General features: G+C 62.5%; 48 protein-coding genes and 4 tRNA genes (2 of these 52 cut by a window edge). 15 read left to right on the top strand and 37 right to left on the bottom strand.

The window, feature by feature from the left end:
- Positions 1–213 carry the 3' portion of a CHASE2 domain-containing protein gene (locus ACI0FO_RS12065; RefSeq protein WP_416026933.1) on the top strand. 2,103 nt of this gene lie to the left of the window's left edge, so only the last 213 of its 2,316 coding nucleotides appear in the window; the start codon falls outside the window, past its left edge; its stop codon occupies positions 211–213.
- Between the two features lie 9 nt (positions 214–222).
- Here ACI0FO_RS12065 and ACI0FO_RS12060 read toward each other — a convergent pair whose 3' ends face one another.
- Positions 223–1,482, bottom strand: coding sequence for a serine/threonine protein kinase (locus tag ACI0FO_RS12060; protein ID WP_416026932.1), 1,260 nt, complete (start codon positions 1,480–1,482; stop codon positions 223–225).
- Positions 1,483–1,635: 153 nt separating this feature from the next.
- Between ACI0FO_RS12060 and ACI0FO_RS12055 the strand changes: the two genes are divergently transcribed.
- On the top strand, positions 1,636–2,031 hold the full coding sequence (locus ACI0FO_RS12055) for a TssQ family T6SS-associated lipoprotein (protein WP_416026931.1): 396 nt from the start codon (positions 1,636–1,638) through the stop codon (positions 2,029–2,031).
- A 126-nt stretch (positions 2,032–2,157) separates the two neighbouring features.
- Here ACI0FO_RS12055 and rpoC read toward each other — a convergent pair whose 3' ends face one another.
- From rpoC to hisN, 17 genes are all read right to left on the bottom strand, one after another.
- The gene (gene rpoC, locus ACI0FO_RS12050; RefSeq protein ID WP_416026929.1) at positions 2,158–6,402 is read right to left on the bottom strand and encodes a DNA-directed RNA polymerase subunit beta'; all 4,245 of its coding nucleotides are present in this window, start codon (positions 6,400–6,402) and stop codon (positions 2,158–2,160) included.
- Entirely contained in the window at positions 6,402–10,514 is a 4,113-nt protein-coding gene (gene rpoB, locus ACI0FO_RS12045) for a DNA-directed RNA polymerase subunit beta (RefSeq protein WP_416026927.1), read from the bottom strand. The genes rpoC and rpoB overlap by 1 nt, the downstream gene beginning before the upstream one ends.
- A 161-nt stretch (positions 10,515–10,675) precedes the next feature.
- Positions 10,676–11,056: a 50S ribosomal protein L7/L12 gene (gene rplL, locus ACI0FO_RS12040; protein ID WP_006227008.1), complete on the bottom strand. Its 381-nt coding sequence runs from the start codon at positions 11,054–11,056 to the stop codon at positions 10,676–10,678.
- An 81-nt stretch (positions 11,057–11,137) separates the two neighbouring features.
- Positions 11,138–11,662, bottom strand: a complete 525-nt coding sequence (gene rplJ, locus ACI0FO_RS12035) for a 50S ribosomal protein L10 (protein WP_105555686.1) — start codon at positions 11,660–11,662, stop codon at positions 11,138–11,140.
- A gap of 270 nt (positions 11,663–11,932) precedes the next feature.
- On the bottom strand, positions 11,933–12,634 hold the full coding sequence (gene rplA, locus ACI0FO_RS12030; RefSeq protein WP_006216574.1) for a 50S ribosomal protein L1: 702 nt from the start codon (positions 12,632–12,634) through the stop codon (positions 11,933–11,935).
- Between the two features lie 2 nt (positions 12,635–12,636).
- Complete coding sequence (gene rplK, locus ACI0FO_RS12025; RefSeq protein ID WP_006227005.1) at positions 12,637–13,068, bottom strand: 50S ribosomal protein L11; 432 nt, start codon at positions 13,066–13,068, stop codon at positions 12,637–12,639.
- A gap of 63 nt (positions 13,069–13,131) precedes the next feature.
- Positions 13,132–13,665, bottom strand: a complete 534-nt coding sequence (nusG, locus tag ACI0FO_RS12020) for a transcription termination/antitermination protein NusG (protein ID WP_105555685.1) — start codon at positions 13,663–13,665, stop codon at positions 13,132–13,134.
- Positions 13,666–13,674: 9 nt separating this feature from the next.
- Positions 13,675–14,055 (bottom strand): preprotein translocase subunit SecE, encoded by a 381-nt coding sequence (gene secE, locus ACI0FO_RS12015; RefSeq protein WP_105555684.1) that lies wholly within the window; start codon positions 14,053–14,055, stop codon positions 13,675–13,677.
- Positions 14,056–14,119: 64 nt separating this feature from the next.
- Positions 14,120–14,195, bottom strand: a tRNA-Trp gene (locus ACI0FO_RS12010).
- A 204-nt stretch (positions 14,196–14,399) separates the two neighbouring features.
- A complete protein-coding gene (tuf, locus tag ACI0FO_RS12005) occupies positions 14,400–15,590 on the bottom strand; it encodes an elongation factor Tu (protein ID WP_183017046.1) in 1,191 nt (396 codons plus the stop codon).
- A 56-nt stretch (positions 15,591–15,646) separates the two neighbouring features.
- A tRNA-Thr gene (locus ACI0FO_RS12000) sits at positions 15,647–15,721 on the bottom strand.
- 12 nt (positions 15,722–15,733) lie between these two features.
- A tRNA-Gly gene (locus ACI0FO_RS11995) sits at positions 15,734–15,807 on the bottom strand.
- Positions 15,808–15,952: 145 nt separating this feature from the next.
- Positions 15,953–16,039, bottom strand: a tRNA-Tyr gene (locus ACI0FO_RS11990).
- Between the two features lie 113 nt (positions 16,040–16,152).
- Positions 16,153–17,316: an iron-containing alcohol dehydrogenase gene (locus ACI0FO_RS11985; protein WP_416026923.1), complete on the bottom strand. Its 1,164-nt coding sequence runs from the start codon at positions 17,314–17,316 to the stop codon at positions 16,153–16,155.
- 24 nt (positions 17,317–17,340) lie between these two features.
- The gene (locus ACI0FO_RS11980) at positions 17,341–18,729 is read right to left on the bottom strand and encodes an aldehyde dehydrogenase family protein (protein ID WP_416026922.1); all 1,389 of its coding nucleotides are present in this window, start codon (positions 18,727–18,729) and stop codon (positions 17,341–17,343) included.
- A 29-nt stretch (positions 18,730–18,758) separates the two neighbouring features.
- A complete protein-coding gene (locus ACI0FO_RS11975; protein ID WP_416026920.1) occupies positions 18,759–20,144 on the bottom strand; it encodes a glutamine synthetase family protein in 1,386 nt (461 codons plus the stop codon).
- A 58-nt stretch (positions 20,145–20,202) separates the two neighbouring features.
- The gene (gene hisN / locus ACI0FO_RS11970; protein ID WP_416026918.1) at positions 20,203–21,009 is read right to left on the bottom strand and encodes a histidinol-phosphatase; all 807 of its coding nucleotides are present in this window, start codon (positions 21,007–21,009) and stop codon (positions 20,203–20,205) included.
- A gap of 149 nt (positions 21,010–21,158) precedes the next feature.
- Here hisN and ACI0FO_RS11965 point away from each other — a divergent pair, with 149 nt between their 5' ends.
- From ACI0FO_RS11965 to ACI0FO_RS11950, 4 genes are read left to right on the top strand one after another with little or no spacing between them, the layout of a single operon-like run.
- Positions 21,159–22,169: an ABC transporter substrate-binding protein gene (locus ACI0FO_RS11965; protein ID WP_416026916.1), complete on the top strand. Its 1,011-nt coding sequence runs from the start codon at positions 21,159–21,161 to the stop codon at positions 22,167–22,169.
- Positions 22,170–22,216: 47 nt separating this feature from the next.
- Complete coding sequence (locus tag ACI0FO_RS11960; RefSeq protein WP_416026915.1) at positions 22,217–23,224, top strand: ABC transporter ATP-binding protein; 1,008 nt, start codon at positions 22,217–22,219, stop codon at positions 23,222–23,224.
- A 22-nt stretch (positions 23,225–23,246) separates the two neighbouring features.
- Complete coding sequence (locus ACI0FO_RS11955) at positions 23,247–24,929, top strand: ABC transporter permease subunit (RefSeq protein ID WP_416026913.1); 1,683 nt, start codon at positions 23,247–23,249, stop codon at positions 24,927–24,929.
- 17 nt (positions 24,930–24,946) lie between these two features.
- Entirely contained in the window at positions 24,947–25,708 is a 762-nt protein-coding gene (locus ACI0FO_RS11950) for a DeoR/GlpR family DNA-binding transcription regulator (RefSeq protein ID WP_416026911.1), read from the top strand.
- A 45-nt stretch (positions 25,709–25,753) separates the two neighbouring features.
- On the opposite strand, the gene ACI0FO_RS11945 is transcribed toward ACI0FO_RS11950, so the two are convergent.
- From ACI0FO_RS11945 to ACI0FO_RS11930, 4 genes are all read right to left on the bottom strand, one after another.
- On the bottom strand, positions 25,754–26,773 hold the full coding sequence (locus ACI0FO_RS11945) for a Bug family tripartite tricarboxylate transporter substrate binding protein (RefSeq protein ID WP_416026909.1): 1,020 nt from the start codon (positions 26,771–26,773) through the stop codon (positions 25,754–25,756).
- Positions 26,774–26,968: 195 nt separating this feature from the next.
- Positions 26,969–28,564 carry a rhodanese-like domain-containing protein gene (locus ACI0FO_RS11940; RefSeq protein ID WP_416027401.1) on the bottom strand — a complete coding sequence of 532 codons (1,596 nt, stop codon included), beginning with the start codon at positions 28,562–28,564 and terminating at the stop codon, positions 26,969–26,971.
- On the bottom strand, positions 28,564–29,754 hold the full coding sequence (gene metC / locus ACI0FO_RS11935) for a cystathionine beta-lyase (protein WP_416026907.1): 1,191 nt from the start codon (positions 29,752–29,754) through the stop codon (positions 28,564–28,566). The genes ACI0FO_RS11940 and metC overlap by 1 nt, the downstream gene beginning before the upstream one ends.
- A 2-nt stretch (positions 29,755–29,756) precedes the next feature.
- Complete coding sequence (locus ACI0FO_RS11930; protein ID WP_416026905.1) at positions 29,757–30,344, bottom strand: hypothetical protein; 588 nt, start codon at positions 30,342–30,344, stop codon at positions 29,757–29,759.
- Positions 30,345–30,461: 117 nt separating this feature from the next.
- Here ACI0FO_RS11930 and ACI0FO_RS11925 point away from each other — a divergent pair, with 117 nt between their 5' ends.
- A complete protein-coding gene (locus ACI0FO_RS11925; RefSeq protein ID WP_416026903.1) occupies positions 30,462–31,355 on the top strand; it encodes a LysR substrate-binding domain-containing protein in 894 nt (297 codons plus the stop codon).
- On the opposite strand, the gene ACI0FO_RS11920 is transcribed toward ACI0FO_RS11925, so the two are convergent.
- The 8 genes from ACI0FO_RS11920 to ACI0FO_RS11885 all read right to left on the bottom strand — a co-directional run bounded on the left by ACI0FO_RS11920 (position 31,349) and on the right by ACI0FO_RS11885 (position 41,299).
- Positions 31,349–32,353 (bottom strand): asparaginase, encoded by a 1,005-nt coding sequence (locus ACI0FO_RS11920; RefSeq protein WP_416026901.1) that lies wholly within the window; start codon positions 32,351–32,353, stop codon positions 31,349–31,351. The genes ACI0FO_RS11925 and ACI0FO_RS11920 overlap by 7 nt on opposite strands.
- On the bottom strand, positions 32,346–33,269 hold the full coding sequence (locus ACI0FO_RS11915; RefSeq protein WP_105555669.1) for a ParB/RepB/Spo0J family partition protein: 924 nt from the start codon (positions 33,267–33,269) through the stop codon (positions 32,346–32,348). Before ACI0FO_RS11915 ends, ACI0FO_RS11920 begins: the two co-directional genes overlap by 8 nt.
- Positions 33,270–33,312: 43 nt before the next feature.
- On the bottom strand, positions 33,313–34,137 hold the full coding sequence (locus tag ACI0FO_RS11910) for a GNAT family N-acetyltransferase (protein ID WP_416026900.1): 825 nt from the start codon (positions 34,135–34,137) through the stop codon (positions 33,313–33,315).
- 8 nt (positions 34,138–34,145) lie between these two features.
- Positions 34,146–34,946: a ParA family protein gene (locus ACI0FO_RS11905; protein WP_006227953.1), complete on the bottom strand. Its 801-nt coding sequence runs from the start codon at positions 34,944–34,946 to the stop codon at positions 34,146–34,148.
- On the bottom strand, positions 34,943–35,656 hold the full coding sequence (gene rsmG / locus ACI0FO_RS11900; protein WP_416026898.1) for a 16S rRNA (guanine(527)-N(7))-methyltransferase RsmG: 714 nt from the start codon (positions 35,654–35,656) through the stop codon (positions 34,943–34,945). The genes ACI0FO_RS11905 and rsmG overlap by 4 nt, the downstream gene beginning before the upstream one ends.
- On the bottom strand, positions 35,653–37,572 hold the full coding sequence (gene mnmG, locus ACI0FO_RS11895) for a tRNA uridine-5-carboxymethylaminomethyl(34) synthesis enzyme MnmG (protein ID WP_416026897.1): 1,920 nt from the start codon (positions 37,570–37,572) through the stop codon (positions 35,653–35,655). The genes rsmG and mnmG overlap by 4 nt, the downstream gene beginning before the upstream one ends.
- Positions 37,573–39,823: 2,251 nt before the next feature.
- Complete coding sequence (locus tag ACI0FO_RS11890; RefSeq protein WP_006216596.1) at positions 39,824–40,030, bottom strand: cold-shock protein; 207 nt, start codon at positions 40,028–40,030, stop codon at positions 39,824–39,826.
- 234 nt (positions 40,031–40,264) lie between these two features.
- The gene (locus ACI0FO_RS11885) at positions 40,265–41,299 is read right to left on the bottom strand and encodes an AbrB family transcriptional regulator (protein WP_416026894.1); all 1,035 of its coding nucleotides are present in this window, start codon (positions 41,297–41,299) and stop codon (positions 40,265–40,267) included.
- A gap of 114 nt (positions 41,300–41,413) precedes the next feature.
- Here ACI0FO_RS11885 and ACI0FO_RS11880 point away from each other — a divergent pair, with 114 nt between their 5' ends.
- A complete protein-coding gene (locus ACI0FO_RS11880; RefSeq protein WP_416026893.1) occupies positions 41,414–42,580 on the top strand; it encodes a pyridoxal phosphate-dependent aminotransferase in 1,167 nt (388 codons plus the stop codon).
- A gap of 131 nt (positions 42,581–42,711) precedes the next feature.
- Here the strand turns inward: ACI0FO_RS11880 and ACI0FO_RS11875 are convergent, their stop codons facing one another.
- The 5 genes from ACI0FO_RS11875 to ACI0FO_RS11855 all read right to left on the bottom strand — a co-directional run bounded on the left by ACI0FO_RS11875 (position 42,712) and on the right by ACI0FO_RS11855 (position 48,056).
- On the bottom strand, positions 42,712–44,238 hold the full coding sequence (locus ACI0FO_RS11875) for a tripartite tricarboxylate transporter permease (RefSeq protein WP_416026891.1): 1,527 nt from the start codon (positions 44,236–44,238) through the stop codon (positions 42,712–42,714).
- On the bottom strand, positions 44,235–44,672 hold the full coding sequence (locus ACI0FO_RS11870; RefSeq protein WP_416026889.1) for a tripartite tricarboxylate transporter TctB family protein: 438 nt from the start codon (positions 44,670–44,672) through the stop codon (positions 44,235–44,237). The genes ACI0FO_RS11875 and ACI0FO_RS11870 overlap by 4 nt, the downstream gene beginning before the upstream one ends.
- Positions 44,673–44,790: 118 nt before the next feature.
- Positions 44,791–45,789, bottom strand: coding sequence for a Bug family tripartite tricarboxylate transporter substrate binding protein (locus ACI0FO_RS11865; RefSeq protein WP_416026888.1), 999 nt, complete (start codon positions 45,787–45,789; stop codon positions 44,791–44,793).
- Positions 45,790–45,904: 115 nt separating this feature from the next.
- Positions 45,905–47,389, bottom strand: coding sequence for a sensor histidine kinase (locus tag ACI0FO_RS11860; RefSeq protein WP_416026886.1), 1,485 nt, complete (start codon positions 47,387–47,389; stop codon positions 45,905–45,907).
- Positions 47,379–48,056, bottom strand: coding sequence for a response regulator (locus ACI0FO_RS11855; protein WP_416026885.1), 678 nt, complete (start codon positions 48,054–48,056; stop codon positions 47,379–47,381). The genes ACI0FO_RS11860 and ACI0FO_RS11855 overlap by 11 nt, the downstream gene beginning before the upstream one ends.
- Positions 48,057–48,545: 489 nt before the next feature.
- Here ACI0FO_RS11855 and ACI0FO_RS11850 point away from each other — a divergent pair, with 489 nt between their 5' ends.
- On the top strand, positions 48,546–49,922 hold the full coding sequence (locus ACI0FO_RS11850; RefSeq protein ID WP_416026883.1) for a ClcB-like voltage-gated chloride channel protein: 1,377 nt from the start codon (positions 48,546–48,548) through the stop codon (positions 49,920–49,922).
- A 30-nt stretch (positions 49,923–49,952) separates the two neighbouring features.
- On the opposite strand, the gene ACI0FO_RS11845 is transcribed toward ACI0FO_RS11850, so the two are convergent.
- Positions 49,953–50,402, bottom strand: coding sequence for a GNAT family N-acetyltransferase (locus tag ACI0FO_RS11845; protein WP_416026881.1), 450 nt, complete (start codon positions 50,400–50,402; stop codon positions 49,953–49,955).
- Position 50,403: 1 nt separating this feature from the next.
- Positions 50,404–51,756, bottom strand: a complete 1,353-nt coding sequence (gene mnmE, locus ACI0FO_RS11840; protein WP_416026879.1) for a tRNA uridine-5-carboxymethylaminomethyl(34) synthesis GTPase MnmE — start codon at positions 51,754–51,756, stop codon at positions 50,404–50,406.
- A 115-nt stretch (positions 51,757–51,871) separates the two neighbouring features.
- Between mnmE and ACI0FO_RS11835 the strand changes: the two genes are divergently transcribed.
- From ACI0FO_RS11835 to ACI0FO_RS11810, 6 genes are all read left to right on the top strand, one after another.
- Positions 51,872–53,458: an ABC transporter substrate-binding protein gene (locus tag ACI0FO_RS11835; protein WP_105555655.1), complete on the top strand. Its 1,587-nt coding sequence runs from the start codon at positions 51,872–51,874 to the stop codon at positions 53,456–53,458.
- A gap of 22 nt (positions 53,459–53,480) precedes the next feature.
- Positions 53,481–54,455, top strand: coding sequence for an ABC transporter permease (locus ACI0FO_RS11830; RefSeq protein ID WP_416026877.1), 975 nt, complete (start codon positions 53,481–53,483; stop codon positions 54,453–54,455).
- Positions 54,452–55,372 carry an ABC transporter permease gene (locus ACI0FO_RS11825; RefSeq protein ID WP_416026875.1) on the top strand — a complete coding sequence of 307 codons (921 nt, stop codon included), beginning with the start codon at positions 54,452–54,454 and terminating at the stop codon, positions 55,370–55,372. Before ACI0FO_RS11830 ends, ACI0FO_RS11825 begins: the two co-directional genes overlap by 4 nt.
- An 11-nt stretch (positions 55,373–55,383) precedes the next feature.
- The gene (locus tag ACI0FO_RS11820; protein ID WP_416026873.1) at positions 55,384–56,394 is read left to right on the top strand and encodes an ABC transporter ATP-binding protein; all 1,011 of its coding nucleotides are present in this window, start codon (positions 55,384–55,386) and stop codon (positions 56,392–56,394) included.
- Positions 56,391–57,416: an ABC transporter ATP-binding protein gene (locus tag ACI0FO_RS11815; protein ID WP_416026871.1), complete on the top strand. Its 1,026-nt coding sequence runs from the start codon at positions 56,391–56,393 to the stop codon at positions 57,414–57,416. Before ACI0FO_RS11820 ends, ACI0FO_RS11815 begins: the two co-directional genes overlap by 4 nt.
- A 78-nt stretch (positions 57,417–57,494) precedes the next feature.
- On the top strand, positions 57,495–57,671 hold the 5' portion of the coding sequence (locus ACI0FO_RS11810) for a M20 aminoacylase family protein (protein WP_310035414.1). Its footprint extends 1,023 nt past the window's final position; only the first 177 of its 1,200 coding nucleotides appear in the window; its start codon is at positions 57,495–57,497; its stop codon lies beyond the right edge, outside the window.

The raw sequence follows: 57,671 nt of genomic DNA, 5'->3' as shown, positions 1-57,671 counted from the left end.
CAAGGCATCGCCGCAGCAGATTTGGCCCGCCTGTTCGAACCGTTCTCGCGGATAGGCGTCGAAACGCGCGGCGACGTGGGCGGCGCGGGTCTGGGCCTGGCGTTCGTGCGCACGGTGGCTGAACGCCACGGCGGGTCGGTGGAAGTCAGCAGCGAACCGGGCGTGGGCTCGGTATTTACCTTGCGCGTGCCCGCAGCACCCGACGCACCGTAGCCCAGCGCCCTATTGAAAGGTGTGCGAGATCACTCCGGGCTTGCCGGCCTTGATCTCGAGGGTGCCCCGGTATGGCGGCAAGTCCGCATTGCGTAGCACCACCTGGTATTTTCCGGGTATCAGCCGCAGTTCTTTGACCGGCGGGCTGATGCCGCGCGCGATCCCGTTGATCCAGACCTCGCCCCAAGGACGGATGTCCAGGCGCACCGTCACGGGCACCGCCAACGGCTTGGGCTTGGGCGCCTCATCGGCAGGCGGGGCCGCAACAGCCGGCGCTTGCGCGGCGGGGTCCGGCAATTCTGCCGGGGCGGCGGCAGCGGGTGACTCCGCCGCGCTTGATTCCTTCGTGACGGGCGCCTGTTCCGGCTGGGGCGCAGACGGCGCGGGGGGTTGCCATTGGGCGGTTGGCAGCGGCGGCGTCGACGCGACAGGCGGCAAATTGGGTTGCGGGGCGGGGAGCACCGCAGGCGGATTGGGCTGGACCAGTTCGGAACTCGTGATCAGAGAATGGGGTGTGCCCATGCCCCAGTGGACCCACGCATACATGCCGATGCCGATCAGGGCCACCACGGACAGCAGCCCCAACAGCGGACGGCGGCGGCTGGCCGGCTTGGCCACATGGGTTGTGGGCGGCGGCGCATAGGCAGCCCCCGCCGTGGCGTCGGCTTCAACCGGCGCCGGTTCGATGTATGCCGCGACACCCAGCAACGCGGCCAGTTCGGCCAGCGTCTGCGGCCGGTCCGCGGGCGCCATGGCCAGCCCGGCGTCAATGACGGCCAGGAAATCGGGGCTGTACTTGGAAAGACCTTGCGATGCCAACGGCTCGTAAGTGTCCATCGCGCGGCGTTCCGGCGCGGGCGTCGGGCGATGGCCGGTCACCAGGGCATGCATCACCGCGCACAAGGCGTAAACGTCGCTCCAGGGGCCACGCGGCCATTCGGTAGAGTCGGAATAGAGCTCGAACGGCGCGAAACCGGGAGTCGGGCTTCGGCTGGCGCGACGCGAACGCGCTACGACAAGTTCGGGCAGCAGATGCGCGCGCGCGCCCTCGTCCATGCCCACTGTTTCCAGCGAGATATCGCCACAGATTTCGCCCTGTGCGTGCAAGGCGATCAGTGACGGCAGCAGATCCGACACGAGCCGCTTGATGCGCGTTTCGGGCACGCCCCCCGCCGTGCTGGCGGCGATCGCACTCAAGGGACGCAGGGCAAGCGGCGCAGCGCCAGAAAAGGGGCCACGCGGCGTCAGGAGGCCGGTGGACGAAGGCATTATCGGAATTGCGCTCATGCGCGTAGTGTGCAAAGGTTGATTAGCCTGAATATTATCCAATCCGCAACACCAGGACATTGCCGAAAATGTCCGAGCGCATCAGGCTGTGGCACGATAGCGTACCGCCCAATATCCCTACTTCCCTTTCAAGCCATGAAAATTCGCTTTCTGAGCAGTCTGCTCGGCGCGTCCTTGATGTTGGCGGGTTGCGCCGGCGTCCCATCCGGCCAGCCCGAAGCCCCCGCTACCCCCGAGGCGCTGACGCAATTGCAACAAATCCGCGACGCCTATGGCGCTGGCCGCTATGGCGAAGTGATCCGCAGCGTCGCCACCTCGGACGCCTTGGCCGCTTCGCCCCGCGCCATGCGCGTCGAAGCCTACAAGTTGCAGGCATTCAGCTATTGCGTCACGCGTTACGCCCAATTGTGCGAAGACAGCTTCACCCGCATCCTGGCGCTGGATCCTACTTTTGAACTAGCCCCGAACGAAGCCGGGCACCCATCCTGGGGTCCCGTTTTCCAACGCGCACGGACGCAAGCCGGAAAGTAGCCGCACGTCGGCTCGGGCGGCACGCTGGCCGCGCAAAAAGAAAAAGGCCGCTGATTCGCATCAGCGGCCTTCTTGTTTTCAGCCCCCACGCCAGGACGGCGCGCGGGGGACTGACCGGGATTCCGCTTATTCGGCGGAATCGTCGGTGCCAGCGTCCGACGCCGGGGCCTGGTCGTCCGCGCCCACCGTAACCGGCGAGTCTTCGAACGGGTTGGCCTGCTGGCGAGCGGCTTCGCGTTCCGCCGCCTCCAGCTCTTCCTTGTCGCGGCGTGCGTGGTGGTAAGCCAGGCCGGTACCCGCCGGGATGAGGCGGCCGACGATGACGTTTTCCTTCAGGCCACGCAGGTCGTCGCGCTTGCCCATGATGGCGGCTTCGGTCAGGACACGGGTGGTTTCCTGGAACGAAGCGGCCGAGATGAACGAGTCGGTCGACAGCGATGCCTTCGTGATACCCAACAGCACGTTGTCGTAGGTTGCCGGGAGACGGTCTTCGGCAGCCATGCGATCGTTGGCGTTCAGCAGTTCAGAGCGCTCGACTTGCTCGCCCGGGATGAACTCGGTATCGCCAGCGTCAACGATGTTCACACGACGCAGCATCTGACGAACAATCACTTCGATGTGCTTGTCGTTGATCTTCACGCCCTGCAGACGGTAAACGTCCTGCACTTCGTCGACGATGTACGTCGCCAGCTTCTCGATGCCTTGCAGGCGCAGGATGTCGTGGGGATCGGCCGGGCCGTCCACGATCATTTCGCCCTTGTTCACCACTTGGCCGTCGTGCACCAGAACCTGCTTTTCCTTCGGAATCAGGAACTCGTGGCTCACGCCTTCCAGGTCGGTGATGACCAGACGCTGCTTGCCCTTCGTGTCCTTACCGAACGACACCGTACCGGTAACGTCGGCGAGCATGCCGGCGTCCTTCGGCGAACGGGCTTCGAACAGTTCGGCCACACGCGGCAGACCGCCGGTAATGTCGCGGGTCTTTTGCGATTCTTGCGGAATACGCGCCAGAACTTCACCCACGGCAACCTGCTGGCCGTCACGCACGGTAATCAGCGCGCCCACCGGGAACGAGATGTTCACCGAGTGATCGGTGCCGGCGATCTTGACGTCTTCGCCAGCTTCGTTGACCAGCTTGATCTGCGGACGCATGACGATCTTGCCGCCACGGGTCTTCGGCGTGATGACGACGAGCGTCGACAGGCCGGTGACTTCGTCCACCTGCTTGGCAACGGTCACGCCTTCTTCGATGTTCTCGAAGCGGACGGCGCCACCGTATTCCGACACGATCGGACGGGTCAGCGGGTCCCACGTCGCCAGGCGCGCGCCAGCCTTCACGGCCTCGCCATCGCCCACCAGCACGGTCGCGCCGTACGGGATCTTGTGGCGTTCGCGTTCGCGGCCGTTGTCGTCGAAGATCGCCAGTTCGCCCGAGCGCGAAATCGCAACGCGTTCGCCCTTGGCGTTCGTGACATAGCGCATCGTGCTGGCAAAACCGACCAGACCGCTGGACTTGGTTTCCACCGCGCTGGCCAGGGCCGAACGCGACGCCGCGCCACCGATGTGGAACGTACGCATCGTGAGCTGCGTGCCCGGTTCACCGATGGACTGGGCAGCGATAACGCCAACTGCCTCGCCCTGGTTGACCGGCGAACCGCGACCCAGATCGCGGCCGTAGCAGTGTGCGCACAGACCGTGACGCGTTTCGCACGTCAGCGGGGTGCGGACCTTGACTTCGTCCACGCCGATACGGTCGATGGTGTCGACCAGATCTTCGTCCAGCAGGGTGCCGGCAACGATCGCCGTTTCCTGCGTGTCCGGGTTGATGATGTCCACGGCGGCAACACGACCCAGAATGCGGTCGCGCAGCGGTTCGATGACTTCACCACCTTCCACCAGGGCCTTCATGTTGTAGCCCAGCGACGTACCGCAATCGTCCTCGGTGATCACCAAGTCTTGCGTCACGTCGACCAGACGACGAGTCAGGTAACCCGAGTTTGCGGTCTTCAGTGCCGTATCGGCCAGACCCTTACGCGCACCGTGAGTCGAGATGAAGTACTGAAGCACGTTCAGACCTTCACGGAAGTTCGCGGTAATGGGCGTTTCGATAATCGAGCCGTCCGGCTTGGCCATCAGGCCGCGCATACCGGCCAGCTGGCGGATCTGGGCGGCCGAACCGCGGGCGCCCGAGTCAGCCATCATGTAGATCGAGTTGAACGATTCCTGGCGCACTTCTTCGCCGTGACGGTTCACAACCGGCTCGGTGGCCAGTTGTTCCATCATCGCCTTGCCGACCTTGTCGCCAGCCTTGCCCCAGATGTCCACCACGTTGTTGTAGCGTTCTTGGGACGTGACCAGACCCGACGAGTACTGCTTGTCGATTTCCTTCACTTCGCGGCTGGCTTCAGCCAGGATGCCTTCCTTGGCGGTCGGGATCAGCATGTCGCCCATGGCGATCGAGATACCGCCGCGCGTGGCCAGCTTGAAGCCGGACTGCATCAGCTTGTCAGCGAAGATCACCGTGTCGCGCAGGCCGCAGCGGCGGAACGACTGGTTGATCAGGCGCGAAATTTCCTTCTTCTTCAGGGCCTTGTTCAGGACCGTGAAGGGCAGGCCCTTCGGCAGGATTTCGGACAGCAGCGCGCGGCCGACCGTCGTTTCATGACGGCGGATCACGGGTTGCCATTCGCCTGCCTCGTCGCGCTCGTGCTCTTTCAGACGCACGGTCACGCGGGATTGCAGTTCGACTTCGCCGTTGTCATAGGCGCGTTGGACTTCAGCGACGTCGGTGAAGAAAATGCCTTCTCCGCGGCCGTTGATGCGCTCACGCGTCGTGTAGTACAGACCCAACACGATATCCTGCGACGGCACGATCGACGGTTCGCCGTTGGCCGGGAACAGCACGTTGTTGGACGCCAGCATCAGCGTGCGCGCTTCCAGCTGGGCTTCCAGCGACAGCGGCACGTGGACAGCCATCTGGTCACCGTCGAAGTCGGCGTTGAACGCCGCGCAAACCAGCGGGTGCAGCTGGATGGCCTTGCCTTCGATCAGGACCGGCTCGAACGCCTGGATGCCCAAACGGTGCAGCGTAGGCGCACGGTTCAGCATGACCGGGTGTTCGCGGATGACCTCTTCCAGGATGTCCCAGACCACCGGTTCCTGGCTTTCCACCAGCTTCTTGGCAGCCTTGATGGTCGTGGCCAGGCCCATCATCTCCAGGCGATTGAAGATGAACGGCTTGAACAGTTCCAGGGCCATCAGCTTGGGCAGACCGCACTGATGCAGCTTGAGCTGCGGGCCCACCACGATGACCGAACGGCCCGAGTAGTCGACGCGCTTGCCCAGCAAGTTCTGACGGAAACGACCGCTCTTGCCCTTGATCATGTCGGCCAAGGACTTCAGCTGGCGCTTGTTGGCGCCCGTCATGGCCTTGCCACGGCGGCCGTTGTCCAGCAGCGAGTCAACGGCTTCCTGCAGCATCCGCTTTTCGTTGCGCAGGATGATTTCCGGCGCCTTGAGCTCCAGAAGGCGCTTCAAGCGGTTGTTACGGTTGATGACGCGGCGGTACAGGTCGTTCAGGTCGGAGGTCGCGAAGCGGCCGCCGTCCAGCGGCACCAGCGGACGCAGGTCCGGCGGCAGCACGGGCAGCACTTCCATGACCATCCACTCGGCCTTGATGCCCGACTTCTGGAAGCCTTCCAGCACCTTCAGGCGCTTGGAAATCTTCTTGATCTTGGCTTCAGAGCTGGTGGCCTTCAACTCGCCGCGCAGCGTTTCCACTTCGCGGTCGATGTCGATGGTGCGCAGCAGTTCGCGCACGGCTTCCGCGCCCATCAGGGCACGGAAGTCGTCGCCGTACTCTTCGGTCTTGGCGAGGAAATCGTCATCCGACATGATCTGGCCGCGCTTGAGCGGCGTCATGCCAGGTTCGATCACGCACCAGGCTTCGAAGTACAGAACGCGTTCGATGTCGCGCAGGGTCATGTCGAGCACCATGCCCAGACGCGACGGCAGGCTCTTCAGGAACCAGATGTGCGCGACGGGGCTGGCCAGCTCGATGTGGCCCATGCGTTCACGGCGAACCTTGGCAACGGTAACTTCAACGCCGCACTTTTCGCAGATCACGCCACGATGCTTCAGGCGCTTGTACTTGCCGCACAAGCACTCGTAGTCTTTGATCGGGCCAAAGATCTTGGAGCAGAACAAACCGTCACGTTCAGGCTTGAACGTGCGGTAGTTGATGGTCTCGGGCTTGCGAACTTCGCCGTAAGACCACGAACGGATCTTCTCGGGCGAGGCGATGCCGATCTTGATGGCATCGAATTGCTCGTCTTGCGAGACTTGCTTAAATAGGTCGAGTAGCGCTTTCATTAGTTACGCTCCAAATCCATGTCCAGGGCCAACGAGCGGATTTCCTTCACCAGCACGTTGAACGATTCCGGCATGCCGGCGTCGATGACGTGGTCGCCCTTGACGATGTTTTCGTATACCTTGGTACGGCCAGTGATGTCGTCCGACTTCACCGTCAGCATTTCTTGCAGGGTGTACGCGGCGCCGTATGCTTCCAGCGCCCACACTTCCATTTCCCCGAAACGCTGACCACCGAACTGCGCCTTACCACCCAGCGGCTGCTGCGTGACCAGCGAGTACGGACCCGTCGAACGCGCGTGCATCTTGTCGTCGACCAAGTGGTGCAGCTTCAGGTAGTGCATGTAGCCAACCGTCACGGGGCGCTCGAATTTCTCGCCCGTGCGGCCGTCGAACAGCCATGCCTGCGTACGCGAAGGCGTCAATGCCATGCGCTCGGCGACGTCGTCCGGATAGGCCAGTTCCAGCATCGTGGTGATTTCCTCTTCGGTCGCGCCGTCGAAGACGGGCGTCGCGAACGGCACGCCGTTCTTGAGGTTCTGGGCCATTTCCATGACTTCTTCGTCGGTCAGCTCGTCGATGCGGGCGCCGGAGCCGGTCGTGTTGTAGACCTTGTCCAGGTAGGCACGGATGTTCTTGACCTGCGCAGTGCGCTCATCGCGCAGCAAATCGGCAATGCGGTGGCCCACGCCCTTGGCAGCCCAGCCCAAGTGCACTTCCAGCACCTGACCGACGTTCATCCGCGAGGGCACGCCCAGCGGGTTCAGAACGATGTCGGCCGGCGTGCCGTCAGCCATGTGCGGCATGTCTTCCACCGGGGTGATACGCGAGACCACGCCCTTGTTGCCGTGACGGCCTGCCATCTTGTCGCCAGGCTGCAGACGACGCTTCACGGCCAGGTAGACCTTGATCATCTTCAGCACGCCCGGGGGCAGCTCGTCGCCTTGCGTCAGCTTCTTGCGCTTCTCTTCGAAGGCCAGATCGAACTGGTGGCGCTTCTGCTCCAGCGATTCCTTGGCTTGCTCCAGCACGACAGCGTGCGGCTCATCGGCCAGACGGATGTCGAACCACTGCCAGCGGTCCAGATCAGCCAGGTAAGCCTTGGTGATCGTGGCGCCCTTGGCCAGCTTGCGCGGGCCGCCGTTGACGGTCTTGTTGACCAGCATCTTTTCGATACGGTCGAACTGGTCGTTTTCAACGATGCGCAGCTGGTCGTTCAGGTCTTGGCGATAGCGGCGCAGTTCATCGTCGATGATGGACTGGGCGCGCTTGTCGCGCACAATGCCTTCACGCGTGAACACTTGCACGTCGATCACGGTGCCGGTCATGCCCGAAGGCACGCGCAGCGAGGTGTCCTTAACGTCGGACGCCTTTTCACCGAAGATGGCGCGCAGCAGCTTTTCTTCCGGCGTCAGCTGGGTTTCGCCCTTCGGCGTGACCTTGCCGACCAGCACGTCGTCGGCGCTGACTTCGGCGCCGATGTACGTGATGCCCGAATCGTCCAGACGGTTCAGTTGCGTCTCAGCCAGGTTGCTGATGTCGCGCGTGATTTCTTCCGGGCCGAGCTTCGTGTCGCGGGCGACAACCGTCAGTTCCTCGATGTGGACCGAGGTGTAGCGGTCATCGGCAACAACCTTTTCGGAGATCAGGATCGAGTCTTCGAAGTTGTAGCCGTTCCACGGCATGAACGCGATCAGCATGTTCTGACCCAGGGCGAGTTCGCCCAGGTCGGTCGATGCGCCGTCAGCCAGCACGTCGCCCTTGGCGACCTTGTCGCCACGCTTGACGATAGGACGCTGGTTGATGTTCGTGTTCTGGTTGGAACGGGTGTACTTGATCAGGTTGTAGATATCGACACCGACTTCGCCGGCGACGTTTTCTTCGTCGTTCACGCGAATCACAACGCGCTCGGCGTCAACGTGGTCGACCAGGCCGCCACGCAACGCTTGCACGGTCGTGCCCGAGTCAACGGCCACGGTGCGTTCGATACCCGTACCCACGACCGGCTTTTCCGGACGCAGGCAAGGCACGGCCTGACGTTGCATGTTGGCGCCCATCAGTGCGCGGTTCGCGTCGTCGTGCTCAAGGAACGGAATCAGCGAGGCAGCGACAGACACGATCTGCGACGGGGCAACGTCCATGTAATGCACGTTGGCTGGCGAGGTCAGCATCGTTTCGCCTGCTTCACGGCAAGCGACCAGGTCGTCCACGAAGGCGCCGTCCTCGTCCAGCGCGGCGTTAGCCTGCGCAATGACGTAGTGGCTTTCTTCGATGGCCGACAGGTAATCGATCTGCTCGCTGACGCGGCCGTCGATAATCTTGCGGTAAGGCGTTTCCAGGAAGCCGTACTCGTTCAAGCGAGCGTACAGCGCCATGGAGTTGATCAGACCGATGTTCGGGCCTTCCGGCGTTTCGATCGGGCAGACACGGCCGTAGTGGGTCGGGTGCACGTCGCGGACTTCGAAGCCGGCGCGCTCGCGGGTCAGACCGCCCGGGCCCAGTGCGGAAACGCGACGCTTGTGCGTGATTTCCGACAACGGGTTGGTTTGGTCCATGAACTGCGACAGCTGGCTCGAACCGAAGAACTCCTTGATGGCGGCCGAGATCGGCTTGGAGTTGATCAGGTCGTGCGGCATCAGGTTTTCCGTCTCGGCCTGGCCCAGACGTTCCTTGACGGCGCGCTCGACACGCACGAGGCCTGCGCGGAACTGGTTTTCGGCCAGCTCGCCCACGCAACGCACGCGACGGTTACCCAAGTGATCGATGTCATCGATCTGGCCACGGCCGTTACGCAGCTCAACCAGCACCTTGATGGTTTCAAGGATGTCTTCGTTGGTCAGCGTCATCGGGCCGGTGATGTCTTCACCACGGCCCAGACGGCTGTTGACCTTCATGCGGCCGACGCGCGACAGGTCGTACGTCTCTTCGCTGTAGAACAGACGCTGGAACAGCGCTTCCACCGCTTCTTCGGTGGGCGGCTCGCCAGGACGCATCATGCGGTAGATGGCAACGCGCGCGGCCATCTGGTCGGCGGTTTCATCGGTGCGCAGCGTTTGCGAGATGTACGGACCACGGTCCAGGTCGTTCGTGTAGAGCGCCTGGATGTCGAAGACGTTCGAGGCGCGCAACGCGCTCAGCACGCTTTCCGTGATTTCGTCGTTGGCATTGGCGATGACTTCGCCGGTGTCTTCATCGACGATGTTCTTGGCCAGCACACGGCCGTACAGGAAGTCTTCCGGCACGGAGATGCGCTGGATGCCGCCGGCAGCCAGGTCGCGCAAATGCTTGGCATTGATGCGCTTGTCTTTTTCGACGATGACCTTGCCATCGCGGTCCGAGATGTCGAAGCGGGCCATCTCGCCCTTCCAACGCTCGGGCACGAATTCCATCATCGCGCCTTCGCTCTTCAATTCGAAGTTATCGAAGTCGAAGAAGTTGGCCAGGATGGATTCCGGCGTCATGCCGATGGCCTTGCACAGGATCGTGACAGGCATCTTGCGACGGCGGTCGACGCGGAAGAACAGGACGTCCTTCGGGTCGAATTCGAAGTCCAGCCACGAACCGCGGTAAGGAATCACGCGAGCCGAGAACAGGAGCTTGCCGGAGCTGTGCGTTTTGCCGCGGTCGTGTTCGAAAAACACGCCAGGCGAACGGTGCAGCTGCGACACGATGACACGCTCGGTGCCATTGATGACGAAGGAACCCGTGCCCGTCATGAGCGGAATTTCGCCCATGTAGACTTCTTGTTCCTTCACTTCTTTCACGGTCGGCTTGCTGACTTCGCGGTCAAGCAGCACCAGGCGGACCTTGGCTCGCAGGGGCGAGGCATAGGTCAAACCACGTTGCTGACATTCCTTGACATCGAACACCGGTTCGCCGAGCACGTAGCTCACGAACTCCAAGCGCGCCATACCGTTGTGACTAACGATCGGGAAAATCGACGAGAACGCCGCCTGCAAACCGTCGGCTACGCGATCGGACGGGGCGGTATCCGCCTGCAGGAAAGTTAGGTAGGATTGAAGCTGTGTCGCCAAAAGGAAAGGAACGTTTTGAACGTCTTCACGCTTGGCGAAGCTTTTGCGGATGCGCTTTTTTTCGGTGTACGAGTAAGGCATGAGCACTCCGACTCGAGGTTGCATGGGCCGTCAACCACGGCCCTAGGTGATACGACTCCAGGAAACCCCTCTGAAAAGGCATGACCCCAGTAGGGGTTTCCTGGAAACGCAAAAGCCCGGGGACTGCAAACTGTGCTGTCCCCGGGCAGTTGACGCAGGTCTTACTTGACTTCGACCTTGGCGCCAGCTTCTTCCAGCTTCTTCTTGGCGGCTTCGGCGTCAGCCTTGGCCACAGCTTCCTTGACGGGCTTCGGAGCGCCGTCGACCAGGTCCTTGGCTTCCTTCAGACCCAGACCGGTCAGCTCGCGCACGGCCTTGATGACGCTAACCTTGTTCGCGCCGGCTTCCAGCAGGACGACGGTGAACTCGGTTTGCTCTTCAGCAGCGGCGGCAGCGCCACCAGCAGCGGGAGCAGCGACAGCGACAGCAGCGGCAGCAGCCGACACGCCGAACTTCTCTTCCATTTCCTTGATCAGCTCGGACAGCTCGAGCACGGTCATGCCAGCGATGGCGTCAAGGATTTCAGCTTTGTTAAGTGCCATTTTTCAGAACTCCAAATATTTTGGTAATGCCAGGGTTTGGGTGTCGCTTCGTCGTTCAGCGAATTCCGGACAGCAGGGCGATTAGGCCGCTGCCTTTTGGTCGCGCACGGCCGCGAGGCCACGGGCGAACTTGGTCGGAACTTCGTTGAGCGTACGCACGAATTGCGCGATGGGGGCTTGCATGGTGCCAAGCAGTTTCGACAGCAACTCTTCGCGGGACGGCATGGTGGCCAAGGCCTTCACACCATCTTGGGTCAGCAAGTTGTTGGGCAATGCGCCCGCCTTGATGACCAGCTTGTCGTTGCTTTTCGCGAAACCTGCGATGACCTTGGCCGCCGAAACCGGATCAGTGCTGATGCCATAGATCAGCGGACCGGTCAGTTGCTCAGCCAACGGCTCGAAAGCCGTGCCGGCAACAGCACGACGGGCCAGCGAGTTCTTCAGAACACGCAGATACACGCCCGATTCACGCGCAGTTTTGCGCAGTACGGTGACAGAGGCGACGTCCAGACCACGGTACTCAGCGATAACAATCGATTGTGCCTTGGCGACTTCAGCCGAGACTTCCTCGATTACCACCGCTTTCTCTTGACGATTGAGACTCACGGTTTGAACACTCCATCAAAAGACGCCTGGGCCTGAGCCTTGCGCGTCAACCGAATGCGGCGCCTGGTCGAGTTCTTCGTGTAAAGAAATCTTCCTGGGGACGCCGTCTACGCTGGATCCGAACTATGTGAGCTTCGGGATTAAGCGGGGCAGCGGGGAACCTGCTTTCAATAGAAGGGAGGACCCTTCCACTACCCTGCTCCAGCGGTCTTTGACAGCAACATCCGGAGGAATCCGGATGCAGCCCAAAGTACGTTTACTGCTGTTGGCTTAGTTGGAAGCCGACAGCGAGGCAATTTCAACGCGAGCACCGCCGCCCATCGTGGACGAGACGGCCAGCTTGCGCAGGTAAATGCCCTTGGCAGCTGCGGGACGAGCCTTTTGCAGGGCGTCGACCAGAGCGGCCAGGTTGGTTTGCAGCTGTTCCACGCCGAACGACGCGCGGCCGATCGTTGCGTGGATGATGCCAGCCTTGTCGGTGCGGTACTGAACCTGGCCGGCCTTGGCGTTCTTGACAGCGGTCGCGACGTCAGGCGTCACGGTGCCGACCTTCGGGTTCGGCATCAGGCCACGGGGACCCAGGATCTGGCCCAGGGCACCCACGACACGCATCGTGTCGGGCGAAGCGATGACCACGTCAAAGTCCATTTGACCGGCCTTGATCTGGTCAGCCAGGTCGTCCAGGCCAACGATGTCGGCGCCGGCAGCCTTGGCGGCCTCGGCCTTTTCGCCTTGGGCGAACACGGCCACACGGACCGACTTGCCGGTACCGGCGGGCAGAACGACCGAGCCGCGAACCAGTTGGTCCGACTTCTTCGGGTCGATGCCGAGCTGCACAGCCACGTCAATGGATTCATTGAACTTGGCGACAGCCGTTTCCTTGACCAGCGTCAGGGCTTCAGCGACCGGGTACAGCTTGGTGCGGTCGATCTTTTGTGCAATAGCGGCGGCGCGCTTGGACAGTTTTGCCATGATTAGATCCCCTCAACCGTGATGCCCATGCTGCGGGCGCTGCCAGCGATCGTGCGCACAGCGGCGTCCAGATCAGCGGCGGTCAGATCGGGGCCCTTGGCCTTGGCGATTTCTTCAGCTTGAGCGCGGGTCAGCGTACCGACCTTGTCGGTATGCGGCTTGGCCGAACCCTTTTGCACGCCAGCAGCCTTCTTGATGAGGACCGTCGCGGGCGGGGTCTTCATGATGAAGGTGAAGCTCTTGTCCGCGAAGGCGGTGATCACCACCGGAATCGGCAGACCAGGCTCCATGCCTTGGGTCTTGGCGTTGAACGCCTTGCAGAATTCCATGATGTTCAGGCCACGTTGACCCAGTGCCGGGCCAATCGGGGGGGAGGGGTTAGCCTTACCAGCCGGTACTTGCAGCTTGATAAAGCCGACGATCTTCTTCGCCATGCTTTGCTCCTTGCGGGTTATATCGCCCGGGCCTTATTGGCCTGGGCTCCCCGGGGGTTGAAATCAGGTCTTTTCGACCTGGCTGAAATCGAGTTCGACGGGTGTGGCACGACCAAAAATGGTGACCGACACGCGCACCTTGCTCTTTTCGTAATTGACTTCTTCGACGTTGCCGTTGAAGTCTGCAAACGGACCTTCCTTGACCCGAACCATCTCGCCCACTTCGAACAGAATCTTGGGGCGGGGTTTCTCGACACCCTCTTCCATCTGGGAGAGGATCTTCTCGACTTCCTTTTCGGAAATCGGGGTCGGACGATTGCCCGAGCCACCCAAAAAGCCGGTGACGCGGTTTGTATTCTTGACCAAATGCCACGTTTCGTCGGTCAGGTCCATTTCAACCAGGACATAACCGGGGAAAATACGGCGTTCGGTGATCGACTTCTGACCACCCTTGACCTCGACGACTTCTTCGGAGGGCACAAGGATTCGGCCAAAAGACGTTTGCAAGGCCGCGCGCTCAATGCGCTCGATCAGGGCCTTGTGAACACTCTTTTCCATGCCGGAATACACATGGACGACATACCAACGCTTACTCATTCGCCGTCCTTATTTCCAGCCCAACAACAGGCCGTAAAGAATCCATTCGATGCCCTTGTCGAGCACCCACATGAAAATGCCCATGACCGCCACGAACGCAAAAACGATACCCGTCATCTGGGTCGTTTCCTTGCGGGTGGGCCACGCGACACGCTTGACTTCGTTGTAGGACTCGTTGGCAAAGCTCAGGGTGCGGCGGCCGGGCTCGCTGAACCAGGCGATCACGGCTGCGATCACGAGGCCACCAACGAACACGCCGACACGTGCGGGCATCGGCTGTGCGCTAAGCACGGAAAACCCGACGATGCCAGCAATAACGACGAGAACCGCCAGCCCGAGCTTGACCCGGTCGGCGGTACTGGTTACGGTTTCTACGCTGGTATTAGACATATTGCGACGCGAGCCGCCGTGAATGCGTAACTCGCGATGATCTCCCGCGGGTTTATCCTGGCGGTGGCAGGGGCAGTAGGAATCGAACCTACAACCTTCGGTTTTGGAGACCGACGCTCTGCCAATTGAGCTATGCCCCTAAAACACTACTGGCTTGCACTACATTCACTGACTTTCCGGACCTGCCGCTCAAAGCCACCCTCAAATCAGCCTTTTCAGACTGCTTTTCAGATTGCCTTTTCAGGCAATTTGGCGCAAACGATCGCGGAGCCAAACATCATAACACTTTTACAGCAAAAATGGGTAGAGGGACATTTCGTCCACTCTACCCACTTGGGTATTGCTTACTTCAGGATCTTGGCGACGACGCCGGCGCCGACGGTACGACCGCCTTCACGGATGGCGAAACGCAGGCCTTCTTCCATGGCGATCGGAGCCAACAGCTTGACCGTCATGGCCACGTTGTCGCCCGGCAGAACCATTTCCTTGTCGGCCGGCAGCTCGATCGTGCCCGTCACGTCCGTCGTGCGGAAGTAGAACTGGGGACGATAGCCTTGGAAGAACGGCGTGTGACGGCCGCCTTCTTCCTTGGACAGGATGTACACCTCGGACGTGAAGTCCGTGTGCGGCGTGATCGAGCCCGGCTTGGCCAGAACTTGGCCACGCTGGACGTCTTCACGCTTGGTGCCGCGCAGCAAAATGCCCACGTTGTCGCCAGCTTGACCTTGGTCGAGCAGCTTGCGGAACATTTCAACGCCCGTGCAAGTCGTCTTGACCGTCGGCACCAGGCCCACGATTTCGATTTCTTCGCCGACCTTGACGATGCCGCGTTCGATGCGGCCCGTCACCACCGTGCCACGACCCGAGATCGAGAACACGTCTTCAACCGGCATCAGGAACGCGCCGTCAACAGCACGCTCAGGCGTCGGGATGTACGAATCCAGCGCATCGGCCAGAGCCATGATGGCCTGTTCGCCCAGTTCGCCCTTGTCGCCTTCCAGCGCCAGCTTGGCAGAACCCTTGACGATCGGGGTGTCATCACCCGGGAAGTCGTACTTCGACAGCAGTTCGCGAACTTCCATTTCCACCAGCTCGAGCAGCTCGGCGTCGTCAACCATGTCAGCCTTGTTCAGGAAGACGATGATGTACGGCACGCCAACTTGGCGGCTCAGCAGGATGTGTTCACGCGTTTGCGGCATCGGGCCGTCAGCGGCCGACACAACCAGGATCGCGCCGTCCATTTGCGCGGCGCCCGTGATCATGTTCTTCACATAGTCAGCGTGGCCCGGGCAGTCAACGTGCGCGTAGTGACGCGCTGCCGTTTCGTACTCGACGTGGGCGGTGTTGATCGTGATGCCGCGAGCCTTTTCTTCAGGAGTCGCATCGATCTGGTCGTAGCCCTTGGCTTCGCCACCGAACTTGTTCGACAGAACGGTCGTGATAGCTGCCGTCAACGTCGTTTTGCCGTGGTCAACGTGACCAATCGTACCCACGTTCACGTGCGGCTTGGTACGTTCAAACTTGCCTTTTGCCATGGCTGACTCCTGACCTGGATTGCGCTTCAGACTGAAGAAAAGTACTTGGAAATTTGTGGTGCCCATGGCGCGGATCGAACGCGCGACCTCTCCCTTACCAAGGGAGTGCTCTACCACTGAGCCACATGGGCATTTAAAAATCTTGGAGCGGGTGAAGGGAATCGAACCCTCGTCGTAAGCTTGGAAGGCTTCTGCTCTACCATTGAGCTACACCCGCGGCATACCCATTCACCTTCTCTTTCCCGAACCCTCAAAATCAAGGCCTGGAGAACCTTACAACCTTCTTTGCGAAGGTCGCCCAGTTCCCTAGGCCTAATTTTAAAATCCAGGCAGACATCGCCTGGATTCAAGAGTTGGGTCTCTGGTGGAGGAGATTGGATTCGAACCAATGTAGGCGCAAGGCCAACAGATTTACAGTCTGCCCCCTTTAACCACTCGGGCACCCCTCCAGCGGAGAACTTGAGATTATGAACACTTTCAAATCCGGTGTCAAACCATTCGGATGAAAATCTTCAAAAACTTTCGTTCAGCCACCCGCGTTTCCGCGCAGAGGGGGCGAAGCTTACAGGTTTCCGCGAATTGATGCACGCAAAAGTTGTGAATATTGGTCGGCGGTGAAAATAATGGGGTTCGTTCCCCCTGAGGGATCTTCGCTGGCCATGCGCCCCACCCGTTCCGCCTGGGCCTCGTCGATGCCGATTTCCGCCAGCGTGTGGGGAATGCCCACGGCCTCGCGCAAGCGCAGCACCCAGTCCAGTACCGCCCCCGGCCCCGTGGCAGGCAAATCCAGGTAGCGGGCCAGCGCTTCCAGCCGGGGCGCCACCGCATGCTGGTTGGCCTTCAGTACATAAGGCATCAGGATCGCGTTCAACATGCCGTGGTGCGCGTCGTACAGCGCGCCCAGCGGATGCGCCAGCGCGTGCATCGCGCCCAGGCCGCGCTGAAAGGCGGTAGCGCCCATGCACGAGGCCGCCAGCATCTGCTGGCGCGCCTGAAGGTCGGCCCCGTCGGCCACGGCCTGCGGCAGATACTCCTTGACCAGGCGCATGCCTTCAATTGCAATGCCCGCCGCCATGGGATGGAAGAACGGCGAACAGTAGGCCTCCAGGTTGTGCGACAAGGCATCCATGCCGGTCGCCGCGGTGATCTTTGGCGGCAGCCCCACCGTCAGCACCGGATCCAGGATGACGATGGCGGGCAGCATGCGCGCGTGAAAGATGATGCGCTTGACCTGCGCGGCCTCGTCCGTGATGACCGATGCGCGGCCGACTTCCGACCCCGTGCCCGCCGTGGTGGGCACGGCGACGACGGGCGCCATCCCGGCCACGTTCACGCGCAGATGGTTATCGCCGACGTCCTCGAAGTCCCATAAGGGCCGCTTTTGGCCCGCCATCAAAGCGATGGCCTTGGCGGCGTCCAGGGCCGACCCGCCGCCAAAAGCGATGACGCCGTCGTGCTTGCCTTGCTTATGGACCGCCACGCCGTCCTCGACATTGCGGCCCGTCGGGTTGCCTTTGACCTCGTGGAAGAGGCCGCATTCCAGACCGGCCTGACGACAGGCGCGCACGGCGTCGCCCACCATTGGTAATGCCGCAAGGCCCGGGTCCGTGACCAGCAAAGGCCGTCTCATGCCGAGTTCGGCGCACCAATCCGCCAGCTCCTTGATGCGGCCTGGACCCGCCTTGATCGCGGTGGGGTAGTTCCAATTGACGTTGGGCACGGTCATGGTTCGATTCCTGTAATCGCCTGGTCAGACGCTGCGCAGATGAAAGGATTTGGCTTGCGTGAGTTGCTCGTAGCCGATGGCGGACAAGGACACGCCGCGGCCCGTGTTCTTGACGCCGGTCCAGGCGAGCGCCGGATCGAGATAATCGCAGCGGTTCATGAAGAAGGTTCCGGTATGCACTTGACGGCCCAACGCCAGGGCGGCGCTTTCGTCTTGCGTGAACACCGCCGCCGTCAACCCATAGGGGCTGTCGTTCATCAATGCGACGGCCTCGTCATCGGTGTCCACGGGCATGACGCCGACGACCGGCCCGAAGCACTCATCGTTCATAACGCGCATGCGATGATTTACTCGCGTCAGTAGTGCTGGCGCAACGTAAGGCGAGCCTTCACTCGCATTTGAGAAATGCGAAGGATCAATCAGGTTTTGTGCGCCGGACGACACGGCTTCTGCGATGACGTCGCGAATATCGGCTGCGGCTCGGGCACGGACGACCGGCCCCAGCGTCGTTTCGGGATGCAGCGGATTGCCCAGTACGTAATCGTTTGTCAACGCAACGGCGCGTTCGACGAACTCGTCGTAAAGCGGCCGCGCGACGTAGATGCGCTGGATACCGCAGCAGGACTGCCCCGAATTGAAGAATGCGCCGTCGACCAGCGTTTCGACGGCGTGATCCAACTTGGCGTCCGCGCGCACATAGGCAGGGTCGTTGCCGCCCAGCTCCAGGCCCACGCCGATGAAGCGCCCTGCCGCGCTTTCCTCAATGATGCGTCCGCCGCGCACCGATCCGGTGAAGGACACGTAGCCGATCTCGGGCGCGCGGATCAGCCGCTGGACGGTGTCGTGGTTGGCGTGCAAGTACTGGAACACGCCCTTTGGCACACCCGCGTCGCGAAAGGCGCGTTCGATCAACTCGGCGCACAGGGGCGTCTGGTCGGAGTGCTTGAGGATGACGGTGTTGCCTGCCATCAAGGCCGGGACAATGCTGTTCACCGCCGTAAGCAAGGGATAGTTCCACGGCGCGACGGTCAGCGCCACGCCGATGGGCTCTCGGCTGATGAAACGCGTGAACCCGGCCTGCTCGGGCACGCGCACGGGCGCCAGCGCCGCATCCGCGATGGAAATCATGTGGCGGGCTCGCACTTCGAACCCGGAGACTTCGCCTGGCGTGTAGCGCAACGGGCGCCCCATCTGAATCGTGATCGCACGCGCGATCTCGTCCTTGGCCGCTACGAAACGGTCCACGGCCAGGGACACGATGCGCCCGCGCTCGGCCACGCCTAACGCCTGCCACCCCGCTTGCGCGGACTGGGCCAGCGCCAGCGCCTGCGCAATTTGCGCATCGTTGGCGTAGGCGCGGCGCACGACCTCGCGCCCGTCGATGGGACTGATGGTGATGAGTTCCTGGGTCATGATGGCCCTATGCAAGCGGTTGGATGGGTTCAGATGATCTCGAAGTAGCGCGCCAGCTCCCAGTCGGTCACGTGCCGCCGGAACTGCCGTTCTTCCCACTCGCGCGTCGCGGCGTAGTGTTCGACGAAGGGGTCTCCGAACAGGTGGCGAGCCGCTTCGGACCCGCGCAGGCGCTGCGCCGCCTCCCATAAGGTGGTGGGCAGGTGCAGATGAGCCGGGAATTGCTGGGTATAGGCATTGCCTTGCACCATGGGTTCGGGTGTCAGGCCCTGCTCGATACCGTACAGGCCCGAGGCCAGCGCGGCGGACAACGCCAGGTAGGGATTGGCGTCCGCCGAGCCGATGCGCACCTCGACGCGCTGGGACTTGTCGCTGCCCGGAATGAGGCGCAGCGCGGTCGTGCGGTTTTCCATGCCCCACGTTGCGTCCAGCGGCGCCCAATAGCCCGGCACCAGACGCGAATAACTGTTGATCGTCTGCGCGTACAGCGCCATGAACTCTGGCAGGTAGCGCTGCACGCCGGCCATGAACGCGACCTGCGTCGGGCTCATGCCGTGCGGCTGCGATTCGTCGTAGAACGCCGAACGGCCGCTTTTCTTGTCGCGCAGCGACAAATGGATATGGCCGCTCTGGCCGGGATGATCATGCGACCATTTGGCCATGAAGGTTGCCATCAGCCCGTTCTGCTGCGCCAGCGCTTTGGTGAAGGTCTTGAACAGAAATGCCTTGTCGCCGGCAGCGGCGGCCTGGTCTACCGCGATGGCCGCTTCCAGCACGCCCGGCCCCGTTTCGGTGTGCAAGCCTTCGATGGGCATGTCCATGCGTTCGCACATGTCCAGCAGCTTGCGGTAGAAGTCGCCCTCGACGGTGCTGCGCAGCACGGAGTAGCCGAAGTTGCCCGGCGTCCAGTTTTCCATGTTGCGATAGTTTTTCGCGCGGACCGAATGCGGGGTCTCGCGGAACATGAAGAACTCGTATTCCAGCGCGGCGTAGACCTCGTAGCCCATGCCCGCGGCGCGGTCCAGCGTGCGATGCAGCAGCCGGCGCGGACAGATGGCGGCAGCGTCGCCTTCAAATTCGGCCAGGAACAGCAGCATGTCTTCGCCGCCGGGGCCCTGCTCCAACGGCAGCCGGCGGCCGGTCTGCGGCACGATGCGCAGCTTGGCGTCGGGATAGGCGGTGTGCCAGCCGGTGTATTGGGTGTTGTCGTAGAGCTGGTCGTCCAGGTCCCAGCCAAGCACCACGTCGCAGAACGCCAGGCCCGAGCGCAGCGCGCTCAGGAACTTGTCGCGCCGCAAGTACTTGCCCAGCATCACACCGTCGACGTCGGACAACCCCACCTTGATATGCGAGAGCGGGCTGGCTTGCACCAGCCGCTCTGCGTCTTCCACCGTTGCTACCCCTAGTGCATGCATGCTCGTTCACCTTTGTGGCTGAAGCGTTGCGTTGACCTGCGGGCGGGCGGCGCGGCGTTCAGGTCATGGCCGCCCCCAGCACCCGCATCGCCTGGCGATGCAGCTGCGGCGTGGCGGCCGCGACGACGCGGCCCTGCGATTCGAGACTGAGCGGCTGCCCAGACCAATCGGTGATGACGCCGCCCGCGCCTTCGATCACGGGCATCAGCGCCAGATAGTCATAGGGTTGCAGGCCGGCTTCGACCACCAGATCGACGTGGCCGCTGGCCAGCAGGCCATAGCTGTAGCAATCGCCGCCATAGCGGCGCATGCGCGCGGCGCCGGCCAAGGCGTCGAAGGCGGCCAGCTCGGCGCCTTCAAAGATGTCGGGCGACGTGGCGTACAGGATCGCGTTGCGCAGTTCGGTACAGGCGCTGGCGTGGCAGATGTCGCCGTTCAGGCGCGCCGGCGAACCGGCCGCGCCGATCCAGCGTTCCTGCAACATGGGAATGTCGATCAGGCCCAGCACCGGGCGGCCCCGATGCAGCAGCGCCAGCAGCGTGCCCCACAAGGGGTTGCCCGAAATGAACGCGCGCGTGCCGTCGATGGGGTCCAAGGACCACACCAGTTCGGCCTCGGCGCGCAGGGCGCCGAACTCTTCGCCAAAGAGGCCATGCTGGGGGTAGCGTTGCGCGATCGCGTCGCGCAACGCGGCCTCGACTTCCCGGTCGGCCTGCGTCACGGGGCTTTCGTCGGCCTTGGTGTCAACGGACAGCGGGTGCCGGAACCACTTGCGGGACAAGGGCCGGACGCGGTCCGCGAGCGTCTGCGCGAACGAGGAATATTCGGCCAATTGCTGCGCCGTCAGCGCGGCGGAGGTTTGCATCACGGTGCTCCCAGGGGTTTTTCCAGTCTAGACACGTTGCCCCAAATTTGCAAATATACCTAAAACTGCAACCTCGCCCCTTACGGCAGGGTCGCCGTCCGCATCAGTAGCTCGCACCGTTGCCATGTATTCCCCACCGGAGTCCCATCATGCAATGTATGAAGAAGCTTAGCGTTGTGGTTGCAGTAATTTCCCTAGGTTTCGCGCACGCCGCCCACGCCGGTCCCATCACTGTCTACACCGCGCTGGAGGAAGATGAGATCGCGGCCTATCTGAAGGCGGCCAACGCGGCCATGCCGGATGTGAAGGTCAACGTGCTGCGCCTGTCTACGGGCGACCTGGGCGCGCGCCTGATCGCCGAAGCGGCGAACCCGCAGCAGGACGTGATCTGGGGCTTTGCCGTCAGTAACATGCTGGATCCGCGCTTGCAAAACCTGCTGGAGCCCTATGCGGCCAAGGGCATCGACACTCTGCCCGCCCAGTACAAGGGCGCGGACAACAAGTGGTTTGCCGCCACCGGCTATGTCGCCGCGTTCTGTGTAAACACCGACCGGTTGAAGTCCAAGAAGCTGCCCATGCCGACGTCTTGGGAAGACCTGGCCAACCCCGTTTATAAAGGCGAGATCGTCATCCCCAGCCCAGCCGCTTCCGGCACGGGCTACCTGCAGATCGTCGCGTTGCTGCAGGGTTTGGGCAAGGAAAAGGGCTGGGCGCTGCTGAAAGACCTGGACAAGAACGTGGCGCAGTACACGCCGTCGGGGTCGCGCCCCTGCAAGATGGCCCGCGCCGGCGAATACGCGATCGGCGTGTCGTTCGCGTTCCCCGCCATGCAGTCCATCGAAGAGGGCTATCCGGTCAAGATGGTGATCCCCAAGCAGTGGGTGGGCTACGAGCTGGAGGCGTCCGGACTGATGAAGACGGCAAAGAATCCCGCCGACGCCAAACGCTTCCTGGATTGGACGCTATCCGCGCAGGCGGGCGGCCTGTACAGCAAGTACAAGGAACTCGTCACGATCCCGGGCGCCGCCCCCAACAAGGCGGCTGAAGCTGCGGGCCTGCCGAAGGATCTGACCGCCGTCTTGTATCCCGTGGATTTCCAGAAGTCGGCCGCCGAGCGCGACGCCACGATCAAAACCTGGCAAGACACCATCAAGCGTTAAGCCAAGCGCGGCGGGCGTGCCTGCCGCGCTTGCGTCTGGGAGACGCCATGTATCTGGAACTGCGCGGCATACGCAAGACCTTCGACGGGTCGGTAGCGCTTGAGGATATCGACCTGTCCGTCGGCGAGCATGAGTTCGTGTGCCTGCTGGGCCCTAGCGGTTGCGGCAAGACGACCTTGCTGCGCATCGTCGCGGGCCTGCTGCCGTTCGACCGGGGCACCATCACGCTAGGCGGGCGCGACCTGAGCAGGCTGCCGGCGCGTAAGCGCGGATTCGGCATCGTATTCCAGTCGTATTCGCTGTTTCCCAACATGACCGTGGCTGAAAACGTGGGCTACGGCCTGCGCGTCCGTGGCGAACCGCGAGATCGCATTGCCGCTCGGGTGGGTGAATTGCTGGCGTTGATCAAGCTGCCCGACTACGCGTCGCGCTATCCGCACCAACTTTCGGGAGGACAGCAACAGCGTGTGGCGCTGGCGCGCGCGCTGGCGGTGGACCCGGCGCTGATCCTGCTGGACGAACCGCTGTCGGCCTTGGATGCGCGCGTGCGCACCGACATGCGCGCCGAAATCCACGACGTCCAGCGCCGGTTGAAGATTCCCACGATGATGGTCACGCATGACCAAGAAGAAGCGCTGACGCTGGCCGACAAGATCGTCTGCATGAACGACGGGCGCATCGAACAGGTGGGATCGCCGTCCGACCTCTACCTGCGCCCCCGCACGCGCTTCGTGGCCAACTTCGTGGGCTTGAGCAATCTACTGCCCACCGATTGGGTGAGCCATGCGATGCCCCATCTGCTGGCGACGCGGCCTGAAGGCGCGAACGAACGCTATGAAGCCTGCCTGCGCCCGGAAAACCTGCGCATCGCCGCCGACGAGCAAGGTCCGGGCCGCGTGCAGGATATGACCTTCATGGGCAACCTGACGCGGCTGCGCGTCGCGTGGCTAGGGCGCGAGCTGGTGGTCGAGCAGCATGGCATGGCAGGGCTGTCCCGCGGCGCGCCCGTTCGGCTGGACGTGGGACCCGGCGAATGCGCCTGGGTCAGCGTATGACCCCGCAGGCCGGGAGCCGCCGATGAACACACTGCATGCCGACGCGGCCGCCGCGGCGCCGGCCGGGTGCGCGCCCTGGTCCGCCGACCGGGTGCTGCTGTGGACTTGCGTGGCGATCCCGCTGGCCGGGCTAGCGCTGTTCTTCCTGTATCCGCTAGCCGCCGTGGCGTGGCGCAGCCTGGTGGAAAAGGACGGGTCGATCGGGCTGGGCAACTATGCCGAGGTATTCGCCACGCGCGGCATCCTGAACGCCACCGTCAACAGCCTTGTGATGAGCGCCGCCACCACCGCCGTCAGCATCACGCTGGGATTCGCCGTCGCCTATGGCCTTGACCGCAGCTGCATGCGCGGCAAGGCGCTGGTCCGACTGGCGCTGGTGTTGCCGCTACTGGCGCCGTCGCTGGTGCAGGGGCTGGGCCTGATATTCATCCTGGGACGCAACGGGCTGGTACACCGCTGGACCGGTTGGGAGGTCGATATCTATGGCTTCTGGGGCCTGTTGATTTCGAACGTGTTCTACGCCCTGCCCCAGGCCGTGCTGATCCTGCAGGCCGCGTTGCGCAACATGGACGCCCGCTACTACGACGCAGCCGAAGTCATGGGCGCGTCCAGCGCGCGGCAATTCTTCGATATCACCTTGCCCAACTGCAAGTTCGGACTGCTGAGCGCCGCCTTCGTGGTGTTCGTCATCACCATCACCGACTTCGGCAACGCGGCGGTGATCGGCGGCAATTACCGGGTGTTGGCCACGGAAATCTACAGCCAGGTGTCGGGCCAGATGAATTTCGGCATGGGGTCCGTCGTGGGCATCCTGCTGTTGTTGCCGTCGCTGATCTCCGTGCAGATCGAGCGCGTGGCCTCGCAGCGCCAGTTCGGGTCGGCGTCACCCAGCGGCGTGCGGGTGGCTCCCCAACGCGCCCCCGTTCGCGACGCGGTGTTCGGCATCGGCGTGCTGCTGGCCTGCGGCACGATCATCCTGACCGTGGCGACTGTGATCTTCGCCAGTTTCATGCGGCTGTGGCCCTACCGCATGGAATGGACGCTGAAGCACTACGACATCACCGTCAGCGGCGGCTACGCCCCTCTGTGGACATCGCTGTACCTGTCGCTGGCGGCTGCCGGCGGCGGCGTGCTGCTGCTGTTTTTCCTGTGCTTCGGTGTCTGCCGTATCGGGCGCGGCTGGGCCAAGATCGTGTACCTGTTGTCTGTGCTGCCCGTCGGCGTGCCCGGCCTGGTGTTGGGCCTGTCCTACATCTTCGCGTTCAATGCGCCCGGTACGCCGCTGTATGCGCTGTACGGCAGCGCGGCGTTGATCGCGCTATGCAATTTCTACCACTATCACACGCAGGGCTTCCTGACGATGATGACGGGGATGCGTGCGGTGCCGCAGGCGTTGGAGGAAGCCGTCAGTTGCTTGGGCGGCGGCACGGTGCAAGTCTTGCGCGATGCGGTATTGCCTCTGATCGCGCCGACGGTGCTGGGCGTGTTCTTTTTCCTGTTCATGCGGTCGATGGTGACATTATCGGCGGTGATCTTTCTGGTGACGCCGACGGTCAGCGTGGCGCCCGTGTCGGTGCTGCGGCTGGATGAGGCCGGGTTCGTTTCGCAGGCCGCGGCGTATTCCACGCTTATCATGCTGGTCGTTGGAGGTTCTTTGCTGGCCATGCGCGCGTTGATCGCCGGGGCGGCGCGGCGGCGGAGATAGATTAGGAAGCATCGGATATGTGGCAAGAAGAGCGGTATCAAAGAATCCGCGCGCTGCTGTCGTCACTGCAGCAGGTATCGACCGACCGCATCGTCGGAGAGCTAGGCGTATCGCGCGAAACCGTCAGACGGGACCTGCTTGAACTGGAGGCGATGGGCGAATTGCGCCGCGTGCACGGCGGCGCCGTGCCGGTGCACAGCGAACCTCCGATCGCCGAGCGCGTACACACGCGCGTGAAGTACAAGCGCGCCATCGCGCGCGCCGCGGCGGGACTCGTGTCCAGCGGCCAGACCTTGTTCCTGGACGCGGGCAGCACCACCAGCGTGCTGGCCGACGAGCTGGCCAAACTGTCCGGCCTGACCATCATCACCAACTCGTTCGACGTGGCGCTGAAGGTGGGCGCGGCCGGCAGCGGCGCCAATCAGCTGATCATGTTGGGCGGCGCGGTGGGCGGCCCGGTCTGCGCCACCGCCGGCGACATCACTGTCGCCGAGATCCACCGCTACCGCGCGGACCTGGCCTTGCTGTCGCCGGTAGGCGTGGATGCGGAGTGCGGCGCCACCAATTACGACCTGCGCGAGGCGGAAGTCGCACGCGCGATGACCGGCAATGCCAAGCAGTTGGTGCTGTTGGCCGACTTCAGCAAGATCGGCCTGTGCAGCCGCGTATCGTTTTGCGGCGCGGACCGCATCGACCACCTGGTCACCAACACCAGCGCGGAAAAAATGCCCGCGTTCACGGCGCTGAAGGCCGCGGCGGGCAACGTGCTGGCCGTGTAGGGCTGGCGGTGATGGGCCGGCCCAGCGACCCGTAGCGGCAACGGCTCAGTCGAGCGACACCCCCGCCGTCTTCACCATGTCCGCCCAATACACCGTGTCTTCCTGCAGCCGCGTCTTGAACGCGTCGGGCTGGCTGCCCACCGGCCAACTGCCGCCGCTGTTGATCTTGGCGATCACGTTGGGCGACTTCATCGCCTGCGCCACCGCGCCCGCCAGATAGGCGACGCGATCGGGCGGCGTCCCGGCAGGGGCGAACAAACCGTACCAATCATCGGCGGTGATGCCGTCCAGGCCGCTTTGCTTGAGCGTGGGCGCGCCTTTGAAGACGCCGATGCTGTTTTCGTGACTCAGGGCCAGGATGCGTAGCTTGCCCGCGGTCACCATCGGTTCGGCCGACGCGGGCGACGTGATCAGCATGTCTACCGTGCCGCCCATCAGGTCGGTGATGGCGGGCGCCGCGCCGCGATACGGCACATGCACCAGGTTCACGCCGGCTTTCTTGGACACCAGGGCGCCCATCAGGTGGCTCATGGTGCCGTTGCCGGGCGTGGCGTAAGTGATGATGCCCGGCTGCTTGCGCGCGGCATCCAGATAGTCGCCCAGCGTCTTGTACGGGCTTTCGGTTCGTGCCACCAGCACCAGCGGCGCAGAGGTGATCTGCGAGATCGGCGTGAAGTCCTTCACCGGATCGAAGCCCACGTTCTTGTACAGGCGCGGGTTGACGGCCATGACACTGGTCTGCGACATCACCAGGGTGTAGCCGTCGGGCTTGGCGCGCGACACCTGCGCCGTGCCCACGTTGCCGCCCGCCCCGGAGCGGTTTTCCACCACGACGCTCTGGCCGGTGATGGCGCCCAGCTCTTGGGCGATCAGGCGCGCCACGTTGTCATTGCCGCCCCCGGGCGGAAACGGCGAGACCACGGTGATAGCCTGCTTGGGATAATCGGCGGGCGCTTTCAGCGCCTGGACTGGGGCTTGGGCTTGGGCCGTAGCGCTGGCGCCCCACATCAGGCCGGCCATGGCCAGGGCGGCTGTCCCGCAAGCGTGCAATGCATGGTGTTTCATCTGGATTTCCCCTTGAGTCGGCGGCCGGATACTCGGCCGTCCTTTGCATTCCGGTTCGCCATGAACCGTCCGCACCCCGTCGGCAGAAGCCGCCGGGGCGTATTGATCGGGTTGATGCATCTGTATTCGCGCCACGCGGCCTCTTCGGGCTGCTCTGGCGCTTGCGCCCTGGATGGGCGGTGTCAATGCACGGCGTCAGCCGGCGGGAAACCGGTAGCCCGCCAGCTCGCGTTCATCGATCTGCTTGACCAGGTTGGTCTCCCAGGACAAGTACTGTCGCGCCGCGGCCTTGTTGCCGTCGTGGCGGTCGTGCACGAAAAACAGGTAATCGATGCACTCGTTGTCGGTCGGAACGGCAGGGGTGGATTCCAGCGCGATGCCCGCCGCCGCCCAGCTGGCCGGCGTGCCGGTGTTCACCTTGACGTCGCTCACGCCCAAGGCCGTCAGGTCTTCCATTGCCCACGCCGCGATGGCCGCGTCTTCGGCCAACAAGACGACGGGGAGGCCGGGATCCAGCGCCAGACGATCCAGGCGCGGGCGGATCGACCAACGCGCCCCCACGATGTGGCTGGCCCGATAGCGCATGCCCGGGCGCAGATCGACAAGCTGGGCGCCCTGCGCCAACGCCGCGGCCACGCCGGCATCGGACAGCGCCGAAACGACGGGAGTGTCAGCGGCCGGCGCGTCGTTTTTCAGCGCGGCGCGCACGCCCTCTTTCAGCACGCAGGCATCCCAGCCCATTTGCCGCAGCCAGCTGGCCACGACCGGCGCGCGCACCCCTTCCGCATCGAACACGACGATGCGCGCGCCGCGCACGGCCAGGTATTGGTCGGTGGCCTGCACCAATTGCCCGCCCGGCGTGTGCTGGGCCCCGGGCAATGAACCCTGCGCGAATTCCTCGGCGCTGCGCACGTCGCACAGGAAGGTACTGCGCGTGGCGTCGCGCAGCCATGCCTGTACCGCGCCTACATCGACCATCGGCACGCCGTGGCGCTCGGCCAGTTGCGCCGAACGGGCGGCAAGCCCCGGCAGGTCATCGGGCGCAACGCGGTCGTCATAGCGGCGGCTTGCGCCGTGTTCCAGTTGCAGGTCTTCCAGATACCAGCCCTGCGTGCCGTTCTCCAGCGCATAGACGGGATTAGGTACGCCCAGGTTGATGAGCGTCTGCGCACCGATGATGCTGCGCGTGCGGCCCGCGCAATTGACGACGATGGTGGTACCGGGGCGCTTGGCCAGGGTGTGGGCGCGCAATGCCAGCTCGCCGTTCGGGCAGCAGATGCCGCCGGGAATACTCATCTTCTGGTATTCCGCGAACGGCCGGCCATCCAGCACGATCAGGTCGTCGCCGCGCCGTTGGCGCTCGGCCAGCTCTCGGGCACCGATGCGCGGCGTGTGGAACACTTCTTCGGCCAGTTCGCCGAAGGTCTTGCTGGGTACATTCACGCCGGCAAAGGCGGCATAGCCGTCCTGTTGCCACTGCGCGATGCCGCCCGCCAGACGATGCACCTGGCGGTAACCCAGTTTTTCCAAGGCCCGGGCGGCGCGCTGGGCGGTGCGGTCGCTGCCGCCATCGTCGTACACCACGACCCGAACATCGCAGCGCGGGGCCAGGCGGACGATATCGATCTCAAGCCGGCTGTATGGCACCGGCGCAGCGTAGAACAGGTGCGACTCGCCGTATTGGCCGTGTTCGCGCACATCCAGCAACGCAATCTCGCGGCCGTCGTGCAGCCATTGCTTGAGCGTGTGCGGGTCGATATCTGTGGCGCCAAGGTTGGAGGTAGGGTGCATCATGAGATTCGTAGGGAACGGGGGGATTGGGCAAGCGCGGACAAGCCTTGTTCAAGGTCGCCGATCAGGTCGTCGGGGTCTTCCAGGCCGATATGCAGGCGCAGCATCGCGCCGCGGGGCGTCGGGTCCGGCAGCGAACGCGAATTCAGCTGCACCGGGATCACCAGGCTTTCAAAGCCGCCCCACGATGCACCGATGCCGAACAGACACAGGCTGTCTATCAGCCTTTCGACATCCGCCATGTCGAATGCGTCGTCCAGTTCCACCGTCAACAGACCGTTGGCGCCGGAGCAATCGCGGCGCCAGATCGCGTGCGAAGGGTCGCCGGGCAAGGCCGGGCAGAGCACGCGCGCCACCTCGGCGCGGCCCTGCAGCCATTGCGCGACCCGCAACGCGTTCCTGGCGTGCTGCGCCATGCGTAGCGGCAATGAACGCATGCCGCGCAGTACCAGGAAGGCGTCGTCGGCCCCGACGGTCTGGCCGAAGTCGATAGAGGCCCGTTCCAATGCGCGCCAGGCGCGGCGGTTGACGACGGCGGCGCCCATCATCACATCGGCATGTCCGCCCAGGTATTTGGTGGCCGCCAGAAGAGAGATATCGGCGCCCAGCGTCAGCGGTTTGTGTATCAAACCCGACGCCCACGTGTTATCCACAGCCAGCCAGCAATCGTGTTTTCGCGCGGTTGTGGATAACTCGGTGAGGTCCGGCATCTCGTAAGTCAGCGACCCGGGAGACTCCGCATAGATCATGCGGGTAGTGGGCCGGATCAGCGCGTCGATGCCGACGCCATCCGGCCGGTAGAACGTGTATTCGATGCCCAGCCGCGTCAGGTGCTCGACGCAGAAGCGGCGCACGGGTTCGTATACGGCGTCGGTCACCAGCACATGGTCGCCGGTCCGTAGATAGGCCAGCAGCACGGTTGCGATCGCCGCCTGCCCCGTGGGGTACAACGCGGCGCGATAGCCCTGTTCCAGCTCCACCAACGCGTCTTCCAGCGCATGCGTGCTGTCGGTACCGCGCGCGCCGTAGGACGGCAGGCGCTCTTGCTCACGGCGTTCCCGCGTGTCGCGCCAGGCGGCGACGCTATCAAAGACATAGGTGCTGGCACGCGTGACGGGGGTGTTGACCCACCCTTGATGAGGGCGTCCCGCGCGCAGCAGGCGCGTGGCGGACCGGTAGGGCTTGCTCATGGTCAGCGGCGCGTCTTCACGCCGATGGGCATGATCTTGCAGGTGCCCGCTTCCAGGTCGAAGCCCAGGCGCTCGTTCAGCGTTTCCAGGGCGCGGCCGTACATGTGCAGGTGGCGGATGACGCTGTCGCCCTGGATTTCGACGGCATGGATATCGTCGGGCATCAACGCGATGCCGGCGCCCGGGCCGACCACGACCGTTCCGGTTTTCTCCAGCCGCCCCACGCCTGGCACCGACCCGTCGTCGGTACGGTCGTAGACGTAGTTGTATTCCACGCCTTCCACGGCGGCGATACAGGCCCAGGTGGTGTGATTGTGCGGCACGATCTTGTTGCCGGGGCGCATGACGTTCAGGTAGAGCGCATAGCTCTTGTCGTCGTCTTCGGCGATCAGGTAGCGCGCCTGGCGCTCGCCGTCTTCGGGCGCTGCGTATCGCTCGCCCGTCCACCAGTCGGTGTGGCTGGCCAAGCCCACCAGCTCTTGCAATACCTCGTCGAGGCTGTCGCGGTTCAGCCCCTTATTTCCTACAGTTTTTTTAATATTTCCTATCGCGGTATCGATGCCGGCCTGATGGGGATGCGGGGAGCTCATTGTGACTTTTCCTCTTGTTTCACGCGTTATTGCATTTAATGTATCGCCCGCGCCTCGCGCCAACAATTTAATTTGCCTTAACATTCCATTAGCATCGCTAATACTTTAGAGCCCGACATGCGCAATTTGGACCTGGATCTGCTTCGCACCCTGACAGCCATCGCCCAGCACGACACGTTTTCGGAAGCGGCCAACCGGCTGCACAAGACGCAATCGGCCATCACGCAGCAAATGCAGCGGCTGGAAGCCACCATCGGCCTGCCCTTGTTCGAAAAACAGGGGCGCAATAAGGTGCTGTCGTCGCATGGACGGCGGCTGGTGGAATATGCGCGTCACATGCTGGCGATCAACGATGAGGCGTTGCGCGCGCTGCAAGACGGGCCGTTGGAGGGAGACCTGCGGCTAGGCGCGCCGCTGGACGTGGCGGACACCATCCTGCCCACGCTACTGACGCACATCGCGCGTTCGGCTCCCCGCGTGAAGCTGGAGATCCGCGTGGACCGAAGCCCGTTCCTGATGGATGCCCTGCGCGCCGGAGAAATCGACCTGACGATATCCACGCGCTTCGACCAGGACTTCGAAGGCGTGGCGCTGCGCACGTCCCCCACCGTCTGGCTGGCCTCCGCCGACTACGTGCATGACGTGCACGCGCCGGTGCCGCTCGTGCTGGCGGACGAACCCAGCATCTTCCGCAGGCTGGCCCTGAACGCGCTGGAGCAGGCGCGTGTGCGCTGGCACACCAACTATGTGGCGCCGAACCTGGTGGGGATAAAGGCCGCGCTGCGCGCCGGACTGGGCGTGACGGCCCGCAGCGTGGAACTGCTGGGGCCGGAAATGCGCGTGCTAGGGGAAAAGGAAGGGCTGCCGCCTTTGCCGGACGTAACGTACTTCCTGTGGATAAGGCGGGATCTGATCAATCCGTTGACGCGTCAGGTCTATGACATGCTGCGGGCCAACCTGGGCCTGGCGCAGCAAAGCGACGCGGGCGGCACGCCGCCGCCCGATCAGTAGCGGTCGAAGATCGCCTGCAGGGCGGCCGCGTCGCGGGTGACGGACAAGCCCAGCATCAGCAAAATGCGCGCCTTTTGCGGATTCAGATCGCGGGCGGCGATGAAGCCCAGGCTGGCATCATCCAGTTCGACATCGCGCGCCACGAAGCCGCTGCCCGTGCGGCTTGCGCGCACCACGGCCGTGCCGCCGGCGACCGCGCGGCTCAGGGCGTCAATGCCCAGGTCGGTGGCGTTGCCGTCGCCCACGCCCGCCAGCACGATGCCGTCAGCCAGGCCAGCCAGGAAGTCGATCAGGTCGGCTTGCAGGTTGGCATGGGCGTAGACGATATCCACGCGTGGCCAGCCGGCTTGTTGCAGCAATGCGAGTGAAAACTCGCTTTGCGTGGTGTGGGTCGTGGTGTTGCGTGAATAGAAGCACGGCACGCCGCCATGCATGACGCCGGCGCGGCCACGATTGGGCGACGCAAAGGCGCACAGGCCGGCGCTGGCGATCTTCTGGATCTCGCGCGCGTAATGCACGTCTTCGTTCATCACGACCAACGGTCCGCGCCCGCGGGCGTCGGGATGGCGCGCCAGCGCCACCGCGTTGTACAGGTTGGCGGGCCCCTCAGCGCCCAGCGCCGTGGCGGGGCGCATCGCACCGACCAGGACAACGGGCTTGTCGTGGCGAATCACCAGGCTCAGGAAGTACGCCGTTTCTTCAAGCGTGTCGGTGCCGTGCGTAATGACGATACCCGCCACCGAGGCATCCTGGCATAGCGTGTCCACACGTTCGGCCAGCGCGCGCCAAACCTCGTGCGTCATGTTCTGGCTGCCAACATTCGCCACCTGTTCGGCGCGGATGTCGGCAATGCCGGCCAGCTGCGGCACAGCAGCCAGCAAGTCATTGACCGAAAATGAACCCGCCTTGTAGCCCGCCGACGTGGCGTCTGCTTGCGCGCCTGCGATGGTGCCGCCGGTGGCCAGCACCGCGACGACCGGCAGTGCGTGCTCAGGCATCCACGACTCCGGACAGGCCCTGGCGTTCCAGCAGCGAATTCAGGTGTTCCCACCCATGGAAATCGATGACGATCTGGCCCTTTTCCTTGGCGCCCACCTTCAGGGCGACACGCGTGCCCAGATGATCGGACAGCGCTTCTTCCAAACGCGTCAGATCGCGCGAGACGCCATTGGCCTTCTTGCGCGGCGAGGAAGCCGATTCGGTTTCCTTGGCAGTCTTGGTGACCAGCTTTTCAGCCTCGCGCACCGACAGGCGGCGCGCGATGATCTGGTTGGCCAACTGGATCTGGGTCGCGGCGTCGACCGCCAGCAGCGCGCGGGCATGGCCCATGTCGACGTCGCCAGCCAGCAGCATCGTCTGCACCGGCGCCGCCAGGTTCAATAGACGCAGCAGGTTGCTGGTGGCAGAGCGCGAGCGGCCGATTGCCTGCGCGGCCTGTTCGTGCGTCAGACCGAATTCATCCAGCAGGCGACGCACGCCGTGCGCCTCTTCCAAGGGGTTCAAATCTTCGCGCTGGATATTTTCGATCAGCGCCATAACGGCCGCATTCTCGTCCGCCACATCGCGCACCAGCACCGGTACTTCTTTCAAACCCGCCAGTTGGGCGGCGCGGAAGCGGCGTTCGCCCGCGATGATCTCGTAATGGCCGGGCGCGGTGTCACCCAGCGCGCGCACAAGAATGGGTTGCATGATGCCTTGCGTGCGGATCGATTCGGCCAGCTCACCCAAGGCGCCCTCGTCCATGCGCGTGCGCGGCTGATACTTGCCGGCGCGCATCTTCGAGATAAGCAAGGTGGATGGCGGACCCTCGGGCTTGGCCGCGACGGCCTTGCCGATATTGTCGATCGCCGGCGCGTCCGCGCCCAGCAAGGCGTCCAGTCCGCGACCCAATCCCTTGGGTTTCTTGGTGGCCATAGTTAAATCCTCTTTCCTTCTGTTTTTGTATCCCGAGCCTGGCTCAGGCATCCGTCTGCTCGGCGGGCAAACGGTACCAATACGCGTAACAGTCTTTGAAGCCGTAGCGGCCATACAAGACGCGCGCGGCGGTGTTCTCCGGCTCGACCTGCAAGTACGCCGTTGTCGCGCCGCTGGCGGCGCCTTCGGTCAATAGGTAATCGACCAGGGCATCGGCGTAGCCTTTACGCCGTTGCCCCGGGTCCGTGACGATGTCGAACAGGCCCAGCAGGTCGTCATCGCGAACGGCCAAGCCCGCGGCAACGCACTGCCCCGCCGCGTCGAACGCCAGCACCGGCTGCTTATCCACAGCCAGTCCTTGCAGACGCGCTTGATGTTCACTGGCGTGTCCCGGCGCCGAACCGCGCATGGCCGCGACCGCCTGCGCGAAGCCGCTGGTGTCGACTTTCCTGAAATGCAGATCGCCCCGGACGCTGGGTCTGGGGGCGAGCGACATGCTCATGACTCGGGTCTCGCCGGTAAAGATATAGCCGCGGGCCGCCAGCTCGGCGTCCAGCGAAAAATCGGGGCCGATGGAGGTAATGCGTAGCACCATGGGCAAGCCATGGCGCGCATACAACGAAGAACAATACGCCAGCCGCTCGTCCAGCGGACGTGTGGATAACCCCAGCACATTCACACTGCGCACGCGCTTGGCTTCCGAGTGCGCAAAGCGCACCAGCCAACCATCATAGAGCACCTGCGCGCCGACGGCGGTCGCATTCAACGCAGCCTCTTCCAGGCGCACGCGCAGGCCGTCCCGCACATCGGCGAGCGGCGTGCGGGAAACCTGCGTGGCGGTCGGGGAAAAGAGCGCGGCAACAGACATGGCAGTGCTTACTTCAGGTCTTTCCTGACGCGCTCGATCATTTCAGCGCCGAACGAAATGTAAGCCTGCGCGCCGCGTGACGCACGGTCATACACGACGCCGGGCATGCCGTAACTGGGTGCTTCGGCCAAACGCACATTACGGGGCACGACGGTCTTGAAAACCTTGTCGCCGAAGTGCGCTTCAAGCTGGGCGGACACTTGCTGTTGCAACGTCATGCGCGGGTCGAACATCACGCGCAGCAGGCCGATGACGCGGAGGTCGTCATTGATGTTGCGGTGGACCCGCTTGATGGTATTGACCAGGTCGGACAGCCCTTCCAGCGCAAAGTACTCGCACTGCATCGGGATGATGACGCCATGGGCGGCAGCCAATCCGTTAAGCGTCAGCAACGATAGCGTCGGCGGGCAGTCGATCAGCACAAAATCGTATTGGCCCGCGACGGTGTCCAGCGCGGCTTTCAGTTGACGCTCACGTTCGTCCATCTGCACCAGGTCGATCTCGGCACCAGACAGCTCGCGGTTGGCAGGCAGCACGTCGTAACCGCCGGATTCCGACTTCACGCGGGCCTGCTCGATGGTGGCCTCGCCGATCAGCACCTGGTACAGGTTGGATTCCAACGCATTCTTATCGATACCGCTGCCCATCGTGGCATTGCCCTGAGGGTCCAGGTCCACCAGCAGCACGCGCTGATTATGCGTGGCAAGGCCCGCCGCCAGATTGATGGCGGTCGTCGTCTTGCCTACGCCACCCTTTTGGTTGGCGATGCAAAAGACGCGGGCGGTTGTGCTGGGGGGTAAGTTCTTCATAGGGTTCCTTGACTGCGTCCTTCACCGCGGTCTTCGCCGCGGCGCATCCAGATCAGGCAGCGCTCTGCTTGCAGCTCCGGTACCCGGAGCGGCTGAATATGGTCGACTTGCCATTCCCCGCGCGCGTGCAGCGCCTGAATTTCTTCATCGGGGACCTTGCCCTTCATGGCGACGAGGGTACCATCGATGCGCACGTGGCGACCCGCGAGCTGCGCAAAATCGTCTAACGACGCGAAGGCTCGAGAGGTAACGATATGGCACTCGGCCGGCGCCAGCGTTTCGATGCGCGCATGGCGCGCCTGCAAGTTGGGCAGGACCAGCGCGCCGCTCATCTGGCGCACGAACGCGGTTTTCTTTTCAACGGCGTCAATGCATGTCACGGACCACATGGGCCGCATGATTGCCAGGACGACGCCAGGCAGGCCGCCACCCGATCCGACGTCGTAGACCTTGGCCGAAGTGTCCGCGGCGCCCAGCGCCTGGCTAAGAGGACCCACGGCGGCCAAGCTATCGAACAGATGCTGGATCAGCATCTGCTGGGGATCACGGATAGCGGTGAGGTTGTACGTCCGGTTCCAGCGTTGCATCTGGGACAGGTAATTCAGCAGCTTGGCGTGCGCGGCGTCGTCGACGGGCAGCCCCAATTGCTCGCATGCGCGAGACAGGCGGCCGGCCATGTCCGCGCCGGCCGGGTCGGTATGCGCGGTCATGCGGCTTGCTTGCGCGAGCCGTAATGCAAGCGCTTCAGATGGATCAGCAACAACGAGATTGCAGCGGGGGTGACGCCAGAGATGCGTGCGGCCTGGCCGACGGTTTCCGGGCGATGCGTCTTCAACTTCTGGCGAACCTCGAACGACAGGCTCGTCACGGCGTCGTAGTCGACATCTGCGGGGATGGGCTGTTGCTCGTGCGAAATCTGCTTCTGGACTTCGTCTTGTTGGCGGGCGATGTAGCCGGCGTACTTCACCTGGATCTCGACCTGCTCCGCCAGGACGTCGTCTTCGACTACGCCCGGGCCTGCCAACAGCGAGCCGTCGACGTTGCGCGCGGCCATCAGGGCTTCATATGAAACATTCGGCCGTTTCAGCAGATCTGCTAGTGAGTACTCACGTTCAATCGCCTTGCCCAGTAGCGGTTCAGCGACCTCGACGGGCAGGAGGCGCGGATTCACCCACGATGACTTCAGCCGTTCCACTTCCGCCGCTACCGCATCGCGCTTGCGGTTGAACGAATCCCAGCGCGCGTCGTCGACGATGCCCAGTTGACGCCCGATTTCGGTCAGGCGCAGATCGGCGTTGTCTTCACGCAGGCTCAGGCGGTATTCGGCGCGCGAGGTAAACATGCGATAGGGTTCTGTCACGCCACGCGTTACCAGGTCGTCTACCAGCACGCCCAGATAGGCTTCATCGCGCCGCGGCGTCCAGGGGTCACGCCCCAGCGATTGCAGTGCGGCATTCACGCCAGCCAGCAATCCCTGGGCGGCGGCTTCTTCGTAGCCGGTCGTGCCATTGATCTGGCCGGCGAAGAACAAGCCGCCGATTGCCTTCGTCTCAAGCGTGCTTTTCAATCCACGTGGATCGAAGTAGTCGTATTCAATCGCGTAGCCCGGGCGCATGATGTGCGCGTTTTCCAACCCCCGCAGGGAATGGATCAAGTCCAACTGCACGTCGAAGGGCAGGCTGGTGGACACACCGTTGGGATAGACCTCGTGGGTGTCCAGCCCTTCCGGCTCCAGGAAGACCTGGTGGGATTCTTTGTCGGCAAAGCGGTGGATCTTGTCTTCGATGGACGGGCAGTAACGCGGCCCCACTCCTTCAATGACGCCGCTGTACATCGGCGAGCGATCCAGGCCGCCGCGGATGATGTCGTGTGTCCGGGCATTGGTATGCGTGATCCAGCACGGGAGCTGGCGCGGGTGCATGGCCACATTGCCCATATACGAGAACACCGGCACGGGGTCCAGGTCGCCCGGCTGCGCTTCCAGGATGCTGTAATTGATTGAGCGTCCGTCGATGCGCGGCGGGGTGCCCGTCTTCAGGCGCCCTTGGGGAAGCTTGAGTTCCTTCAGGCGCTGGCCCAGCGAAATTGCCGGGGGATCGCCGGCACGGCCCCCGGAGTAATTCTGCATACCCACGTGGATCAAACCGTTCAAGAACGTGCCGGCGGTCAAGACCACTGTCTTGGCGCGGAACTTCAGGCCCACCTGGGTCACGGCGCCTACTACCCTATCGCCCTCCACCATCAGATCTTCGACCGCTTGCTGAAACAGCCACAGGTTTGGCTGGTTTTCCAGACGCCCACGGATAGCCTGACGGTAAAGCACCCGATCCGCTTGAGCGCGCGTCGCGCGGACGGCCGGGCCTTTCGATCCGTTCAGGATGCGGAACTGAATCCCGGCCTCGTCCGTTGCCAAAGCCATTGCGCCACCCAGGGCGTCGACTTCTTTGACAAGATGGCCCTTTCCAATCCCGCCGATGGAGGGATTGCAAGACATTTGGCCAAGGGTCTCGATGTTGTGCGTCAGCAGCAGCGTCTGTGCGCCTGCGCGGGCTGACGCCAGCGCCGCTTCAGTGCCGGCGTGGCCGCCACCGACGACGATGACATCGAATTCGCGGGGATAGTCCATGATGGGGAGAGAAAGATAAGAGAGCGTTCGGTGGTCATTATAGAGGCAGGGGTGGCATGTTTCACGTGAAACATAAAACTGGCCAAGATTGAGCCATTGTCGTCCAACCCGCGTAGGCATTTGGCAACGCAGTCCGCCCGAGGCGCGACGAATATGTCGGCATCTGCCGGTGTTTACGCTGGATGTTCCACGTGAAACAGACCACGGTCTGTCGGATCACCGTCTGTCGGACCAGGGTCGATATCAGGCGGAACGCGAACCTACATTGATATGTTCCACGTGAAACATAGGGCCCTACCGCCATATCCTAGGTGGGCTTGAGCAGAAGCGGCACAGCGAGTGCATGCCTGCCTACATTGAAATCTGCACTTTGGCCGTTGTTTCACGTGGAACATATGGCGCCTGCACCGCTTCCTCGTGGTTGTCTCAGGCGAAGAAACGCTGCGCCAAGCGGGTAATGTTCCACGTGAAACATTGCACCGGCGTAAAGAAAAGTCGGGTGTTCCACGTGAAACATGCCAAACAGGGTCACCCGATGAGCCGTCGAAGTGGAGCTTGTTTCACGTGGAACACTCTCAATTTAGGGACATTGATGTCGGGTGACGGCAGAAAGACAGGAAGCCAAGCCCTCACTTCATCACTTGAGTGACCCCGGCAAAAAAAACCGAGCACGACTTCGGCCCGTCGACGGAGCATCATAGGAAGGAAAAAAACGATTTTTCTACCCCTACCCTACCCCTTGCCAAAAATATCGCGCTTTTTTTAAGTTTCACGTGAAACATGATTGATGGAACAACGGAAAAGCCTGCCTGCTGCAAGAACGGAACATAACCTGTGAGTCCGTACACGTTCTACAAGCGCTCCAGAACTTTACGAAATTCGTGCGCTGTTCATCGTCGTGTTTGTTCACAGCAAGCAGTGGATAACCAGGCAACAAAAAATGCCGCGGATTTGTCTCTGCCTAAACCATGACTTATCAACATCCCTGCCGTTGCCGGCCCCGTACCGTGCCGCGAATTCACGTGGAACAACTTTGGGGATAACTTGGCAAGACAGCAGTCTTAAGACGACGAGAAAGCGTGCCAGACGCCGCGTCGAAGCTAATCGCCCATATCTTCGAAACGCCCCAAATATCCAACGCCTTTCATAGGAGAAACACGTTTTGCGGCAGAGGTAGAACAGCCCCGGACGGGACCACCACTGGTTCCTTTCCAGGAGGCGGGTAGCAGATGAAAAGACGTGGACAACTTTGTGGATAAGATTCGATTATTGGCCAGTTAAGCTGTTCTTTCAGCCAGCCACCCCGACAAAGCGTGCGAGGGAACTCCCCAAGTGCATGCGAGTCAAATCGCCGCCAATCACAGTGCAGCGAGTTATCCCCATCGTTGTCCCCCGCGCCCAAACCTTCGTTCGTATATTTGCCGTCGCGCCTGGGCCGATGGTCCTGGACCGTTGTCACTACAACTATCTTGCTAGAGCCGGGACCGGTACGCCATCATCCATTTGGAGGAGGCTAACGGTTTCATGTGAATCCTGTGGAAAACTCGACATCGAGATCTTCTGAACAGGTTTCGTTGCTGCCCCACCGGAACAACAAAGCTAGCGCGACGAGCCGTCACGAATGCGATTCAACATGCTTAATGCAGTCACAACAAACTGCCAAGGCCGCCGTCGGATACCACTATCCCCATTTCTATCCACAGGCAGACGCCCCCCGATTTAGGCTAATCCGGGGTTTTTCTGTGCATAACCAGGATGGGGATATCTTTGTGAACAACCGTCTTTCGCAAGCGCAAAAGACGGCCTGCGGCGACCACAAAAGATAATGACCCGCGCCTCTGGCTAGATGCCAATACCGTCTGAAAACGTCGCCAAAACCCTGTTTTCCCCGGGAAAGGACGCTGTTTCATGTCAAGCAGCAGACGTCCGGCAAATCGACGGGCGTTCAAATCCCCGGCGCGGAATCGCTTATTGGCGGCATCGAAAATCTGTGCAAAACCCTAAGGCGCAAGAGGCGGGTGCTTCATTAGTGAGCACTAAAATCCTAAGTCCGGGAAATAATTATCCACAGACTTATCCAAGGCTCGAGGATATGTTAGTGACCACTAACATTGAGGTTAACGCTACGGACAGCGCGTGCCGCGAAGAATAAGTTTCCGCGCCCCAAAACGAAACAACGCCCCAGACTCGGAAGTCTTGGGGCGTTGTAGCCAGGTTGGACCTGGCGGACGGGAAAGTGGGATTTCCCGATTTAGAGCGGGCGAATTTCGGCCGCTTGAGGTCCTTTCGGACCATCCTTAACTTCGAATTCGACTTCCTGGCCTTCGTTCAGGCTGCGATAGCCGCGGCCCTGGATGGCGGAAAAGTGTGCGAAAACATCGGTGCCACCAACGTCCGGCGTGATGAAACCGTAACCCTTGTCAGCGTTGAACCACTTAACTTTGCCCTTCTGAGCCATTTTTTCTAGCGTCCTGTAATTGAATCGAATTGCAATGAATCAAGGACGCCGTGAGAACTGAACGACCGGTAGAAATACCTGCGTTGCTGCTGCGTTCCCGCTCGTCGCCAAGCAACAGAACGAGTCCGCGCGCTGCTTGAATCAACTGCGGAATCAGCATACTCATCCCACATTACGCGCTCATATTGTTGTTTACCCCAATGTCGCATTTTTCTGACTGGAAGCGAATTACCGTTAGGCGGAATTTGCTTGTCGGCGCGCCAGAAAGGCGTAGATAGGGCCTGTCACGATCACCACGAACACCATGCGCATGACGTGAAACGCGGTGACGACCGGCACGCCCAATTGCAGCACCTTGGCCGTGATCGCCATTTCGGCGATGCCGCCCGGCGTGGTGCCCAGGATCAAGGTAGGTACGGGCGCGGCGGACCAATAGGACAGCAGCGCACCCAACCCGAAAGCCAGCGCTAAAGCACCGATCGTGAATGCCGCCACGACCGCAATGAAACGGGGCGCCGCGCGGAAGAAATCCGGACGGTAACGATCGCCCAACGACCATCCGATGAACAACTGCCCGACCTTCGGCACGAAGTCGGGCAAGGCCGACAATTCGACGCTGGAAGCGGTCAACAGCATCGCCACCAGCATGGGTCCAAGCACCCAGGGATTCGGCAGGCGCAGCTTCATGAAGACAAGGCCGCCAATGCAGGTCAGCGCCACCAGCGCGGCCAGGCCAGCGGCATCCACGGCCTTGGGACCTGGCACCGTGGGGTCCAGCCCCGCCACGCCCCACCATTGGAAAATGAACGGCACCGTGACCACTACCAGCAGCACACGCACGCTGTGCGCGGTTGCCACACGGTCTATTCGCGCCCCGTGACGTTCCGCCAGGCTGGCCATTTCACTGGCGCCTCCGATGGCCGAAGAAAACCAGGCGGTCTTGAAGTCGGCGTCGGTAAACCGGCGCAACATCGCGGTGCCCATGAACGCCAGCGCCAATGCGAACAACATCCCCACGATGATGGGCCCAGCGTTGGTGCCGATGTGGCCAAGCACCTGCGGCGTGAAGTACAGCCCCAAGGACGTACCTATGACCCATTGCCCGCCGTTGCGCGCGGGCCGGGGGCACACCGTGCCCAAGCCGGCGATGCGTGTCGCCGCCGTTACCAGCAATGCGCCCAGCATCCACGGCAAAGGCATATGCGCCCACACCGCCAGCAGCGCGCCGGCCAGCGCGATCAACAGTCCGCCCAATACCCTCAACAACATGTTTTGACCCACGATCCCATCCACGTGCATAGCTAATACGAAAAACGAATTATGAGTTAGTGGGATACTTACGAAAACTTTCTTTGCCTACCAGCGTTCATCTTCGCGTCCACCATGATCCGATCCAAACTTCCCGACGTCGGCACCACCATCTTCACCGTGATGAGCCGCCTGGCCATCGAACACAAGGCCATCAACCTGGGCCAGGGCTTTCCGGACTTCGACCCGGATCCGGCGCTGTGCGCGCTGGTGACCCGAGCGATGGCCGAAGGCCATAACCAGTATCCCTACATGCCGGGCGTCGCGCCGCTGCGCGAAGCCATCGCCGCCAAGACGCGCGAACTCTACGGCCATGCCTATGACCCGGAAACCGAAATCACCGTCACCAGCGGCGCCACCGAAGCCCTGATGGCGACGGTGCTGGCCGCGGTGAACAGCGGCGATGAAGTGGTCGTCATCGAGCCCTGCTATGACTCCTATCTGCCGGCGATCCGCCTGGCAGGCGGCACGGCGGTGCCTGTGCCGCTACGCGCCCCGACCGAGGCCGACCCCTACTACCGCATCGATTGGCAGCGTGTGCGCGACGCCATCACGTCCAAGACGCGCCTGCTGATGCTGAACTTCCCGCACAATCCCACCGGCGCCGTGCTGGAAGAAAGCGACCTTGACGCACTAGAGGCCATCGTGCGCGATACCGGCGTGCTGCTGGTGTCCGACGAGGTCTATGAACACATTGTCTTCGACGGCAAACCGCACGCCAGCGTGGCACGCCGCCCCTTGCTGGCCGAGCACGCGTTCGTCATCTCGTCGTTCGGCAAGACTTACCACACCACTGGCTGGAAAATCGGCTATTGCTGCGCCCCCCGGCAGCTAAGCGCCGAGCTGCGCAAGGTGCATCAATTCATGGTGTTCACGGTGCCCTCTCCCATGCAGTTCGCGTTGGCCGAGTTCATGCGCGATCCCAAGCCCTATCTGGACCTGCCGGCGTTTTATCAAGCCAAGCGCGACCGGCTGTCGCAGGGCCTGGCGAAGACGCGTTTCCGCCCCCTGCCTAGCCCCGGCACGTTCTTCCTGCTGGCAGATTACAGCCAGATCTCGAAGCAGAACGAAGCCGACTTCGCGAGTGACCTGACGGTGAACCACGGCGTTACGGTGATTCCCGTGTCGGCGTTCTACCGCCAGCCCGATGCCGCGGAATCCAACCACCGTATCGTGCGTTTCTGCTTCGCGAAGAAAGACGCCACGCTGGATACGGCGCTGGAGCGCCTGGCAAACGTCTGACGCCACAGCAATTAAAATATGAGTATTTACTCATATCTATGAGAAAAAAAAGGGGCGCCACGAAGCGCCCCTTTGCAATTACCGGCGAAAGCCGACGGAGGGCCGATCGACTCGGCAGCCCCCACCGCCCTTCAAACCGGTCCAGCGGCAATCTTCCTGGCTTGACGCATGCGGCGCATCAACTGCGGCACCACCACCACCGCGGCCGCGCCGATCCACATCGAAATCGACACCGGGCTCGCGAACAGCACCGCGACATCGCCGTCAGTCATCGACAGCGCGCGGCGCAGATTCTGCTCCATCATGTTGCCCAGCACAACGCCCAGCACCAGCGGCGCCATCGGCACGCCGAACTTGCGCAGGAAGTAACCCAACGCGCCGATGCCAGCCACCAGCAAGAGGTCAAACGTACCCGCGTTAATGGCGTAGACGCCGATGTAGCTGATGCACAGGATGCCCGGCACCATCAGCCAGCCTGGCACCGACAGCACTTTCGAGAACAGGCGAACCAATGGCACGTTCATGATGAACAGCAGCACATTGGCGACGAAGAGCGATGCGATCAACCCCCACACCAGTTCGGGCTTGGTTTCGAACAGCACCGGACCGGGCGTGATGTTGTAGAGCGTCAACGCGCCCATCATGACGGCGGTGGTGCCCGAACCCGGCACGCCCAACGTCAGCATCGGCACGAACGAACCGATAGCGGAAGCGGTTGCGGCGGCTTCCGGCGCAACCAGGCCGCGCATGTCGCCCTTGCCAAACTTCGCATCCGGATCCTTGGCTTCGATAATGCGTTTTTCCTGCGAATAGGCCACTGCCGCCGCCACGCTGGCGCCCGCGCCTGGCAGCACGCCCACGCCGAATCCGACCAGCGCGCTACGCACCACGCTCCACCACGTAAACGCCATTTCTTTCAGGTTGAAGAGCTTGCGGCCGCTGGAGGTGACCTCCACGCTTTGGCCCGCCATCACCTTTTCCAGCATTTCCAACATTTCGCTGACCGCGAACAGTGCAATCACCACCACCACGAAGTCGACACCGTCGGCCAGGTGCACCGAGTCGAAGGTATAGCGGTATACCCCTGAATTCGCGTCCACGCCCACCACCGATATCGACAACCCGATCATCGCCGCGAGCACGCCCTTGACGGGTTGCTTTCCCAGCAGACTGGTCAGGCAGCAAAACGCGAAAATCATCAGCACGAAGTACTCGGCGGGGCCAAAGGCCAGCGCCCACTTTGCCAGCATCGGCGCCAGCAGGATGATGCCCACCACCGACACGATCGCGCCGAAGAAGGCCGACCACGCCGACAGCGACAACGCCACGTTCGCCAAGCCCTGACGCGCCAGCGGATAGCCGTCCAGCGTCGTCATGATGGCGCTGGCCTCGCCCGGCACGTTGAGCAGGATGGCCGTGATGCGGCCACCGTACTCGGCGCCCACGTATACCGCCGCCAACAGGATCAACGCGGTTTCAGGCGGCAGATTCATCGCGAAGGCAATCGGTATCAGCATCGCCACGCCGTTCACGGGCCCCAGGCCCGGCAGCACGCCGACCAAGGTGCCGATGAACGAACCAATCATGGCCACCAGGATGTTCGTCAGCGACAAGGCCACGCCAAAGCCGATCGACAGATGATCAAGAATGCCGCTCATATCAGGGTCTCCAGCAATCCGCCCGGCAGGACGACGTCCAGCACCTTGTCGAACAGCACAAAAAAGAAAAGGCTCATGACGACGCCGCCGATTGCGCACTTCACCCAACTGCCACCGAACAAGCGGCCCACGAACACCGTCATCAACGATGTCGCAAGCACAAAACCCAGCCACTGGAACAAAAAGGCATAGGCCACCGTGAACGCCATCATCAGCGCAATGCGTCCGTTGGCGCCGGGCGGGTTGGCTTCGACCGCATGGCCGCCTTTGTAGACCAGCCACAGGCCGCACAGGCCAATGATGCCGGCCAGCAGCAGGGGAAAGGCGCGCGGGCCCACGGGTTCGTAGGCGAAGGGGGCTTCAATGCCCCACCCCGCCGCCGTCATGAAGGCGGCCAGCGCCAGGGCGCCGACACCTAGGATTCGATCATTCATGATCCACTTTTCCGTTGTGGTGGGAACGCGCGGCGCAGCCGTCCCCGACGCCGCCGGAACCGTCCGGCGGCGAGGGGCCCGAATGGGCGCGATCGAAAAGGAAAGCCTTGCGGCCCGCTTACTTCTTCAACAAGCCGAAGGAATCGGCCAGCTCGCCGTAGACCTTGACCTGGTTCTTCACGTAGGCGTCCAGTTCGGGGCCCGTTTTGTTGAACGGGAACAGGCCCTGTTGCTGGCGCAGCTTGTCGAACTCGGGCGACGCGGTCGCGGTGTTGAAGGCCTTGACCCAGAACTGATAGTCGTTGTCCGACACCTTCGGGCCGACGTAGAAGCCGCGGATGATCGGCCAGACGATGTCATAGCCCTGCTCTTTGGCGGTCGGCACGGTGCTCAGCTTGCCCGGCAGGCGCTGGTCGTTGAACACTGCCAGCACGCGAATGGGCGCGCCGCCTTCCAGCATGGTGAAGGCCTCCGCCGCATCGCCCATGTAGGCCTGGATATGGCCCCCGCGCAAGGCGGTGACGGCTTCGCCGCCGCCTTCAAACGCCACGAAGCGCATCTTCTTGAAATCCACGCCAGCGGCCTTGGCCGTCAGCGCGGCCTTCATCCAGTCCTGGCTGCCCACGGTGCCGCCCGCGCCCAGCACGATCTTGGTCGGATCCTGCTTGAAGGCGTCCATCAGGCTCTTCAGGTCGGTGTACGGGGAATCGTTGCGGACCACGGCCACGCCATAGTCGGTGCCGATGGCGGCCAGCCAGCGCACGTCGTCGACGTTGTACTTGCCGAACTTGCCCTGGGCCAGGTTCAGCAGCGATCCGCCCGAAAACGCCACGATCGTGCCTGGTTCGTTGGGATGCTGGGCCACGATGTTGTTGTAGGCCACGGCGCCGATGCCGCCCGGCATGTAGACGATGCGCATGGTGCTCTTGAGCGCCCCGCTTTGCTTCAATCCCTCGGTAGCCAGACGGCAGGTCAGATCGAAACCGCCGCCGGGCTGCGCCGGTGCAATGCACTCCGGGCGGCGGGGCTCATCGGCTGCCTGGGCGACGCCCAGGGAAAGGGTAATCGCGCCAAGCGCCGCCATGGCGGCCGTGCGCAGCTTCAGGCTGGTCTGCATTCTTGCGTCTCCGAGATTTATAGGTATTGGTATGGCTGGATGGCCGCACGGCGTGGTGACGCCTGATCGGACCCAGCGGACGCTACCGTACAAAACCGAAGCTTTCCAACACCTTTCAAAAGCCGCCGTTTTCATGATGCGGCGCAGCATCAGGCGCCGGTTCAAGGGAAAACACCAAGGCCGCCCGCAAGCCGGGCAATGGGGCGCGGTTTTCCAGGACCAGCCGGGCCCCGAGGATATCGGCGATGGTGCCCACGATGGCCAGGCCCAAGCCGGCGCCGGGCTTGTTCTTGCCCGCCGCTCCCCGGCGAAAGCGCACGCAGGCCCGGGCGATGTCTTCGGCCGACATGCCGGGTCCATCGTCCTCGACGACCAGGCGGGCCAGGCCGTCGCCGGCTTGCACGGTCACCGTGACCTCGCCGGACGGCGACGCGTAGCGGATCGCGTTATCGACGAGATTGACGGCGGCTTCGCGCAGCAGCCACTCGGTGCCGGTGACATGGATCGGGCGCACGGCGGCCTCCAGGCCGATGTCCAACTGACGAGCACGAGCGGCCGGTAACAATCCACGGATCACCCCGTCGGCCAATTCCACCAGGTCGACGGTTTCGGCGGTAAAACCGCCTTCGGCCAAGGAAGCGTCCTTAGCACGCGCCAGGGCGAGCATTTGGTTGGTGGTGCGCACCGCCCTGTCTAACCCCTCTTGCATCGCCAGAAGGGCTGTACGGACCTCCTGGGGGTCTGTTTCGCGCAAGGCATACGCCGTTTGGGTCCGCAAAACCGACAAGGGCGTGCGCAATTGGTGCGAGGCGTCGTCCAGGAACTGACTCTGCACCCTCGCCTGGGCCGCAAAACGGGCCATGTGGAGGTTTACCGCCGCAACCAGGGGCAGGACCTCACCCGGCATCTCGGACGCGCTGACGGGGCTTAAATCGTCTCCAGACCGCCCTTCCACCTCTTGCCGAAGCCTGACCAGGGGGCGCAATGCCATGAAAACCCCCAGGATGATCACCAGGACGCTGATGAGAATCACCGCCAGGTCTCGCTCTACGGAGCGCAGCAGCACCTTGTGCAAGAACGCCTGGCGGCTTTCCAGGCCTTCGGCGACCTGCACGATAACCCGTCCCCCTTTGTTCGCGTACAGCGGCGGATCCATCGGGCGCGCCAGCGCCGCAACCCTGACAGGGGTGCCCTGGTAGTCCGCGTAGAAAAAACGCGGTTCGCCAGATACCAGGGGCTCGTCCGGCAGCGGAAGGCCCGGATGGCCGATTTCTGCCAGCCCGTCTTCCGTCGCTACCCGGTAAAAAACGCTGCCATTGGCCGTCAGCTCGAAAAATTCCAGCATCAGGTAAGGCTGCTCCATGGCTAATCCACCGCTGGCTGTGGATATGTTGTGGTCGATCGCGCGAAGCGCTCCGGAAAGCGACCGGTCGTAGGCAATGTCCACCTGGTTGCGCAGTTGGTGGTTCGACAACCACAGCGCCGCCATCATCACGAACACCAGAGTGGGGATCAACCACCACAGCAACTGCGTTTTCAGAGTGCGATTGCGTTTTTTTGCCGCGAAAAAAGCGATTTTTTTCGGACTTCTAGTTGTCAACAAGGTTCTCCAGGCAGTAGCCCATGCCTCGCATGGTCACGATCTGGACACCGGTTTCCGCCAATTTTTTGCGCAAACGGTGAACCAGGACCTCGATGGCTTCCAGGTTGATATCGGCGTCGTCCGTGACGATGCGGTCAAGAATTTGCTGCTTGTTGATGGGTTCGCCGCTTTTCTGGATCAACACCCGAAGAACGGCATGTTCACGTGGGGATAACTGCAGAGCTTGCCCAGAAACTGTGAATTTTTGCGCTGCAGAGTCAAAAACCAGGTTTCCCAAGGCCAAACGCGGATGTTCGCGTCCACGGCTACGCCGAATCAGTGCGATCAAACGCGCTTCCAACTCTTCCACAACAAAGGGTTTCGGCAGGAAATCGTCCGCTCCCTGGTGCAGGGTGCCGATTTTTTCGGCCAGCGAATCGCGCGCAGTCAAGACCAGCACCGGCGTACGGTCGTCCCGCGCGCGAATCTTCGCCAGCAAAGCATGGCCATCCATGCCCGGAAGTCCCAAATCGAGGACGACCGCATCGAATTCTTCGACTGCCAACCTTCTTTCGGCGACCAATCCGTCGTCAGCCCATTCAACGACAAAGCCGGCATGTCTGGCCAGGCTTCTGGAAAGCCAACGGGCAAGTTCGGCTTCGTCTTCTATCAGGAGGATGCGCATGGACGGAGTCCGGGGGGGAGTGGCTGGGCGGAATGGGAAAGCATGTTTGGCTTTTCCTTTATTTCTCTTTATATAAAGACTAATGATTAATAAGGCCTGTGGATAACTACCTTAACCTTAAAAACCTCATTCTTTTCATCAGCTTGCAGCCGTTTTTGCCTGTGCAAGAACTCTGTGTGGGAAAAAAGTTGAAGTTGGACAACATTTCGCCCACCCCCAAAAACCCCGGCTTGTTCAACTTGCCTCCACACAATGTGCACAACCTGGCTACTTAGGAGTTATCCACAGGGCGATTTCTGGAAACGGGGTTGAAGAGGGGCACTTTTACCCCGAAAAACAGCCCGTTGCCTACCCGGTTTTTCGCCCTTGCAGCGGGCTCAAAACGGCCTCAGAGGCGTCCGCGAAAGCCGGGATTCGAGGGGGCAGCTACTCGTTTTGTTGACGGGGGACTGAACAAAAAGTGAGCAACTTCCGCCGTAGAATCCGGCTATGGCGACAGAAATCAGAATCAGGAAATTGGGCTGGGCGAACGCCCTTCGAGCCCGTTTATTGACCAATAATCTGCCCGCAACCTTGTTCGCGGCGGCATTGATGGGGCTGTTTGGCGCATTGGCAACGGTGGTGTTCCGGGAACTGCTGGGATGGCTGCAAATGCTGCTTACCGGCGAAGAGGTTCCCCGCGGCATGGTGTCGTTAGCCCGTGGATTGGATTCCTGGGAACGCTTGCTAATGCCTGCCGCAGGTGGGGCGATCGCCGGCGCCATCTTGCAAATGGCCGGCCGATGGCTGCCTAAACGGGGCGCGGCGGACTATATGGAGGCCATTTCCGTCGGTCGGGGCGTCATTGGCCTGCGCCAGACGCTTGCACGCAGCTTGTCGTCCATTTTTTCGATCGGATCGGGAGCGTCCATCGGCCGAGAGGGTCCCATGGTGCAGCTGGCGGCCATGTTTTCATCGCTGACCGGGCGATTCCTGCTGCTGCCGCCCCGGCATCTGCGTCTGCTGGTGGCTTGCGGGGCGACGGCAGGCATTACGGCGGCCTATAACGCGCCGATCGCCGGCGCGCTATTTATCTCCGAAATCGTATTCGGGGTTATTTCGTCCGATACGTTAGTGCCGCTGGTGGTGTCGTCGGTAGTCGCCAACATCGTCACGCGGCAGATCCTGCATTACGACGCGGTGTTCCACCTGCCGCATTTTGAATTCGCGTCGGGTTGGGAGGTGGCCAACTATCTGGTGCTTGGCGTCTTGGCCGGCCTGGTTGCGCCGCAATTTCTACGCTTCCTGGACCTGTCGCGCGCCACCTTTTCTCGCATGCCGTGCCCGCTGTGGATCCGGATGGCACTGGGCGGGTTGATGGTCGGCGCGCTGTCGGTGGTCAATCCGGAGGTCTGGGGCAACGGCTACAGCGTCGTCAACAGCATGCTGCATACGCAATGGGCGTGGCAGGCCGTGGCGGCCATTTTGCTGATGAAAATGTTGGCAACCGGCGCCAGCGTGGGATCGGGGGCCGTGGGCGGCGTTTTCACGCCGACTCTGTTTGTGGGGGCGGCGCTGGGCGCGCTATATGCAAACGGGCTGCAAGCCCTGCTGCCAAGCGGCGACGTGTCGGCGGTGTCCAGTTATGCCGTCGTGGGCATGGGCGCATTGCTGGCTGCCACGACGCATGCGCCGTTGATGTCGATACTGATGATTTTCGAGATGACGCTGAGCTATGAAGCGATGCTGCCGTTAATGCTGGCTTGTGTTACCGGCTACGTGATCGCACATCGAATACGGCCGGAATCGGTGTACGCGAAATCGTTGGTGAACAACCGACGTGCGCAGCGGGAAACGGTAAAAGTGCCACCAAATAAAAGCGAGTAAAAGCTCACTTATTTAAGAATGTGCCGGTTTTTAGCCGTGCCCAAGGCGTTTCTTCATGAAAACGCGATGCAATCCTGACTCCTGCGCGCGATGTGTTTCCACGTAACCGTATCGCAAATAGATGGCGATGTTCTCGGTCATTTTCTCTTGGGTGTACAGCCGGATGACCGAATAGCCCATTTGGCGCGCGAACGTTTCGGCGTAGTGCAGCAGCACGCGTCCATGCCCATTGCCCTGGGCGGACGGAGATACCGCGATGTTGTCCAGCAATAGACAATCGGCCTCGGGGATAAGGACCAGCACCGCGCGGATGGCGTCGTCTTCCTCCAAGACGTGCACCACGCCCTGGGCGACGCGCGCCGCATAGTCATCGCGCATGGGTCCTGGCGTGGCGCCGATACGCGCGATGTAGGGGAAGTAAGCCTCGGCGACGATCCGTTCGATGACCGGAATATCGTCGGGCGTGGCGAGTCTTATCACTTCATTTCCCGATGCAGAAGCTGGAGAAAATCTCGCCCAGCAGGTCGTCGCTGGTGAATTTTCCGGTAATGCTGGACAGGCTGTCATGAGCCAGCCGCAGCTCTTCGGCGAACAGGTCCAGCACCCGGTCGTCCTGCCCCGCGTGTTCACCCGCAAGCGCCAGGTGTTCGGCCGCGTCCTGCAGGGCATGCAGGTGACGTTCGCGCGCCAGCCAGGGTGATTCAGCGCCCGGGTTCCAACCGGCGATGTTCAGCAGTTCCGCGCGTAGCGCATCCAGGCCCGCGCCGCGCTTGGCGGAGATGCCTAATTCGCCGGGCGCCGGCGCAAATGCCGTGGATAACAGGTCTACCTTGTTGAACACCTTCAGCACGGGCGTGCGCGGCGGCAGGCGCGCAGTGATCTGCGCGTCCAGTTCGTCGCCCGGCTGCGTGGCATCCTGCAGATGCAGAATGACGTCGGCGCGTTCGATTTCCTGCCAGGTGCGGGCGATACCGATGCTTTCGACGGTGTCCTCGGTTTCCCGCAAGCCGGCCGTGTCCACAATATGCAACGGCACCCCGTCGATATGGATTTCTTGCACCACTTTGTCGCGTGTCGTGCCCGCGATGGGGGTGACGATGGCGATATCGTCGCCCGCCAGCGCGTTTAGCAGGCTGGATTTTCCGACGTTGGGCTGGCCGGCCAACACCACGTGCAAGCCTTCGCGAAGGATGACACCCTGGCGCGCTTGGGCGATCAGATTGGACAGGTCGGCGGTCAGCGTATCCAGCGTGGGTCGGGCCTGGTATTTTTCCAGGAAATCGATTTCTTCTTCAGGAAAATCCAGCGTCGCTTCAACCAGCATCCGCAGATGGATGATGCGGTCGGACAGGTCGTTCACACGTGCCGAGAATTCGCCGGAAAGCGAGGCCACCGCGCCGCGCGCAGCCGCCACCGACGAGGCTTCGATCAGATCCGCCACGGCTTCGGCCTGGGCCAGATCCATGCGATCGTTAAGGAAGGCGCGGCGGGTGAATTCGCCGGGTTCGGCCAGGCGCAGGCCAAGGTCGCGGCCCGCGGCAAGGCAGCTGTCCAGCACGCGGCGCAGCACGGCGGGACCGCCGTGGCCTTGCAGTTCTAGCACGTCTTCGCCGGTATACGAATGCGGCGCGCGGAAATAGATCGCGATGCCTTCGTCCAGGAGTTCGCCATCGACGGATTTGAATGGCAGGTAGTGCGCGTGACGCGGGGTGAGCTCGCGCTGGAACAGGCGCCGCACCAATTCGGACAGGTCCGCACCAGAAACGCGCACGACGCCGATGCCGCCTCTTCCGGGGGCGGTGGCAATGGCGGTAATGGGGGAATAAGCGGACATATCTAAAGGGGGGCGAGGCAAGGACAATAGGGGAATATAACTGTTGCGCGGCCCCTTGTTTGCTGGTTAATGTGCCCCAGAGGTTCAAAACCCGAAACAACTCTGGGAGATCACGATGGCATCTCGGTTTTCGCGTGTCTTGGCCTGCGGCTCGGCCGCGGTGATGTTGGCCTTTGGCACCTTCAGTTCCGCATTGGCTCGCGATCTGGTGATCGCCCTGAAGACCGAGCCCTCGTCGATGGATCCGCAGTATCACGCGCTGACGCCGAATACGCAGATCTCCCAAACCATTTTCGATACGCTGGTCGCCACCGATGCGCAATTGAAGCCGCAGCCCGGGCTGGCGGAATCGTGGACCGTGGACGGCAAGGTCTGGACGTTCAAGCTGCGCCCCGGCGTGAAGTTCTCGGACGGCACGCCGTTCACCGCCGAAGACGTGGTGTTTACGTATGACCGCGTGCCGAAGGTACCCAACAGCCCATCGCCATTCACACTGTATTTGGGATCGGTAGCCAAAACCGAAGCGGTCGATCCCATGACCGTGCGCATCACCACCAAGGAAGTCGCGCCGAACCTGCTCGTGAACCTGGCGCAGTTGCCCATCATGTCGAAGAAGGCTGCCTCCGGCCCCGCGGCCGAAGGCAAGACCACCACCGAACTGAACAGCGGCGATGGCCTGGTGGGAACGGGCCCGTACAAATTCGTATCGTGGAAGCGCGGCGCGGAATTCGTGCTGGCCCGCAATGACAATTACTGGGGCAAAAAACCGGAATGGGATCGCGTGGTCTATCGCCCGATCAGCAACGCCGCGGCGCGCGTGGCCGCCTTGTTGGCGGGCGACGTGGACATGATCGAAGATCCCCCCACCGACGACCTGCCCAAGCTGAAGGGCGACAAGAAACTCTTTGTCGAGGAAACCCCGTCGGTGCGCGTCGTGTACGTCGCGCTGGACCAGCACGCGGAACCTTCGCCAGGCATCCAGGGCACGGACAAGAATCCCATGAAGGACAAGCGGGTGCGTGAAGCGCTGTCGCTTGCCATCAATCGCGACGCGCTGGTGGAACGCGTGATGGGGGGCGTGGCCCTGCCTGCCGGCAACCTGCTGCCCTACCCGATGTTCGGCTCCAGCAAAGAGCATTCCAAGGCGCCGAAGGCCGACGTCGAGAAGGCCCGCGCCCTGCTCAAGGAAGCCGGCTATCCCAACGGCTTTTCGATCACGCTGGGTTCGCCTTCGGGCCGTTACGTGAACGATTCGAAGGTGGCGCAGGCCATCGCATCGATGTGGACCCGCATCGGCGTGAAGACCAGCGTGGACGCGATGGCGCCGCCGGTGTTCTTCAAGAACCGCGACAGCTACGCGTTTTCGGCTTATCTGGCGGGCTGGTCGGTGACCAGCGGCGAGATGTCCAACGCGCTGACCTCGCTGTTGGTGACGCGCAATCCGGAAGCTGGACTGGGCACGACCAACCGCAGCCGCTATTCCAACCCCAAGATGGACGAGCTGGTGAAGGAAGCGTCGTCCACGATGGACAACGCCAAACGCGCCGAACTGCTTGCGAAGGCCAGCAATATGGCCATGGACGATTACGCCATGCTGCCGGTGCACTTCGAACTATCGGTATGGGCCATGAAGGGCGATATCCGCTATCAAGGCCGTCCTGACCAGGTCACGCTGGCGCAGTTCGCAACCTTGAAGAAGTAACGCGCATCGCGGGCGGTCTCCAGTGCTGGCAACAATCGTAAGAAGACTGCTGCAAACCATCGTCGTCATGCTGGTCATGTCGGCGTTGGTCTTTGCAGGCATCTACATGGTGGGCGACCCGGTGTCGATGCTGGCCAGCCCCGAGGCCACCGAGGCGCAGCGCGCAGCGATCAGCGCATCGCTGGGCCTGGACCTGCCGTTGTGGCGGCAGTATTTGATCTTCATGGGCCAGGCGGTGCGCGGCGATTTCGGCAACAGCTTCCTGACCGGCGAGCCGGCCATGCATCTGATCCTGGAACGCATGCCGGCCACGGTGGAACTGGCCTGTGTGGCGATGCTGCTGTCGGTGATGATCGGCGTGCCGCTGGGCATTCTGGCCGGGCTGAAGCCGCAGGCGCCGGGCTCGCGCGCCATCATGACGGGGTCGGTGCTGGGCTTTTCGCTGCCTAATTTCTGGGTGGGCCTGATGCTGATCATGGTGTTCGCCGTGATACTGGGCTGGGTACCCGCTGGCGGGCGCGGCAAGACGGTCAGCATCGGCTCGCTGGAACTGAGCGTGCTGACGTTCAACGGCTGGCTGAGCCTGGCCTTGCCCGCGGCCACGATCGCGTTCGCCAAGTGCGCCATGATCATTCGCGTGACGCGAGCGGCCACGCGCGAGGCGTTGCCCATGGATTACATCAAGTTCGCGCGCGCCAAAGGCTTGTCGGAAAAGCGGGTGCTGGGCGTGCACCTGTTAAAGAACATCCTGATCCCCGTGGTCACGGTCGCGGGATTGGAATTTGGACAGGTGATGGCGTTCGCTGTCGTGACGGAAACGGTGTTTTCGTGGCCGGGCATGGGCAAGCTGCTGATCGATTCCATCATCAATCTGGATCGTCCGGTGGTGGTCGCGTATTTGCTCCTGATCGTGTTTTTCCTGGTCATGTTGAATCTGGTGGTGGACATCATCTATACGGTGCTGGACCCCCGAGTACGTTTGGATAGCCGCCGATGAACAGCCCTGCCACCACGGCCGCGCCTGCCGCGGCATCCAAGGAACAGACGCCCTGGCGGCGTTTCGTTTCGGACTTCTTCGCCAGCAAGCTGGCCACGCTGGGCCTGGTGATGCTGGTTGTGATCGTGGGCGCCGCGTTGCTGGCGCCCTGGATCGCGCCGCAGAATCCGTATGATCTGGCGTCGCTTGACATCATGGACTCCAAGCTCAAGCCGGGCAGCGAAAGCGGCGATGGCTCCGTGCATTATTTATTGGGCACCGACGGGCAGGCGCGCGACCTGTTCTCGGCCATCCTCTACGGCATGCGCACCAGCCTGCTGGTGGCGACCGTGTCGGTGTTGGCGGCCTTCGGCATCGGCGCCACCGTGGGCTTGATCGCGGCCTACTTCGGCGGCCGCATCGATGCGCTACTGATGCGGATTGTGGATATCCAGTTGTCGTTTCCCGCCATTCTTGTCGCGTTGATGCTGCTGGCGATTCTGGGCAAAGGTGTGGATAAGGTGATCATTGCGTTGATCGTCGTGCAGTGGGCCTATTTTGCCCGGGCTGCGCGTGGCGCGGCGCTGGTGGAGCGCGGCAAAGAGTATGTGGAGGCCGCGCGCTGCATGTCCTTGTCTTGGGGCCGCGTGCTGTTCCGCCACGTGTTGCCCAACTGCATGCCGCCGCTGATCGTGATCGCCACCATCGATCTGGCGCACGCGATTGCGCTAGAGGCCACGCTGTCGTTTTTGGGCGTGGGCGTGCCGGTGACCGAACCGTCGCTGGGCATGCTGATCTACAACGGGTTCGAGTACCTGTTGTCGGGCCAGTACTGGATTTCGTTCTTTCCCGGCATTGCGCTGGCGCTGGCCATCATCGCCATCAACCTGGTGGGCGACCACCTGCGCGATGTGCTCAACCCGCGCCACGCGAATTGAAGGCGGACGCGATGCAGACGCAAGCTGTGGATAAACCGCTGGCAACGCCCGCGCCCATCCTGGAAGTGCATGGACTGAAGACGCATTTCTTCACGCGCAACGGCATCGTGCGCGCGGTGGACGGCGTGGACCTGACGCTGGCCGAGGGAGAGATCCTGGGCCTGGTGGGCGAATCGGGATCTGGAAAGAGCATCACGGGATTTTCGCTGATGGGTTTGCTGGACGAGCCCGGACGCATCGTGGACGGGCAGTTGCGCTTGAACGGCGAAGACCTGCGGGGCGCCACGCCGGCGCGGTGGCGGCAGTTGCGGGGGCAGGAGATCGCGATGATCTTCCAGGACCCGATGATGACGCTGAATCCGGTGCTGCGCGTGGATACGCAGATGATTGAAGCGGTGCAGGCGCACCATAAGGTGTCGCGCGAACAGGCGCGCCAGCGTGCCCTGCAGACGCTGACGATGGTGGGCATTCCGTCGCCGCAGGAACGCCTGCGCACCTATCCGCACCAGTTGTCGGGCGGCATGCGGCAGCGCGTGGCCATCGCGATCGCGTTGTTGAATTCGCCGCGTCTGATTATCGCGGACGAACCCACGACCGCGCTGGACGTGACGATCCAGGGCCAGATTCTCTTCGAAGTGCAGAAGCTGTGCCGCGAGACGGGCACGGGCCTGATCTGGATCACGCACGACCTGGCGGTGGTGGCCGGGTTGGCGGACCGGGTATCAGTGATGTACGCGGGCCGTGTCGTCGAGACCGGCAGCACGCGCGATGTGATTACCCATCCCATGCATCCGTATACGCACGGGCTTATCGCTTCCATCCCCACGCCGGAATCACGCGGCAGGCCGCTGGTGCCGATTCCTGGCATGACGCCGTCGTTGTTGAACCTGCCGCAGGGCTGTGCGTTCCGCGGCCGTTGCCCGCGCGCGACCGACGCCTGTCTGATCGAACCGCAGCCCGTGGAAGTCCGTCCGGCGCAATGGGTGCGCTGCTGGCATGCCGGAGACCCAGACATCAAATGAGCGCAGCAGAACGCGGCGCCGCCGCCCCCGCCCCCATCCTGTCCCTGCGCGGCGTTGAACTTCGCTTCGTGCAGCCCGTGGACTTGGCCGGACGCATCGCGAACCTGCTGGGCGCGGGGTTGAAAACGCAAGTGGTGCACGCCGTGGGCGGTGTGGACCTGGAAGTGCAGCGTGGCGAAGTGATCGGCATCGTCGGCGAATCGGGCTGTGGAAAATCCACCTTGGGCCGTATCGTGTCGGGCATCTTGCCGCCTTCGTCCGGCGATGTGCACTACCACGGCAAGGCGGTCAAGGCGATGACGGGCACCGAGCGGCGCGCCTACGAGTTGGGCGTGCAGATGATCTTCCAGGATCCCTACGCGTCGCTTAATCCACGCATGCGAGTGCGCGAGATCATCGGCGAGGCGCCGGTGGCGCATGGTTTGATTCGTGCGCGCGACAAAGCGGAATACGTGGCGGGATTGATGCGCCAGGTAGGGCTGGACCCGACGTTCGCGCAGCGCTATCCGCATCAGTTCTCGGGCGGGCAGCGCCAGCGCATCGGCATTGCGCGGGCCTTGGCGCTGAAGCCCTCGGTGATCGTCTGCGACGAGGCGGTGGCCGCGTTGGACGTGTCGATACAAGCCCAGGTTTTGAACCTGTTTGAACAGCTGCGCGACGACCTGGACCTGACGTATCTGTTCATCAGCCACAACCTGAGCGTGGTCAGCCACATCTCTGACCGCGTGGCGATCATGTATCTGGGCCGAGTGGTGGAGCTTGCGCCCACCGACACCGTATTCCAGCGTGCGAACCATCCCTACACGCAGGCGCTGCTGAAAGAACTGCCGACGTTGACCCCTGGACGCCGCAACTACCAGCCCATCAAAGGCGAGCTGCCATCGCCGCTGGACCCGCCCAGCGGCTGCGCATTCCACCCGCGCTGCCCGCACGCCATGGCGCGCTGCAAGACGGAACGTCCGCTGTTGCGCGAGATCGCGCCAGGGCAGCAAAGCGCCTGCCATTTGAATGATGCGGCGTAGGCCCGTCCGCAGGGGTACTGGACGCGGAATGGGTGAAGCGCGAGAATTCCCGATCACACCTACTGTTTATCCACCGCCATGAAAACCATTGCCGAAATCGAACGCGCGCATCCCGAACTGACCGCTTTGCGCCGGGATATCCATGCTCATCCCGAATTGGCCTTCCAGGAGACGCGCACGTCGAATCTGGTGGCCGAACGCCTGCGGGAATGGGGCCTGGAAGTTCACACGGGCTTGGGCAAGACTGGCGTGGTG

The sequence above is a fragment of the Achromobacter marplatensis genome (assembly GCF_049060505.1).
Lineage (GTDB): Bacteria > Pseudomonadota > Gammaproteobacteria > Burkholderiales > Burkholderiaceae_B > Achromobacter > Achromobacter marplatensis_A.
This window is presented reverse-complemented; position numbering and strand designations above follow the sequence as displayed.

Coding starts and splice junctions, on each gene's coding strand:
- rsmG (WP_416026898.1), bottom strand. CDS start 35,656: ATGACCGCGCATACCGACCCGGCCGGCGCGGACATGGCCGGCCGCCTG.
- hisN (WP_416026918.1), bottom strand. CDS start 21,009: ATGCAAACCTCCGCCGCGCTGACGGCGCAGCAATTGGCCGAATATTCC.
- ACI0FO_RS11865 (WP_416026888.1), bottom strand. CDS start 45,789: ATGCAGACCAGCCTGAAGCTGCGCACGGCCGCCATGGCGGCGCTTGGC.
- ACI0FO_RS11855 (WP_416026885.1), bottom strand. CDS start 48,056: ATGCGCATCCTCCTGATAGAAGACGAAGCCGAACTTGCCCGTTGGCTT.
- ACI0FO_RS11825 (WP_416026875.1), top strand. CDS start 54,452: ATGAACAGCCCTGCCACCACGGCCGCGCCTGCCGCGGCATCCAAGGAA.
- ACI0FO_RS11850 (WP_416026883.1), top strand. CDS start 48,546: ATGGCGACAGAAATCAGAATCAGGAAATTGGGCTGGGCGAACGCCCTT.
- ACI0FO_RS11915 (WP_105555669.1), bottom strand. CDS start 33,269: ATGGCCACCAAGAAACCCAAGGGATTGGGTCGCGGACTGGACGCCTTG.
- ACI0FO_RS11875 (WP_416026891.1), bottom strand. CDS start 44,238: ATGAGCGGCATTCTTGATCATCTGTCGATCGGCTTTGGCGTGGCCTTG.
- ACI0FO_RS11965 (WP_416026916.1), top strand. CDS start 21,159: ATGCAATGTATGAAGAAGCTTAGCGTTGTGGTTGCAGTAATTTCCCTA.
- ACI0FO_RS11975 (WP_416026920.1), bottom strand. CDS start 20,144: ATGCATGCACTAGGGGTAGCAACGGTGGAAGACGCAGAGCGGCTGGTG.
- ACI0FO_RS11940 (WP_416027401.1), bottom strand. CDS start 28,564: ATGCACCCTACCTCCAACCTTGGCGCCACAGATATCGACCCGCACACG.
- ACI0FO_RS11955 (WP_416026913.1), top strand. CDS start 23,247: ATGAACACACTGCATGCCGACGCGGCCGCCGCGGCGCCGGCCGGGTGC.
- ACI0FO_RS11890 (WP_006216596.1), bottom strand. CDS start 40,030: ATGGCTCAGAAGGGCAAAGTTAAGTGGTTCAACGCTGACAAGGGTTAC.
- ACI0FO_RS11925 (WP_416026903.1), top strand. CDS start 30,462: ATGCGCAATTTGGACCTGGATCTGCTTCGCACCCTGACAGCCATCGCC.
- ACI0FO_RS11815 (WP_416026871.1), top strand. CDS start 56,391: ATGAGCGCAGCAGAACGCGGCGCCGCCGCCCCCGCCCCCATCCTGTCC.
- ACI0FO_RS11880 (WP_416026893.1), top strand. CDS start 41,414: ATGATCCGATCCAAACTTCCCGACGTCGGCACCACCATCTTCACCGTG.
- rpoC (WP_416026929.1), bottom strand. CDS start 6,402: ATGAAAGCGCTACTCGACCTATTTAAGCAAGTCTCGCAAGACGAGCAA.
- ACI0FO_RS11820 (WP_416026873.1), top strand. CDS start 55,384: ATGCAGACGCAAGCTGTGGATAAACCGCTGGCAACGCCCGCGCCCATC.
- ACI0FO_RS11980 (WP_416026922.1), bottom strand. CDS start 18,729: ATGACCCAGGAACTCATCACCATCAGTCCCATCGACGGGCGCGAGGTC.
- mnmE (WP_416026879.1), bottom strand. CDS start 51,756: ATGTCCGCTTATTCCCCCATTACCGCCATTGCCACCGCCCCCGGAAGA.
- rplK (WP_006227005.1), bottom strand. CDS start 13,068: ATGGCGAAGAAGATCGTCGGCTTTATCAAGCTGCAAGTACCGGCTGGT.
- ACI0FO_RS11945 (WP_416026909.1), bottom strand. CDS start 26,773: ATGAAACACCATGCATTGCACGCTTGCGGGACAGCCGCCCTGGCCATG.
- ACI0FO_RS11920 (WP_416026901.1), bottom strand. CDS start 32,353: ATGCCTGAGCACGCACTGCCGGTCGTCGCGGTGCTGGCCACCGGCGGC.
- ACI0FO_RS11950 (WP_416026911.1), top strand. CDS start 24,947: ATGTGGCAAGAAGAGCGGTATCAAAGAATCCGCGCGCTGCTGTCGTCA.
- ACI0FO_RS12060 (WP_416026932.1), bottom strand. CDS start 1,482: ATGCCTTCGTCCACCGGCCTCCTGACGCCGCGTGGCCCCTTTTCTGGC.
- ACI0FO_RS11930 (WP_416026905.1), bottom strand. CDS start 30,344: ATGAGCTCCCCGCATCCCCATCAGGCCGGCATCGATACCGCGATAGGA.
- rpoB (WP_416026927.1), bottom strand. CDS start 10,514: ATGCCTTACTCGTACACCGAAAAAAAGCGCATCCGCAAAAGCTTCGCC.
- ACI0FO_RS11985 (WP_416026923.1), bottom strand. CDS start 17,316: ATGACCGTGCCCAACGTCAATTGGAACTACCCCACCGCGATCAAGGCG.
- ACI0FO_RS12055 (WP_416026931.1), top strand. CDS start 1,636: ATGAAAATTCGCTTTCTGAGCAGTCTGCTCGGCGCGTCCTTGATGTTG.
- rplA (WP_006216574.1), bottom strand. CDS start 12,634: ATGGCAAAACTGTCCAAGCGCGCCGCCGCTATTGCACAAAAGATCGAC.
- tuf (WP_183017046.1), bottom strand. CDS start 15,590: ATGGCAAAAGGCAAGTTTGAACGTACCAAGCCGCACGTGAACGTGGGT.
- ACI0FO_RS11910 (WP_416026900.1), bottom strand. CDS start 34,137: ATGTCTGTTGCCGCGCTCTTTTCCCCGACCGCCACGCAGGTTTCCCGC.
- ACI0FO_RS11835 (WP_105555655.1), top strand. CDS start 51,872: ATGGCATCTCGGTTTTCGCGTGTCTTGGCCTGCGGCTCGGCCGCGGTG.
- nusG (WP_105555685.1), bottom strand. CDS start 13,665: ATGAGTAAGCGTTGGTATGTCGTCCATGTGTATTCCGGCATGGAAAAG.
- ACI0FO_RS11870 (WP_416026889.1), bottom strand. CDS start 44,672: ATGAATGATCGAATCCTAGGTGTCGGCGCCCTGGCGCTGGCCGCCTTC.
- secE (WP_105555684.1), bottom strand. CDS start 14,055: ATGTCTAATACCAGCGTAGAAACCGTAACCAGTACCGCCGACCGGGTC.
- ACI0FO_RS11960 (WP_416026915.1), top strand. CDS start 22,217: ATGTATCTGGAACTGCGCGGCATACGCAAGACCTTCGACGGGTCGGTA.
- ACI0FO_RS11885 (WP_416026894.1), bottom strand. CDS start 41,299: ATGTTGTTGAGGGTATTGGGCGGACTGTTGATCGCGCTGGCCGGCGCG.
- metC (WP_416026907.1), bottom strand. CDS start 29,754: ATGAGCAAGCCCTACCGGTCCGCCACGCGCCTGCTGCGCGCGGGACGC.
- rplL (WP_006227008.1), bottom strand. CDS start 11,056: ATGGCACTTAACAAAGCTGAAATCCTTGACGCCATCGCTGGCATGACC.
- ACI0FO_RS11905 (WP_006227953.1), bottom strand. CDS start 34,946: ATGAAGAACTTACCCCCCAGCACAACCGCCCGCGTCTTTTGCATCGCC.
- mnmG (WP_416026897.1), bottom strand. CDS start 37,572: ATGGACTATCCCCGCGAATTCGATGTCATCGTCGTCGGTGGCGGCCAC.